The sequence below is a fragment of the Spectribacter hydrogenoxidans genome (assembly GCF_031846275.1).
Taxonomy (GTDB): domain Bacteria; phylum Pseudomonadota; class Gammaproteobacteria; order Nevskiales; family Salinisphaeraceae; genus Spectribacter; species Spectribacter hydrogenoxidans.
In genome coordinates this window covers 110,153-166,324 of the sequence record NZ_JAVRIB010000008.1, presented here as the reverse complement: position 1 = coordinate 166,324, position 56,172 = coordinate 110,153, and the positions used below count along the sequence as shown (strand labels likewise).

56 protein-coding genes and 1 tRNA gene (2 of these 57 only partly in view) are annotated in these 56,172 nt (G+C 65.4%); 36 read left to right on the top strand and 21 right to left on the bottom strand.

What is annotated here, in order from left to right:
- Positions 1–461 carry the 5' portion of a 5'/3'-nucleotidase SurE gene (gene surE, locus RM532_RS09540; protein ID WP_311653095.1) on the bottom strand. 334 nt of this gene lie to the left of the window's left edge, so only the first 461 of its 795 coding nucleotides appear in the window; it begins with the start codon at positions 459–461; its stop codon lies beyond the left edge, outside the window.
- Positions 462–660: 199 nt separating this feature from the next.
- On the opposite strand from surE, the gene RM532_RS09535 reads away from it, so the two are divergent.
- The 8 genes from RM532_RS09535 (at position 661) to RM532_RS09500 (ending at position 10,525) form a co-directional block, all read left to right on the top strand.
- Positions 661–1,407, top strand: a complete 747-nt coding sequence (locus tag RM532_RS09535) for a PEP-utilizing enzyme (protein ID WP_311653094.1) — start codon at positions 661–663, stop codon at positions 1,405–1,407.
- Positions 1,408–1,419: 12 nt separating this feature from the next.
- On the top strand, positions 1,420–2,988 hold the full coding sequence (locus RM532_RS09530) for a hypothetical protein (protein WP_311653093.1): 1,569 nt from the start codon (positions 1,420–1,422) through the stop codon (positions 2,986–2,988).
- A 248-nt stretch (positions 2,989–3,236) separates the two neighbouring features.
- Complete coding sequence (locus RM532_RS09525; protein WP_311653092.1) at positions 3,237–4,721, top strand: class I adenylate-forming enzyme family protein; 1,485 nt, start codon at positions 3,237–3,239, stop codon at positions 4,719–4,721.
- Positions 4,722–4,727: 6 nt separating this feature from the next.
- Positions 4,728–5,330, top strand: a complete 603-nt coding sequence (locus tag RM532_RS09520; RefSeq protein ID WP_311653091.1) for a hypothetical protein — start codon at positions 4,728–4,730, stop codon at positions 5,328–5,330.
- On the top strand, positions 5,327–7,120 hold the full coding sequence (locus tag RM532_RS09515) for a pyruvate, phosphate dikinase (RefSeq protein ID WP_311653090.1): 1,794 nt from the start codon (positions 5,327–5,329) through the stop codon (positions 7,118–7,120). The genes RM532_RS09520 and RM532_RS09515 overlap by 4 nt, the downstream gene beginning before the upstream one ends.
- A 36-nt stretch (positions 7,121–7,156) precedes the next feature.
- Entirely contained in the window at positions 7,157–7,675 is a 519-nt protein-coding gene (locus tag RM532_RS09510) for an acetyl-CoA carboxylase biotin carboxyl carrier protein (protein WP_311653089.1), read from the top strand.
- A 19-nt stretch (positions 7,676–7,694) separates the two neighbouring features.
- On the top strand, positions 7,695–9,065 hold the full coding sequence (locus RM532_RS09505; protein WP_311653088.1) for an acetyl-CoA carboxylase biotin carboxylase subunit: 1,371 nt from the start codon (positions 7,695–7,697) through the stop codon (positions 9,063–9,065).
- Between the two features lie 5 nt (positions 9,066–9,070).
- A complete protein-coding gene (locus RM532_RS09500; protein WP_311653087.1) occupies positions 9,071–10,525 on the top strand; it encodes a hypothetical protein in 1,455 nt (484 codons plus the stop codon).
- A gap of 134 nt (positions 10,526–10,659) precedes the next feature.
- Here RM532_RS09500 and RM532_RS09495 read toward each other — a convergent pair whose 3' ends face one another.
- Positions 10,660–10,944 (bottom strand): type II toxin-antitoxin system RelE family toxin, encoded by a 285-nt coding sequence (locus tag RM532_RS09495; protein ID WP_311653086.1) that lies wholly within the window; start codon positions 10,942–10,944, stop codon positions 10,660–10,662.
- Complete coding sequence (relB, locus tag RM532_RS09490) at positions 10,910–11,125, bottom strand: type II toxin-antitoxin system RelB family antitoxin (protein ID WP_311653085.1); 216 nt, start codon at positions 11,123–11,125, stop codon at positions 10,910–10,912. Before relB ends, RM532_RS09495 begins: the two co-directional genes overlap by 35 nt.
- A gap of 62 nt (positions 11,126–11,187) precedes the next feature.
- Here relB and RM532_RS09485 point away from each other — a divergent pair, with 62 nt between their 5' ends.
- On the top strand, positions 11,188–12,369 hold the full coding sequence (locus RM532_RS09485) for a thiolase family protein (protein WP_311653084.1): 1,182 nt from the start codon (positions 11,188–11,190) through the stop codon (positions 12,367–12,369).
- Position 12,370: 1 nt separating this feature from the next.
- Here the strand turns inward: RM532_RS09485 and RM532_RS09480 are convergent, their stop codons facing one another.
- The 4 genes from RM532_RS09480 to RM532_RS09465 all read right to left on the bottom strand — a co-directional run bounded on the left by RM532_RS09480 (position 12,371) and on the right by RM532_RS09465 (position 15,286).
- Complete coding sequence (locus tag RM532_RS09480) at positions 12,371–13,111, bottom strand: SDR family NAD(P)-dependent oxidoreductase (protein WP_311653083.1); 741 nt, start codon at positions 13,109–13,111, stop codon at positions 12,371–12,373.
- Between the two features lie 12 nt (positions 13,112–13,123).
- Complete coding sequence (locus tag RM532_RS09475; protein ID WP_311653082.1) at positions 13,124–13,759, bottom strand: GntR family transcriptional regulator; 636 nt, start codon at positions 13,757–13,759, stop codon at positions 13,124–13,126.
- Between the two features lie 65 nt (positions 13,760–13,824).
- Positions 13,825–14,607: an SDR family NAD(P)-dependent oxidoreductase gene (locus tag RM532_RS09470; protein WP_311653081.1), complete on the bottom strand. Its 783-nt coding sequence runs from the start codon at positions 14,605–14,607 to the stop codon at positions 13,825–13,827.
- A 118-nt stretch (positions 14,608–14,725) separates the two neighbouring features.
- The gene (locus RM532_RS09465; RefSeq protein ID WP_311653080.1) at positions 14,726–15,286 is read right to left on the bottom strand and encodes a DUF2726 domain-containing protein; all 561 of its coding nucleotides are present in this window, start codon (positions 15,284–15,286) and stop codon (positions 14,726–14,728) included.
- Positions 15,287–15,519: 233 nt separating this feature from the next.
- On the opposite strand from RM532_RS09465, the gene RM532_RS09460 reads away from it, so the two are divergent.
- Complete coding sequence (locus RM532_RS09460) at positions 15,520–16,548, top strand: transporter family protein (RefSeq protein WP_311653079.1); 1,029 nt, start codon at positions 15,520–15,522, stop codon at positions 16,546–16,548.
- Between the two features lie 166 nt (positions 16,549–16,714).
- Positions 16,715–19,033: an ATP-dependent DNA helicase gene (locus RM532_RS09455; protein ID WP_311653078.1), complete on the top strand. Its 2,319-nt coding sequence runs from the start codon at positions 16,715–16,717 to the stop codon at positions 19,031–19,033.
- A 58-nt stretch (positions 19,034–19,091) separates the two neighbouring features.
- On the opposite strand, the gene RM532_RS09450 is transcribed toward RM532_RS09455, so the two are convergent.
- A tRNA-Ala gene (locus tag RM532_RS09450) sits at positions 19,092–19,167 on the bottom strand.
- Between the two features lie 72 nt (positions 19,168–19,239).
- On the opposite strand from RM532_RS09450, the gene RM532_RS09445 reads away from it, so the two are divergent.
- The gene (locus tag RM532_RS09445) at positions 19,240–19,854 is read left to right on the top strand and encodes a TIGR04282 family arsenosugar biosynthesis glycosyltransferase (protein ID WP_311653077.1); all 615 of its coding nucleotides are present in this window, start codon (positions 19,240–19,242) and stop codon (positions 19,852–19,854) included.
- Between the two features lie 78 nt (positions 19,855–19,932).
- Positions 19,933–20,709, top strand: coding sequence for a TerC family protein (locus RM532_RS09440; protein ID WP_311653076.1), 777 nt, complete (start codon positions 19,933–19,935; stop codon positions 20,707–20,709).
- 42 nt (positions 20,710–20,751) lie between these two features.
- Here RM532_RS09440 and RM532_RS09435 read toward each other — a convergent pair whose 3' ends face one another.
- Together RM532_RS09435 and RM532_RS09430 are read right to left on the bottom strand one after the other, a co-directional pair.
- Positions 20,752–21,771, bottom strand: a complete 1,020-nt coding sequence (locus RM532_RS09435) for a M14 family zinc carboxypeptidase (protein WP_311653075.1) — start codon at positions 21,769–21,771, stop codon at positions 20,752–20,754.
- Positions 21,752–22,477: an LOG family protein gene (locus RM532_RS09430; RefSeq protein ID WP_311653074.1), complete on the bottom strand. Its 726-nt coding sequence runs from the start codon at positions 22,475–22,477 to the stop codon at positions 21,752–21,754. Before RM532_RS09430 ends, RM532_RS09435 begins: the two co-directional genes overlap by 20 nt.
- A gap of 130 nt (positions 22,478–22,607) precedes the next feature.
- On the opposite strand from RM532_RS09430, the gene clpB reads away from it, so the two are divergent.
- Together clpB and RM532_RS09420 are read left to right on the top strand one after the other, a co-directional pair.
- Positions 22,608–25,190, top strand: coding sequence for an ATP-dependent chaperone ClpB (clpB, locus tag RM532_RS09425; protein ID WP_349255297.1), 2,583 nt, complete (start codon positions 22,608–22,610; stop codon positions 25,188–25,190).
- Positions 25,191–25,306: 116 nt separating this feature from the next.
- Positions 25,307–28,972, top strand: a complete 3,666-nt coding sequence (locus tag RM532_RS09420; RefSeq protein ID WP_311653072.1) for a beta strand repeat-containing protein — start codon at positions 25,307–25,309, stop codon at positions 28,970–28,972.
- 73 nt (positions 28,973–29,045) lie between these two features.
- On the opposite strand, the gene RM532_RS09415 is transcribed toward RM532_RS09420, so the two are convergent.
- Positions 29,046–30,086: a Glu/Leu/Phe/Val family dehydrogenase gene (locus tag RM532_RS09415; RefSeq protein WP_311653071.1), complete on the bottom strand. Its 1,041-nt coding sequence runs from the start codon at positions 30,084–30,086 to the stop codon at positions 29,046–29,048.
- Between the two features lie 163 nt (positions 30,087–30,249).
- Here RM532_RS09415 and RM532_RS09410 point away from each other — a divergent pair, with 163 nt between their 5' ends.
- The 5 genes from RM532_RS09410 (at position 30,250) to RM532_RS09390 (ending at position 33,146) form a co-directional block, all read left to right on the top strand.
- Positions 30,250–30,849, top strand: coding sequence for a hypothetical protein (locus RM532_RS09410; RefSeq protein ID WP_311653070.1), 600 nt, complete (start codon positions 30,250–30,252; stop codon positions 30,847–30,849).
- Between the two features lie 66 nt (positions 30,850–30,915).
- Positions 30,916–31,635 carry a MotA/TolQ/ExbB proton channel family protein gene (locus tag RM532_RS09405; protein WP_311653069.1) on the top strand — a complete coding sequence of 240 codons (720 nt, stop codon included), beginning with the start codon at positions 30,916–30,918 and terminating at the stop codon, positions 31,633–31,635.
- A complete protein-coding gene (locus RM532_RS09400; RefSeq protein ID WP_349255296.1) occupies positions 31,589–32,023 on the top strand; it encodes an ExbD/TolR family protein in 435 nt (144 codons plus the stop codon). The genes RM532_RS09405 and RM532_RS09400 overlap by 47 nt, the downstream gene beginning before the upstream one ends.
- Positions 32,020–32,427, top strand: a complete 408-nt coding sequence (locus tag RM532_RS09395) for an ExbD/TolR family protein (RefSeq protein ID WP_311653067.1) — start codon at positions 32,020–32,022, stop codon at positions 32,425–32,427. Before RM532_RS09400 ends, RM532_RS09395 begins: the two co-directional genes overlap by 4 nt.
- On the top strand, positions 32,424–33,146 hold the full coding sequence (locus RM532_RS09390; RefSeq protein ID WP_311653066.1) for an energy transducer TonB: 723 nt from the start codon (positions 32,424–32,426) through the stop codon (positions 33,144–33,146). Before RM532_RS09395 ends, RM532_RS09390 begins: the two co-directional genes overlap by 4 nt.
- Positions 33,147–33,166: 20 nt before the next feature.
- Here RM532_RS09390 and RM532_RS09385 read toward each other — a convergent pair whose 3' ends face one another.
- Entirely contained in the window at positions 33,167–34,111 is a 945-nt protein-coding gene (locus tag RM532_RS09385) for an OmpA family protein (protein WP_311653065.1), read from the bottom strand.
- A 110-nt stretch (positions 34,112–34,221) separates the two neighbouring features.
- Positions 34,222–35,169, bottom strand: a complete 948-nt coding sequence (locus tag RM532_RS09380; protein WP_311653063.1) for a hydrogen peroxide-inducible genes activator — start codon at positions 35,167–35,169, stop codon at positions 34,222–34,224.
- Between the two features lie 121 nt (positions 35,170–35,290).
- On the opposite strand from RM532_RS09380, the gene RM532_RS09375 reads away from it, so the two are divergent.
- Together RM532_RS09375 and RM532_RS09370 are read left to right on the top strand one after the other, a co-directional pair.
- On the top strand, positions 35,291–35,947 hold the full coding sequence (locus RM532_RS09375; RefSeq protein WP_311653061.1) for a carbonic anhydrase: 657 nt from the start codon (positions 35,291–35,293) through the stop codon (positions 35,945–35,947).
- A 23-nt stretch (positions 35,948–35,970) separates the two neighbouring features.
- Positions 35,971–37,608: a SulP family inorganic anion transporter gene (locus RM532_RS09370; protein WP_311653059.1), complete on the top strand. Its 1,638-nt coding sequence runs from the start codon at positions 35,971–35,973 to the stop codon at positions 37,606–37,608.
- A gap of 85 nt (positions 37,609–37,693) precedes the next feature.
- Here RM532_RS09370 and fadA read toward each other — a convergent pair whose 3' ends face one another.
- Together fadA and fadB are read right to left on the bottom strand one after the other, a co-directional pair.
- Positions 37,694–38,854 carry an acetyl-CoA C-acyltransferase FadA gene (gene fadA / locus RM532_RS09365; protein WP_311653057.1) on the bottom strand — a complete coding sequence of 387 codons (1,161 nt, stop codon included), beginning with the start codon at positions 38,852–38,854 and terminating at the stop codon, positions 37,694–37,696.
- 100 nt (positions 38,855–38,954) lie between these two features.
- Complete coding sequence (fadB, locus tag RM532_RS09360) at positions 38,955–41,099, bottom strand: fatty acid oxidation complex subunit alpha FadB (protein ID WP_311653055.1); 2,145 nt, start codon at positions 41,097–41,099, stop codon at positions 38,955–38,957.
- Positions 41,100–41,543: 444 nt separating this feature from the next.
- Between fadB and RM532_RS09355 the strand changes: the two genes are divergently transcribed.
- The 13 genes from RM532_RS09355 (at position 41,544) to RM532_RS09295 (ending at position 51,369) form a co-directional block, all read left to right on the top strand.
- Complete coding sequence (locus RM532_RS09355; protein WP_311653053.1) at positions 41,544–42,218, top strand: phasin family protein; 675 nt, start codon at positions 41,544–41,546, stop codon at positions 42,216–42,218.
- 85 nt (positions 42,219–42,303) lie between these two features.
- Positions 42,304–43,239, top strand: a complete 936-nt coding sequence (locus RM532_RS09350; protein WP_311653051.1) for an ArsR/SmtB family transcription factor — start codon at positions 42,304–42,306, stop codon at positions 43,237–43,239.
- Positions 43,236–43,943: a TVP38/TMEM64 family protein gene (locus RM532_RS09345; protein ID WP_311653049.1), complete on the top strand. Its 708-nt coding sequence runs from the start codon at positions 43,236–43,238 to the stop codon at positions 43,941–43,943. Before RM532_RS09350 ends, RM532_RS09345 begins: the two co-directional genes overlap by 4 nt.
- A gap of 81 nt (positions 43,944–44,024) precedes the next feature.
- Positions 44,025–44,519 (top strand): Na+/H+ antiporter subunit E, encoded by a 495-nt coding sequence (locus RM532_RS09340; protein WP_311653047.1) that lies wholly within the window; start codon positions 44,025–44,027, stop codon positions 44,517–44,519.
- Positions 44,519–44,806, top strand: coding sequence for an MrpF/PhaF family protein (locus tag RM532_RS09335; RefSeq protein WP_311653045.1), 288 nt, complete (start codon positions 44,519–44,521; stop codon positions 44,804–44,806). Before RM532_RS09340 ends, RM532_RS09335 begins: the two co-directional genes overlap by 1 nt.
- A complete protein-coding gene (gene mnhG / locus RM532_RS09330; RefSeq protein ID WP_311653043.1) occupies positions 44,806–45,123 on the top strand; it encodes a monovalent cation/H(+) antiporter subunit G in 318 nt (105 codons plus the stop codon). Before RM532_RS09335 ends, mnhG begins: the two co-directional genes overlap by 1 nt.
- Positions 45,124–45,127: 4 nt before the next feature.
- Entirely contained in the window at positions 45,128–45,667 is a 540-nt protein-coding gene (locus tag RM532_RS09325) for a DUF4040 domain-containing protein (RefSeq protein ID WP_311653042.1), read from the top strand.
- Entirely contained in the window at positions 45,664–46,101 is a 438-nt protein-coding gene (locus RM532_RS09320) for a Na(+)/H(+) antiporter subunit B (RefSeq protein WP_311653040.1), read from the top strand. Before RM532_RS09325 ends, RM532_RS09320 begins: the two co-directional genes overlap by 4 nt.
- Positions 46,098–46,487 (top strand): cation:proton antiporter subunit C, encoded by a 390-nt coding sequence (locus RM532_RS09315; RefSeq protein WP_311653038.1) that lies wholly within the window; start codon positions 46,098–46,100, stop codon positions 46,485–46,487. The genes RM532_RS09320 and RM532_RS09315 overlap by 4 nt, the downstream gene beginning before the upstream one ends.
- The gene (locus RM532_RS09310) at positions 46,484–47,974 is read left to right on the top strand and encodes a proton-conducting transporter transmembrane domain-containing protein (protein ID WP_311653037.1); all 1,491 of its coding nucleotides are present in this window, start codon (positions 46,484–46,486) and stop codon (positions 47,972–47,974) included. Before RM532_RS09315 ends, RM532_RS09310 begins: the two co-directional genes overlap by 4 nt.
- The gene (locus RM532_RS09305) at positions 47,971–49,422 is read left to right on the top strand and encodes a proton-conducting transporter transmembrane domain-containing protein (RefSeq protein WP_311653036.1); all 1,452 of its coding nucleotides are present in this window, start codon (positions 47,971–47,973) and stop codon (positions 49,420–49,422) included. The genes RM532_RS09310 and RM532_RS09305 overlap by 4 nt, the downstream gene beginning before the upstream one ends.
- Entirely contained in the window at positions 49,419–49,682 is a 264-nt protein-coding gene (locus RM532_RS09300) for a hypothetical protein (protein ID WP_311653035.1), read from the top strand. The genes RM532_RS09305 and RM532_RS09300 overlap by 4 nt, the downstream gene beginning before the upstream one ends.
- The gene (locus tag RM532_RS09295) at positions 49,675–51,369 is read left to right on the top strand and encodes a Na(+)/H(+) antiporter subunit D (protein ID WP_311653034.1); all 1,695 of its coding nucleotides are present in this window, start codon (positions 49,675–49,677) and stop codon (positions 51,367–51,369) included. The genes RM532_RS09300 and RM532_RS09295 overlap by 8 nt, the downstream gene beginning before the upstream one ends.
- Before the next feature lie 58 nt (positions 51,370–51,427).
- Here the strand turns inward: RM532_RS09295 and RM532_RS09290 are convergent, their stop codons facing one another.
- Both RM532_RS09290 and RM532_RS09285 read right to left on the bottom strand, forming a co-directional pair.
- Positions 51,428–52,303 (bottom strand): phosphoribulokinase, encoded by an 876-nt coding sequence (locus RM532_RS09290; protein ID WP_311653032.1) that lies wholly within the window; start codon positions 52,301–52,303, stop codon positions 51,428–51,430.
- 8 nt (positions 52,304–52,311) lie between these two features.
- Positions 52,312–53,346 (bottom strand): class 1 fructose-bisphosphatase, encoded by a 1,035-nt coding sequence (locus RM532_RS09285; RefSeq protein ID WP_311653030.1) that lies wholly within the window; start codon positions 53,344–53,346, stop codon positions 52,312–52,314.
- 132 nt (positions 53,347–53,478) lie between these two features.
- Here RM532_RS09285 and RM532_RS09280 point away from each other — a divergent pair, with 132 nt between their 5' ends.
- Positions 53,479–54,393 (top strand): LysR family transcriptional regulator, encoded by a 915-nt coding sequence (locus tag RM532_RS09280; RefSeq protein ID WP_311653028.1) that lies wholly within the window; start codon positions 53,479–53,481, stop codon positions 54,391–54,393.
- A gap of 42 nt (positions 54,394–54,435) precedes the next feature.
- Here the strand turns inward: RM532_RS09280 and RM532_RS09275 are convergent, their stop codons facing one another.
- From RM532_RS09275 to RM532_RS09260, 4 genes are all read right to left on the bottom strand, one after another.
- Positions 54,436–54,876, bottom strand: coding sequence for a protein tyrosine phosphatase family protein (locus RM532_RS09275; RefSeq protein ID WP_311653026.1), 441 nt, complete (start codon positions 54,874–54,876; stop codon positions 54,436–54,438).
- Positions 54,877–54,911: 35 nt separating this feature from the next.
- Complete coding sequence (dnaQ, locus tag RM532_RS09270; RefSeq protein ID WP_311653024.1) at positions 54,912–55,631, bottom strand: DNA polymerase III subunit epsilon; 720 nt, start codon at positions 55,629–55,631, stop codon at positions 54,912–54,914.
- A gap of 84 nt (positions 55,632–55,715) precedes the next feature.
- Positions 55,716–56,156 (bottom strand): ribonuclease HI, encoded by a 441-nt coding sequence (gene rnhA, locus RM532_RS09265; RefSeq protein ID WP_311653021.1) that lies wholly within the window; start codon positions 56,154–56,156, stop codon positions 55,716–55,718.
- Positions 56,153–56,172 carry the final stretch of a class I SAM-dependent methyltransferase gene (locus RM532_RS09260; protein ID WP_311653019.1) on the bottom strand. Its footprint extends 730 nt past the window's final position, so the window shows 20 of its 750 coding nt (coding positions 731–750); its start codon lies beyond the right edge, outside the window; it ends in the stop codon at positions 56,153–56,155. The genes rnhA and RM532_RS09260 overlap by 4 nt, the downstream gene beginning before the upstream one ends.

Genomic DNA, 56,172 nt, shown 5'->3' with positions numbered 1-56,172 from the left:
TCCAGCATCGGCACCGTAAAGCGCTCCGCGGTGGCCCAGGGCACGTCCTGACCGAAGGTGAATATCTGGCTCAGGGCGACGGCCGGAATGCCGCAGAGGGTGGCTTCCAGGGCCGCGGACGTGGTGCCGGAATAGGTCACGTCGTCGCCCAGATTGGCGCCGCGATTGATGCCGGACACCACCAGGGTGGGCGGGTCATCCTTCATAAAGTGCCGTCGCGCCAGAATCACGCAGTCGGTCGGCGTACCCTGGATGGCAATGCGCCGGGGCGCCACTTCGCTGGCGCGGATCGGCACCGTCACCGAAATGGCGTGAGCTGAGCCGGAGCGCTCGCTGTCCGGCGCGATCACCCATAGTTCGCCGCACACGGGTTCGAGTAGCCGGGTCAGCAGCTGCATGCCGGGCGCGTTGATGCCGTCATCATTGACCAGCAGCACCCGTTCCTGGGCAAGTCGGGACACGGCGTTTCCTCGTGCCGGGTCGACGGTCAACCACATCGCGGTGGCGCCGCCGAGCGTTGATCGGGTTGCGTAAGGTTACACAATATTGTACTACAATCGATGACGAAACCGATCGGCGGCCAGCGGCGTGACAACGCACCCGGTCGAGACCACCGACAGACAATACAATAATCGGGCAACCGGCCAGATGGAGGAGACCATGGCACGTTTACCCCTAGACGCCGACAAGTTCGGCGATCAGACACCTTCGGCCGTGGCCGATGCGTTTCACGGCGCGATCCATGACCTGATCCGCGAACGGCTTGATGCCAACGGCGGCGACTGGACAACCCTGGTGACGGGCGATGCGGCCTCCACATATGGCGCCGAGGATTTCCGCGCGGTGGAACAGCAGCTGCTGGACACCGGCCACCGGTTCGACTGGTCGGCAGCGATCTCGCCCCAGGAACGCCCGGACGCCTACCAGCCAGCCGCCGGCGTGACCGACGATGATCTCAAAACCTTCTGCTTCCAGCACCCCGATGCCCCGACCGGCGAACCCGAGGCCGATGGCCGCGAACAGCGCGGTTGCGGTGACAACGTGGTCAAGTACGGCGACAACCTCACCGGCACGGCCCGTTACGTACGCTCGAGCGCCCGGGTGCTGCAGTGGCTGACCGACGGCGTGCCGAACAATACCGTGGCGGTAATCGACGATTCGGGGGGCACGCTCACCGCCCCCATCCTGGAACAGTTCGCCGGCGTGATCTGCGCGGGCGGCACGGTGCGCTCCCATCTGGGCATTCTCACCCGCGAGTACGGCATTCCCTGTCTGATGAATGCCAAGGTGGACGGCATCATGGAGGGCGACACCGTGGAGATCGAGGTCTCGGCCAAGGCCAAGACTGCCGACGACTACCAGAGCGGGCGGGAAGTCACCGCCCGCGTCTGGCGGCTGAACCAGTAAGGAGCACGCGCGATGTCCCGAATCGAGCTCGACTACCCGCAGCTGCTGGAGACCAACAACCTCCTGCAGATCAACGGGGACGAAACCTACTGGCTGTGCGTGACCCGCACGGTGCAGGAATCCAAGCTGTTCCCGGTGCCGGCCTATATGCTGCTTTCCTACGCCATGGCCTTCTACCGCTACCCCTCGCTGCTGGCCAAGATCGAGCGCCACATGAAGGCGGAGGAGATCGGCGACCGCATGCGCAATATGGGCATTCGCTGCCAGGCGGTAGCCATGTGGGGGCTACCCTGCTTCTATCTGCTGGGGCGGGAATGGATGATCAACATGGGGGTGATCCGGCCCCAGGATGCTGCCGAGGACGTGTCTTACGTGCTCGATTTCTGGAAGCGGTTCCAGCTGTCCTGGCGACGCAACCACGGGCACCTGACTGCCGCCCAGGCCGGCCACCGGGCGCAGATCCTGCCCGAGCGGCAACTACAGGTCTTCCACGCCGATCTCTACGACTGCGCCGAGGACGACGAACTGCACGAAGCCGCCCACACGTTCGTGGCATCGGCCTCGCAGTACGCATTCCTGATCGCCTGTGAGTCCCGCATCAGCCTGCACAACCACGGCCCATACAACCTCGGCGAAAAGGACGGCAAGAAGCGCGAACTGCTCGTGCGCGATTTCATGGACCTGGCCGAATGCGACCTGCCCTGGCTGGACGGCGTGGCCGCCGACGTGCCCTACAATAACCTGACCGTGACCATGGCCGTGCAGGATTGCCACTTCAATATTCTGGACGACTGGGGCAGCTTCGAATCCGAACCGGAATTCCGGTCGCACCACCTGTGCGGCGTGGGTTTGTATACCTCCGATTCGCTCACCGACGGCTACGTCCCAGTCGGCATGGGCAGCGCCGAGGAACTCACTGCCACCTTCCGCGAACTCAACGACAAAGTGAAGGAAGCCACCGCCAACCTGTGGAAGCGATTTGCCGGCTACTCCCGCGACCAGATGCTGGATGCCGGGGCGATGACCTACTACGGCATCATCAAGGATCTTGCCCATGTCGCCGGCTGTTACGACCCGGATGACTGGATGAAGGTGGATGAGCGTGCCGAGCGTTTCCGGCCGCTGCTCAACGATGAGTACAGCCGGGACATGCTCGGTACCATCTGCGTCGGCGCCGGGCCGAGCCATCAGTTCAACGAGTACACGATGATGCAGCACTCGGACCTGCCGCAGAAAATCTACTCGCCGATCTCCTGCCAGCAGATTCTACGCGACGGGGATTACGTGCCCAGCGTCGGCGATATCTCGGCGGGCGTGACCTATCTGGACCCGAAGCAGGACCGCTATCAAACCAGTGCCGGGGTCATCGGCTACGAGGAATACAACCGCCGCGCCCGCGAGAATACCCCGCCCAGCTGCGCCGAGGAGTTCCGCTTCATGGACGAGACCTGGGTGAAATACAACCACCAGTCGGAAGCGGTGGAACGACTCTACAAGCTGCAGCAGAAAGGCTCGCGCAACCTCCAGGAGAAGGGCGCCGGACTCAGGCGGGATGATGTCGAGAAACTGCGCGACCGTTAAGAAAGGCAGTAACCGCAGATTACGCAGATTACGCAGATTTTCACAGATTCTCTCGAGAAGGGTTTATCCACAGATGCACCCCGATAAAGGCAGATTCATTAAGAAACCTCTCTTCGGATCATCTTCGTTGTTCCGGTTCTGGCCGCGGAAGATTTTCCATCCTTCCTATTCATAAATCTGCGCAATCTGCGAAATCTGCGGTTCCTTCTTCATTTAGCGGTTTCCTTCTTCCTTGAGTGCATCCTGAAATGACGCCAACCGCCAACGCCATGCAGATCGGCAGTCTGATCCGCCGCGCCGCGCAGCAGTTCGGGGAGGCGCCCTGTCTGACCGAGGGCGAACGCACCATCAGCTTCGCCGAGTTCGACGCCGCCACCGACCGCCTGGGCAACGCACTGCTGACGCTCGGCCTGTCGCCGAGCGAACGCGTCGGCGTGCTGATGCCCAACGGCATCGACTGTCTGATCGCCTACTACGCGCTGGCCAAGTCCGGACTGGTCCGGGTGGGCCTGAACACGCGCGAGACGCTCGACGATCATCGCTACAAGCTTGAAGAAAGCGGCAGTCGGGGCATCATCCATGCCGGCATCGACGGACTGGATGCCGAGATCAACATCGAGCCGAACCAGCTGACACAAATGATTGCCGAAGGCGACCGGACCCCGTGTGCCGTGGACCGCCCGCTGGACGCGCCCTACCGCCTGGGCTTCACCGGCGGCACCACCGGCAAGCCCAAGGGCGTGACGCTGACGACAGGCGGCGAACTGTGGGAGATCTCGTCGTTTCTGTCGGACCTGATGCCTGACATGCGTGAAGGCGATACCTTCCTCCACGCGGCCCCCATCGCCCATGCCTCCGGGGCGTTCTTCCTGCCGGCCATCGTGCGCGGGGTGCATTCGCTGATCATGCCGAAATTCGATGCGCAGGCGTTCGTCGAACTGGGCCATGCCAGTGGCGCCACCCTGACGTTCCTGGTGCCGACCATGCTGGCGATGATTCTGGAAGCTCCCGGGGTCGACGGCGCGGATCTCCGGTTTCGCCGCATCGCTTACGGTGCCTCGCCAATCGCCCCGCGGCTGCTGGAACGCGGCGAGACTCGCTTCGGCCGGGTTTTCGCCCAGGTCTACGGGCAGGCCGAATCACCCATGGTCATCAGCTGCCTGAAACCGGAGGATCACGACCGCATCGGCTCCTGCGGTCGGCCGTTCCCCTGCGCCGACGTGGCGGTGTTCGACGACGACGACAATCCCCTGCCCCCCGGCGAGATCGGTGAAATCGTCACCCGCGGCCCGCAGACCATGGCCTATTACTGGAATCGCCCCGAGGCCACCGACAAGGCGTTCCGAAATGGGTGGCTGCACACCGGCGACATTGGCTCCATGGACGAGGACGGCTTCTTCTACATCCTCGATCGCAAGAACGACATGCTCATTTCCGGTGGCTTCAACATCTATCCCCGCGAGGTGGAGGATGTGCTGCTGGCCTTCGAGGGAGTCGTGGAAGCCGCGGTCGTGGGCCTGCCGGACGAAAAATGGGGCGATCTCGTGCACGCCGTGGTCGCCGGCCGACCGGATCTGGACACCGATGCCCTGCTCGCCCATGCGAAGGAACATCTGGCCAACTTCAAGCGCCCCAAGGGCATCGACGTCTGGCCGGAGCTACCCAAGAGCGGCGCCAACAAGATCCTGCGTCGCGAAGTCCGCGAACGCCTGATCGCCGAAAGAGAGGAATAAAACCCCATGCAAGCCAAGCATCTGGTGCTGCACGGCATCGCCATCAAGAAGCACGCCACCGTGGACGAGGTGGCCGGCATCACCGGCCTGGACCGGGACGCCGTGCAGCAGATTGTCGACGACGCCGTCGCCGCCGGCCGCGTCCAGCAGGCCGGCGACAAGGTGATGCTGGCGCCGGCCGCCCAGATGGCGCTGAACGGCGAATACCGCAAAGCCTTTAGTGGCCTGCGTGAGGATGACGGCTTCCTGGCCGCCTACCAGGATTTCGAGAAGATCAATGTCGATCTGAAACAGGTCATCACCGAATGGCAGACCATGACGGTGGGCGGCGAGCAGGTCCCCAATGATCATTCCGATTCCGCGTATGACGACGCGGTCATCGACAGGCTCGGGGACGTGCACGAGCGGGTGGAAGGCGTGCTCGACCGGCTGGCAGCCAAGCTCCCGCGCCTGTCCCTCTACAAGGATAAGCTGCTGGCCGCGCTCGAGAAGGCCGAGGACGGCGACACCGCCTGGGTCAGCGACGCGCGCACCGAGAGCTACCACACCGTGTGGTTCGAGCTGCACGAGGATCTCCTGCGCATCACCGGCAACCAGCGTTCGGAATGAGCGAGCCCCGCTGGACAGTCATCCTAGACGGCAGCGCCCCGCCGCCGCGCGAACGCATCGGCGGCAAGGCCTGGTCTATCGCGCGCATGCGCTCGCTGGATCTGCCGGTGCCGCCGGCATTCGTGGTGACCACCGAGGCCTGCGCCGCCTATCAGGCCCAAGGCGACCTGCCACCCGGCCTGACGGACGAGCTGGCCGCGGGCGTGGCCTGGCTTGAAGAATGCACCGACCGAACCTTCGGATCCGGGCCCTCGCCGCTGCTGATCTCGGTACGTTCCGGTGCGGCGATTTCCATGCCCGGGATGATGGACACCATCCTCAACCTCGGGATCAACGAAACCACCATGGCCGCGCTGGCCGCCGAAGCCGGCGACGAGCGTTTCGCCCGCGACACCTACCGGCGGTTTCACGAACTCTACGCGGGCATCGTGCTCAAGCTGCCCGACCCGGATCTCGATCCCGACAGCGAACCGGCCGCGTGGCGCGCCTCGATCGAGCAATCCACGCCGCAGGGCGTGCCGCAGGACGTGCACGAGCAGCTTGCCGCAGCCGTGCGCGCGGTGTTCGATTCCTGGCAATCACGCCGGGCCAAACGCTATCGCAAGCACCATGGCATTCCGGACGATCTGGGAACGGCGGTGACGGTTCAGGCCATGGTGTTCGGCAATCTCGACGACACCAGCGGCACCGGCGTGCTGTTCACCCGCGACCCGTTAACCGGGGAGCGCAAGCCCTACGGCGAGTATCTCGCCCGGGCCCAGGGCGAGGATGTGGTCTCCGGCCGGTTCACCCCGCAGCGCATCGAGGAACTGGCGACGGCGTTGCCCGCGATCCATGACCAGCTGATGCAGGCCGGCGACACGCTGGAGGCCGAGAACGGGGACATCCAGGACATCGAATTCACGGTGCAGCACGGCACGCTTTACCTACTGCAATCGCGGACCGCCAAGCGGGCGCCGGCGGCGGCCGTGCGTGCCGCGGTGGAAATGGCGGTCGAGGGTCGCATCAACCGCCAGCAGGTCCTCGAGCGGGTTACGGCGTCCCAGGCCCGCAGTCTGCTCAAACCGCATCTGGCCGAGGGCGTGGCCGATCGCGCGGAGACGCTTGCCACCGGCCAGGGCGCCTCGCCAGGCGTTGGCGTGGGCATCGTGGTGACCGATTCCGACGAGGCCGAACGGCGACATGCAGCCGGCGAGGCGGTGGTACTGGCCCGCGCCACCACCAGTCCCGACGATGTTCACGGCATGCTCTCGGCCACCGCGGTTGTCACGGAACAGGGCGGCTCCACCTCGCACGCGGCAGTGGTCGGGCGTTCACTGGGCCTGCCCTGCGTCGTCGGCTGCGGGGACGTCAGCGTCACCGCCCTGGCCGGCCGAACGGTAACCGTGGACGGAACGGCGGGGGCAATCTACGCCGGCGCGCTGGACGTGGTGATCCCCGACGAACGGGCCGACAAACGTCTGGCCCAATTGCTGACCTGGGCGGCCGAGGCCAGCCCGCTGGCCGTCTACCGCCCCGAGGATGCGCCGGCGGAAAGCCATATCCTGGACCTTGACCGGATCGAAGGCGGCGAGGATCCCGAACGCCTGGCTGGCCTGCTGACCGGTCATACCGCGGCGCGCGGCGGCGCCATTGCCAGCGACGAAGGCGTGGCCGCGGCGGTGGCCGCCGGCCTGACATTCATCGTCGCCGAACCCACCCTGCCCCCGTTGCTGGCGGCAATCGCTGCCGGCAACGGGCCGAATGAAAGCCGGCCGACACCGGAAAGCCAGTCCCAGGGCCGGCGGTAGCCGGCCGTCCGAGACACAGCCCATGAGCAACATCCAATGACCGAGCGAGACAAACCGGCGGGCCTGACCGCCGAGGACATCAACCACCTGCTGGAGCAGTTCGAGGCCTCCGACTGGCGCGAGCTTGACCTGCGGGTGGGCGATACCCACCTGTTCGTCAGCAAGGACGGCCAGGCGCGCGGCATCGATCGGGGGCCGTCCGCGGCACCGGCCCCGCCATCCGCGGCCACGGCGTCCGCACCCGGGCAGGCGGCTGCTGCACCATCCGCACCGGCGCCACAAGCTGCCGCCGGTGATGACGGCGTTCCCGATCACTGGGTAGCCATCAAGGCGCCGAATCTGGGCACCTTCTACCGATCGCCCAAACCCGGCGCGCCGCCCTATGTGGAAGAAGGTCAGGCAATAGAGGCGGATACCGAGGTCTGTCTGATCGAAGTGATGAAGCTGTTCACTCCGGTAACCGGCGGTGTGGCCGGTACCGTGCGCCGCATCTGTGTGACTGACGGTGAGATGGTCGAGCACGACCAGCCGCTGCTCTACGTCGAGCCCGCGTAGGCGGACTCAGCACCGAGTCATGCCTATTCGTCGACTGTTCGTTGCCAACCGCGGAGAGATCGCCCTGCGCGTGATCCGCGCGGCGCAGACCCTTAACATCGAGACCGTGCTGGGCGTGTCCGCCGCCGACCGCGACGGCCTGGGCGCCGAGACAGCCGAACGGGTGGTGGTACTCGGCCCGGCGCCGGCCGGAAAGTCCTACCTTGATAGCCGGTTGGTGGTGCACGCCGCGCTGGCCACTGGTTGCGACGCCGTGCACCCCGGCTATGGCTTTCTGTCGGAACGAGCCGAGTTCGCGAGGCTGTGCGAGGACGAGGGGCTGATCTTCGTCGGCCCCCGGCCCGAAACCATCGATCAGGTGGGCGACAAGCTTCGTGCCCGCGAACTGGCACAGCGCAACGGCGTACCACTGGTGCCGGGCAGCCCGCTGCTCACCGATGCGAATGACGCCGCCGATGCCGCGGACGAGCTGGGTTACCCCGTGGTCATGAAGGCCTCGGCCGGCGGCGGCGGCAAGGGCATGTTCGTGGCCCGCAGCCGCGACGAGATCGCGGCCTCGTTCGAGCGCGCGTCTAACGAGGCCCAGGCGGCGTTCGGCGACGGCTCCCTCTACCTGGAACGCTACATCGAGACTGCCCGTCACGTGGAGGTGCAGATTCTGGGCGACGGCGAAGGCGGCGTCTGGCATTTCGGCGAACGCGACTGTTCGGTGCAGCGGCGCTACCAAAAGGTGGTGGAGGAGGCCCCCTGCGCCGCCATGCCCGACGACGTGCGCACGCAGCTGCACGCCGCCGCGGTGGATCTGGCGGCCGGCGTGCACTACCGCAACGCCGGCACGGTGGAGTTCCTGTACGACGTCGAGCGCCAGGATTTCCACTTCATCGAGGTCAACGCCCGCATCCAGGTGGAGCATCCGGTCACAGAGATGGCCACCGGCCGCGACCTGGTGGCCTGCCAGCTACGGCTGGCCGGTGGCGAGGACCTCGGCTTGTCGCAGGATGATATCCGCATCGACGGTCACGCCATCGAAGTACGCCTCAACGCCGAGGACCCGAACCAGGATTTCCGGCCCTCCCCCGGCCGGATCACCGCCTGGCGGCCGCCGACCGGCGAGCATCTCCGCCTGGACTCGCACTGCACCGCGGACAGCCTGATTCCGCCGTTCTACGACAGCATGATCGGCAAGCTGATCGTGCACGGCGACGACCGCGCGCAGGCGGTGCAACGACTGCAGTCGGCTCTGGATGACTTCGAGATCGAGGGCATCGCCACCAACCTGCCGATGCAGCGTTTCATCGCCGCACACCCGGATTTTGCCGCTAACCGCATCGACACCCGCTGGCTGGAGCAGACCGGCCTGCCGGCGTTCGCCCAAGACAAGGATTGCTGAAAGCCATGGCCCATATCGACTTTCTCGACTGCACCTTCCGCGACGGCCAGCAGAGCCTGTGGGGCATGCGCATGCAGGCCGGCATGGCGCTGCCGATCAGCCCCATCCAGGACCAGGCCGGCTTCCGCGTGATCGACCTGACCGGCTCGTCGATGTTCGAGGTGCTGATCAAATACTGCCGGGAAAATCCCTGGGAGGGCCTGGATCTGCTGGTGGAATCCATGCCGAACACGCCCATCCGCGGCGGCATGCGCGCCAACGCCTCGGTGACCTTCGGGGTCACGCCTGACGCGTTGATGGATGCCTGGATGCGCCAGCTCAACGTGCACGGCTGCCGCTCGTTCTGGATCTACGACGTGCTGTTCAACGTCGACAAGATGCACCGGCTGGCCGGAGTGGCCAAGGAGTTCGGCTCCGAGGTAGCCGGCTCGATCATGTTCACCATGAGCCCGGTGCACACCGACGAATACTACGCCGACAAGGCCGACAAGCTTTCGGCCTGCGACGACATCGACACCATCCTGCTCTACGACACCGCCGGCGTGCTTGAACGTGACCGCATGGAAACCCTGATCCCGGCGATCAAGGCCAATGCCCGCGGCAAGCCCGTCGAATTCCACTCCAACAACATTCTGGGCATGTCGGCACGAGCCTATATCGACGCCATCGAACTGGGCGTGAACATTATCCACACCGCCTCCAGGCCGCTAGCCAACGGTGCCTCGGTTCCCTCCACCGAGGTCATGGTCAAAAACGTCGAACGCATGGGGCACACCCACAACATCGACAAGTCGAAGCTGGCCCCGGTCGCCGAGCACATGGAAGCCGTGGGCAAGGCAGCCGGTTTTCCGGTGAACCAGTACTACGAGTACGATCTGCTGGCCGCCCGGCATCAGATTCCCGGCGGCATGCTTGGCACGCTCAAGGCCCAGCTGGTGCAGCACGGTCTGTCCGACCGCTTCGAGGATGTGCTGGAGGAAACCGCGATCGTGCGCCGGGAGCTGGGCTATCCCGGCATGGCCACGCCGTTCTCGCAGCTGGTGGGCACCCAGGCGGTGCTCAATCTCGTCACCGGCAAGCGCTACGGTACCGTGCCGGATGAGGTGATCCAGTATGCCGCCGGCTTCTACGGCGACCCGGTCGCACCGATCGACGAGGACGTGAAGGACCGCATTCTGAACGCCCCCCGGGCGAGGGCCGTGCTGGCCAACCCGCCCGAACAGCCCTCCATCGACGAACTGCGTCAGCGCTACGGCACCAGCAACGACGACGAACTGATCCTACGCGCCCTGGTGCCCCAGGCGGACCTCGAACGCATGTGGGCCGCCGGCCCGGTCAGGCGCGACTTCCCGCTGCTGTCCTCACCGGAACTGGCCCAGGCACAACACCTGATGAAGACGGCCCGCTCGCCGCTGGTGCAGATCCAGTCCGCGGCCATGGATCTGACGCTGCGGCGGTGAATCCGGTGTCGCCGCGCATGGTGCCCAACCTGCAATCCTCTCCCCTGACCCCTCTCCCGCACGCGGGAGAGGGGAACGCGGAATCGGCATTGTCACTCCCCTCGCCCGCGTGCGGGAGAGAGGAATCGGGCCTTTCAGCGATAGACGGTCTTTCGGTGGCCGACCGCCAGCACCAGTACCGTGATGCGTGAATCCTCGATCCGACAGATCAGTCGATACGAGCCGAGCCGATACCGCCATAGCCCCTGCATCCCGTGGCGCAGCGGCTTGCCGAAACGGCGCGGATCCTCGGCAGTGACAATACGTTCGCGTAAAAACGCCAACAAATCACGCTGGACCGGCGGATCGAGTTTCCGGAGCTCACGCCTGGCCCGGTCATCGAACTCAACGCTCCAGGTCAACCCCGCGCTCCAGGTCATCCAGACTCCAGAGCGGCGCATCGGACGCCTTCAGGCGCTCCTCGGCCAGATAGGTATCCTCGAGGTCTTCGATATGTTCGAGAATCGCTTCACGCACATAGTAGGTCTTGGTACGTCCAGTCTTCTCGGCCAGACGGATCAGGCGCTCTTCGATGTCCCTGGGCAGACGAATGGCAAGCACGGGAGGCCTCCGGCGGCGATTTGCAATACACGTATAGTCTACGCCAATCCGCAGTCCACGCCATGACCCGCCGCGCCGTCATCATCGACCTGGTCCGCACTCCCTTCGGTCGCGCTCGCCCGGACGGCGCGCTGGCGCCGATGCACCCGGTGGACCTGTACGCCCATGTGCTGGACGCGCTGGTTCAACGCAACGACTTCGACCCGGCGCTGATCGAGGACGTGATCACCGGCTGCGTGCTGCAAGTGGGCGAACAGGCGGCCAACATCGGGCGTCAGGCGGTGCTGGCCGCCGGCCTGCCGGAATCGGTGCCGGCGGTGTCGCTGGATCGCAAGTGTGGCTCCGCCCAGCAGGCGGTGGACTTCGCCGCCCAGGGCGTGATCGCCGGGGCGCATGATCTGGTGATCGCCGGCGGCGTGGAGATGATGAGCCGGGTGCCGATGAAGGCCAATCGTCTGGACCGGGACAATCTGGGCCCGCGTTTCGCGGCACGTTATCCCGACGGCCTGGTCGGCCAGGGCATCTCCGCCGAGCTGATCGCCGCACACTGGAACCTGTCGCGGGACGACATGGATGCGTACGCGCTGCGTTCGCACCAGCGGGCGGCGGCGGCCGAAGACAGCGGCTCGACGGCGCGCGACATCGCGTCGATCGATGTGGAGGGCAACACTGTCGATCGGGACGAGGGGCTGCGCCGCAACAGCACGCTGGAAAAGCTCGGCGGCCTGCCGCCGGCGTTCGAGTCCGAACGCATGCAGGCCCGCTTTCCCGGCATCAACTGGTCAGTGACCGCCGGCAACAGCAGCCAGGTGACCGACGGGGCCGGCGCGGTACTGATTGCCGAGGAGAGCACGGCCTCGCGGCTGGGCCTGACCCCGCGCGCGGCGGTCACGCATTTCGCCGTGGTCGGCGACAACCCCCTGATGATGCTGACCGGCCCGATACCGGCCACCCGCAAACTGCTGGCACGAGCCGGGCTGGCACTGGGCGCGGTCGATGCCTTCGAGGTCAACGAGGCCTTCGCCTCCGTGGTACTGGCCTGGCAGAAGGAACTGGGCGCCGACCCTGAACGCGTCAACGTGCATGGCGGCGCCATTGCCCTGGGCCATCCGGTTGGCGCATCGGGCACTCGCCTGCTGGGAAACCTGCTTCGGATCCTGGAGGAAACGAACGGCCGCTACGGCCTGCAGACCATGTGCGAATCCGGTGGCATGGCCAACGCCACCCTGATCGAACGCCTCTGAATCACGCCATCAGATTGGCGCCGCCGTTGACGTAGACCACCTGGCCCTGGATATAGGCCGCCGCATCGGAGGCCAGCCAGTGGATGAGGCTGGTGTAATCCTCATCGGTTACACCGCGCCCGCTGGGGTTGCTCGCAGCCGCATGGTCCACCAGTTGCCGCGCCTGCTCGCCGAACAGGGTGGTCACCGCCCGGGTTTCAACAATGCCGGGCGCTACCGCATTGATCCGGATGCCGCGCGGGGCGAGTTCCACCGCCAGATACCGCATCAGGCTTTCGGCCAGGGCCTTGGCCACGCCGATAGCGGCATAATTCGGAATCACCACCCGGCCACCGCGGCTGGTCAGATAGATCACGCTCGAGCCACGGCGCATGTACGGCAGTGCCGCCTGCACGAGATACATGAGACTCATGCCGTTGACCTGCACGGCGGTATTGAAGGCATCGGGGTCGACCTCCAGCACCGGGCCCGGCAGCGGGCGTACCGCGCAGTGCACCAGCTGATCCAGCGGCTCGCCGCTGCTTGCCACAGCGGCAAGCAGCGCCGCACAACCAGCCGGCGTGCCGACATCGGCGGCAATCGCTTCAGCGACCGCGCCCTGCGATTCCAGCATGGCCATCGCCGACTCGGCGGCGGCCCGATCTTCCCGGTAGTTGACGAATACCCGTCGACCCGGCGCCGCAAACGAGCGCGCCACTGCCAGCCCGATACCGCGAGTCCCGCCGGTAACGAGGACACTCATCCCGGCGTCCTGTCAGCGTTCGGCGGCCGCATAGGCTTCATCCGGCAGGGCGATCAGGCTGACCCGTCGGCGTCTGAGATGCAGGCGGGTGGCCCGCTCGGCCCGCTTGGCGTCCCCCGCCAGCACCGCATCGGCGATAGCGCAGAGTTCCTCGTACTGGTTCTCGTGCTGCTTGCGGGTGATGTAACCCTGAAACTGCAGGCGCAACAGGCTTATCTGCATCTGCGGCATGATGCGGCTGAGTTCGCGGTTGTCGCCGATCACGATCAGCAGGTCGTAGAAGGCGCGCCGTTCGGCCAGAAACGACATCGTCTCGCCGGTATTCTCGTACTGGCGGATCCGTTCGCGGGCCTGTTCCACCTGCTCGCGACACCCCGGTTCATTGATGCGGCGGGCCGCCAGCTTGGCCGCCAGCCCGGTGAGCGATTCCAGAACGATCAGGGTATCCCGCACTTCCGTGCGGGTCTGCGCGCGGATGAACGCGCCCCGGTGCCGGGTGATGGTCAATACGCCCTCGCCGGCAAGACGCTTGAACGCTTCCCGCACCGGGCCGCGACTCACGCCGAGTTCGCGGGTCAGATCGGCCTCGACCAGTCGCTGGCCGGGCACATACCGGCCGTTCTCGATCCCGCGAGTAATCGCGGTCATCACGCGGGCCGGCGAGCTCGGTTTATCCGCCGGGGCCAACCCGGCCGCGGTAGCCACGTGGAACCCTAGATCCGTGCCAGCGTCCCGCCGTCAATCACCAGCGTGGTGCCGTTGACGTAGCTGGCTTCATCCGAGGCCAGGAACAGGCACCCCTGGGCGATTTCCTCCGGCTGGCCGGGGCGGTGCATCGGGCATAGCCGGTCGGCCACCGCCTCGTCGTCAAACAGACTGACATGGCTGGCGATCATCGGCGTATCGATGAAGCCGGGCGCCACGCAGTTGGTACGGATACCGTCGGCGGTGTAGGTCGCGCACATCGAGCGGGTGAGGTTGATGATGGCGCCCTTGGCCGCCGTATAGGCATGGGCATCCGGATTGCCGACAAACCCGAGTACCGACGCGATATTCACCACCGCGCCGCTGCCCTGCTTCTGCATCGCCTGGATGGCCAGTCTCGACACCAGATAGACCGAATCCAGATCGATGGCCATCACTTCGCGCCACTTGTCCGGCGGTGTGTCCGTCACCGAGCCCATCGAGCCTTCCGACTCGTTGGCCCAGGAATAACCCACACCCGCGGCATTCACGAGTACATCGATGCGGCCGTACTCAGCCAGCGTCGCGTCGATGAGTTTCTGCGCCCCGGCCTCGGATGACAGATCCGCTGGCACCACCATGCCCTTGCCGCCCTCGCCGGTCACCAGGGCGAGGGTGTCGTCGAGATTCCTCTGGGTACGCGAGCAGCCCACCACGGTGGCCCCCTGCCCGGCAAACAGCTGCATGCAGGCACGGCCGATACCCGTACCGGCGCCCGTGATCACTGCAATCTTGTTCTGAAGTCTGCTCATGCCTCCTCCTGCACCATGTTGGATTCCCGTCACCCTGTGAATCCGAGTCTAACGCGAACAATCAGACAATGTTGTCCTATAATTTTGTTGCTACAGCAACCCCGGCCCTTGCAGCTGACTAGCGGGTTATCGGTCCCAGCGGATCGCTATCGGCGAACGCCGTGTCGTCGACCGGCACATGCAGGGCCCGGCGCGGAGAAATGTTTTCGATACTGTCGTAACGGTCGTAGAGAAACGGCTCAAGCTTCTTGCCAATGGCAGCAACCGACAGGCCCTCGTCCGGATCCAGCCGCACCACGGGGACGCCGGCAGCCTGGCAGGCATCCTTCAGGAACGGGTCACCGCGCCGAGCCTCGTTGCCGGTGTCGATTACCACCTGCGGTTCGCCGTTGCCGGCATGGCAGATCACGAACTCGAACCGCCGCATCGCCAGCCGCCCAAAGGCCTGCTGCCACTGGCGACGCGGCATGCCCTTGCGGGGCAGCACCACCGATGCGGCCTGAACCCGGGCGAATACCTGACCACGCGAACCCACCGCCTCGGCCAGCTGGCGATAGAAGGCCCGGTCGTTTTCGCCCAGCAGTGCGCCGGCGCGTTCATAGCCCGGCGCGGAATCGGGCTGACCGGACCGGCGGCGACGCCAAAGCCGTACCAGCAGCCAGAGCGCAAACAAAAACACGAGTAAAGCGGCCAGCAACCGAAGCGAGGGCGATGCCGACCAGAAGTCCAATAGAGTTGCGTCCATGCTTGCCGTATAGCGAGAGAAACTGCCCGTCCGGGTCGGGACGCTTACTTTAGCGCCATGCCCGGCCGGGAACCAACGGCAGGTGCGACATTCTGCCGCATGGTCAGTTCCACCCGGGCCACTTAGGCTTCGCGGCCATTGTTGTCATCCTCTCGGATATACCTGCCATGACCCGGCTTACCGCTCTCATCCTGATGCTGTTCACAGCCCCCGCTTTTGCCCATGACGGCTTCGCGTTCGCCGGGCCCGACGGCCACGCCCCGATCGGTGTGCATGGCGACCATGCCCACGAGACCGGGGAATGGATGTTCTCGTATCGCTACATGCGCATGCACATGGACGGCAACCGGCTCGGCCGCGACGATATCAGCCCGGCCGAGATCACCAACCCGGCCGGGCAAGGGTTCACTGTCGCGCCGCTGGAGATGACCACCGAGATGCACATGCTGGGCGCCATGTTCGCCGTCAGCGACCACCTCACCCTGATGGCGATGCTGCCCTACGTCGAGAAGGAAATGGACCATCGGGTGCGCAACGGCACCCGTTTCACCACCGAGTCGAGAGGCATCGGCGATGCCTCCATCGGCGGCATCCTGCGGCTGCATGACACGCCCCGCCACAGCCTGCTGCTCGATCTGGGTCTCAGTTTGCCCACCGGCTCCATCGACGAACGCGACGACACCCCCCGCTGCCGGATGATGGGCAACTGCCCCGCGCAACTGCCCTACCCCATGCAACTGGGCAGCGGCACCTTCGACCCGCGGATCGGATTGACCTGGCGCGGCGACACCGGCATCTGGAGCTGGGGCACCCAGGCTCTGGCCACGTTCCGGCTCGGACGCAACGACAACGATTACTCGCAGGGCGAAATGTTCGAGGCCAGCGGCTGGCTGGCCCGGCCGGTCAGCGAGGGCATTAGTCTGTCTGCCCGCCTGGCGGCACGCGACTGGAACAATTACGATGGGCAGGATCGCGAGTTGGCAGTGGCCAACATCGGTTTCATCCCCACCGCCGAGAGCGATCTGCGCGGCGGCGCCCGTGCGGATGTCGGTTTGGGAATGAACTGGCAGGCCGGCAGCGGGCTGGTGGGCCACCGCCTTGCGGTCGAACTGCTGTACCCCGTGTATCAGCGGCTGGACGGGCCGCAACTGGAAAGCGACGGCATGCTGGTGGTGGGCTGGCAATACGCCCCCTGACTACCGCAGCCGGCTTCGCGGCCGGCAGGCGGCATGGCAAGATCGGCCGCCATGTGCAGATGCCGTGACCCCCTCATGTACCCCGCCCGGCATTTGCCGGTCATGGCGTCCGACCGTCCGGACCACCGGGCAGTTCATCCCGGCAGACCGTCCCGGGCCGGAAGTCTTGAGCATCAGTAGCATCGCCAACAAGGCGACTTATGCGCCGGCGTTTTCCGCATCGGTGCGCGCGTTCTGCGCCTTCGTGGCCCGCCGCGGGGATCTCGACCACCGCTTTACGCCCTCCCCCACCGCCGCCCAGGGGATGGCCGGTCATGCCGCCGTGGCCAGACGCCGGCCCGGCGATTACCACACCGAGGTGCCGATCACCGGGATAATCAACGGCCTTCGCCTGAGCGGGCGGATTGACGGCGTCGCGGCCAGCCCGCTGGCGATCGAGGAGATCAAGACCTTTCGCGGCCGTTACGACCGGATACCGGAGAACCATCGGGCTCTGCACCGGGCCCAGCTGGAGACCTATGGCGCCCTGTACTGCCGGGAACACCGGCTGACCCGGATCGAACTGCGACTCGTGTATTACGACGTGGATCACCGGCAGGAACATGTCGAGCCCTGGTTGGCTGACGCTGACGCGCTCGAGGCCGCACTGATCGAACAGGCGGACTGCTACCTGAAATGGGCCGATGCCCAGGCCGATCACGTCCGGCGTCGCAATGCCGCCCTGCGGGACCTGACCTTTCCCCATGCCCAGCCGACGGTCGGGCAGGCGCAGCTGATGACCGCCGTGGATACCGCCATCCGCGAGCAAACCGATCTGCTGGCCCAGGCACCGACCGGCGTGGGCAAGACGCTGGGCACGCTCTATCCCGCTCTGGCCGCACTCGGCAACGGGCAGCTGGACCGGCTGTTATATCTGACCGCCAAGACCTCGGCGCAGCAGGAGGCGGTCAAGGCGCTGGACAGCCTGGCGGTTGATGAGCGGCCGTTGCCGCTGCGGCGGCTGGTGCTCGCCGCCCGCGATCGCGCCTGCGAGCATCCGGACAAGGCCTGTCACGGCCAGTCCTGTCCGCTGGCCCGGGGTTTCTTCGACCGCCTGCCCGCCGCCCGGCAGGCCGCTGCGGAACATCATGAGCTGACCCCGCTGCGCCTGAAGACCATCGCCGCGGCGCACCGGGTCTGCCCCTACTATCTGGGCCAGGAAATGGCGCACTGGTCGGATGTGGTGATCGGCGATTATCACTACTACTTCGATCAGAGCGCACTGCTGCACGCGCTGACCCGCGAGTACCGCTGGCGGGTAGCCGTACTGGTCGACGAAGCCCATAACCTGATCGACCGCGCCCGGACCATGTACTCGGCCGCTCTGGACCAGGCCGAACTGCGCGCGGCGGCCGCCGGCCTGCCCGGCGCCGTACGGCCCGCGTTGCAGGCGCTGGACCGGGCCCTGTCCACGCTGGAGCCCAGCGTGGAAGACAACATTAACGCCGACACCCGGGCCCTGCCGACACAGGTCTCCCAGACCCTGACCAGCACCGCCGCCGCGATCACCGCCTATCTCGCCCACGACCCGGACGGGGCGGACCAGGCGCTGCTGGAAATCTGCTTCGCCGTGTTGGCGCTGCTGCGCCTGACCGAGGCTTTCGGCCCGCATTCGTTCTGCGATATCACCCGCACCGAACGGCAACAGGGCCTGTTCCGGGAAAACCTCACCCGGGTGGCCATCGACAATGTGGTGCCGGGCCCGCATCTGGCGCCGCGGCTGAACAGCGCCGTCAGCGTGATCGCCTTTTCCGCCACGCTGTCACCGGTATCGTTCTACCAGCGGATGCTCGGTTTCGAACCCGATGTTCCGGTATGCGACGCGCCCAGCGCATTCCGGCGCGAGCAGTTGCAGGTGCGGCATGTGACCGACATCCCCACCGCGCCGGCGATGCGCCGTGCGTCGGCCGCCCCCATCGCGGCCCTGATCGGCCGTGTCGCGCGCCGCCGGCCGGGCAACTATCTGGTGTGCTTCAGCAGCTTCGCGTATCTGCGCACAGTGGCGGATACCTTCGAACGGGACTGTCCCGAGGTTTCCTGCTGCCGACAGACGCCGGCGATGTCGGATCGGGACCGCAGGCGCCTGCTGGCGGCATTCGAACCATCCGCGCAACAAGTGGTGTTCGCCGTGCTCGGTGGCGTGTTCAGCGAGGGCATCGACCTGCCCGGCGACCGGCTGGTGGGGGCGTTCATTGTCACGCTGGGACTGCCGGCATTCGACGATCGCAACCAGCGCACGGCCCGACGCATCGAGACTCTGATGGGCGCCGGCGAGGGATACCGATTCACCTATCTGTATCCGGGCCTGCGCAAGGTAGTGCAGGCAGCTGGCCGGGTGATCCGCTCGACCCGGGACGAAGGCAGCGTCTGGCTTATTGATCCGCGGTGGCGAAACCCCGATATCCAGTGCCTGATGCCGCCGCATCTGCGGGCCAGCGGCCCGTGAACGGCATGCTCAAACGACAAGGGCCCGCACATGCGGGCCCTTGTTCGAATACGAAACATGGTGGAGCCGGCCGGAATCGAACCGGCGACCTCAGCAGTGCGATTGCTGCGCTCTCCCAACTGAGCTACGGCCCCGACGGCGGCGTATTCTAGCACCGATGCAATTTACGGGTTCAACAATTCCTGTCCCGGCACCGGGAAACGGCCGTGGCTGAGATCCTCATCTTTGCCCGGGCACCGATACCCGGTGCCTGCAAGTCGCGGCTGGCCCGCGGCATCGGCACGGTGCGTGCCGCCCGTGTCTATCGCGCCATGCTCACGCGAACGGTCGCAATAGCCTCTTGCACCGGTGCGTCAAGCGTTCATCTTGCGTGTGCCCCCGACACCCGTCACCCCGTCTTTCATCAGCTACGGCGCCGCTTCGGCTGCCGGCTGCATCGCCAGCCACCGGGCGATCTGGGCCAGCGCATGCATCGAGCCCTTGCCGGGCAGCTTCGCGAGGGCATCGGCCCCGTCCTGCTGCTCGGCAGCGACTGCCCGAGCCTGACCGTGGCCGATCTCGACGATGCCCTGACCGCGCTGAAAGCCGGACACGATGCCGTCATCGGCCCGACAGAAGATGGCGGCTATGCGCTGGTGGGCTTGCATGCGCCGGCCGCGCAGCTGTTCCAGGGCGTAAGCTGGAGCACATCACGTGTGATCGGCCAGAGCCGGCATCGCCTGCGTCGGCTGGGATGGCGCTGGCGGGAGACACGGCCGCTGACCGATGTCGACCACCCGCGGGATTGGCAGCGGGCCCGCCGCGCCGGCTCGTTCGACTGACCTGACGAGGGCACTCACGCGCCCGCCCGGATACGCTAAAGTCGCTCGCAATCACCCGAGTCTCACCAGGGAATCGCTATGGAGCTTCTCGCCGACCCGAATGTCTGGATCGCCTTTCTGACGCTGGCCGCGCTGGAGATCGTGCTGGGCATCGACAATATCGTGTTCATCTCGATCCTGGCCGGCCGGCTGCCGGTAGAGCAGCGTCAGAAGGCCCGCATGATCGGCCTGTCACTGGCTCTTGGCATGCGGGTGGTACTGCTTCTGTCGATCGCCTGGATCATGGGGCTGACCGAGCCGCTATTCGCCCTGGGCGGGTTCGAGGTGTCCTGGCGCGACATCATCCTGATCGTGGGTGGCCTGTTCCTGCTCGGCAAGAGCACGCTGGAAATCCACCACAGCCTGGAAGAAGGCGGCGAATCGGACAGCGGTTCCGCCAAGGCCACCGCCACCATGGGGGCGGTGATCGCCCAGATCGCGGTGCTGGACATGGTGTTCTCGCTGGATTCGGTCATCACCGCCGTCGGCCTGGCCGAGCATGTGCCGGTGATGATCGCCGCGATCGTGGTATCCATCGTGGTGATGATGGTGGCTGCGGGGCCGGTCGGCCGCTTCGTCGACGATCACCCCACCGTGAAGATGCTGGCCCTGTCTTTCCTGATCCTGATCGGGGTGACGCTGATCGCCGAGGGCCTGTCGTTCCACATTCCCAAGGGCTATATCTACTTTGCGATGGGCTTTTCCCTGGGGGTGGAAATGCTCAACCTCCGATTACGTGCCAGCCGCAAACGCGCGCCGGTGAAACTGCACAACCGCTATCGCGAGGATGATGCCGACCAGGCGTCGGCACCGTAAAAGCCGGAAAAGCTATCGCGTGGCGTCTGCGCGACGCCCGGGTCAGCCGCCAGCGGCCGGTTCATCGGCGCGGCGCTCGGCCTGACGCACACGCGGCGCGATACGGCGATCCAGCCAGCGGGTCAGGTCCTGCCACATGGCCCGGGCCTGACCGGCCGCTGGCATGCGGGTGGCGTGGCCAAGTTCCACTGTCACCACGGGAATATCCAGGTATCGCGCGCCATAGTTGCCCAGCGATCCGGGGAATACCCCGAGACGATTCAGCTTCAGCGGCCCCAGCCGCGCGGGCGGCGCCGGTTCGCCGTCGTAGTCCAGAACCCCGTAGGGCGCATGCAGGGTGACGATGACATCCGGCCGGTAATGGGTGATCTCGTCGACCAGCCACCGGGTTTCCGGTTCGCTGGCCGCGGCATCACCGGGGAACCGCCGCTCGCTGCGGCCGGTGTCACGCCAGTAGTCCTGGCTGGCGGTTTCCCATCCCGGCGTGGGCAGATTCCGGTTCAGATCGACCCCGTTGGCGTTGACCCGCTGCGCAGGCCGGGCGAACAGCCCATCCGGATTCATCGCCGGAATGATGCGCCAGTGATAGGCGCTGCCGGTTGCCTCCAGCCAGGACAACCACCAGAACACCAGACTCACGGAGGTGAGTTCGTCGCCATGGGTGCCGCCGATGAGCAGCACCCGACCCTTGGGCGTCTGACGACTGGCTCGCACCGGCCGCACGATGATCGGCCGCCCGTGCACGGATTCATGGCCGGTCAATTCGAAACCGCTGGCGCAGTCGGCTTTCGCCACGCTGTGCAGGCGATCGGCCAGTGCCGAGCACCAATCGTCGAGCACCGCAGCCGCATCGACTGTCGCACGTGCAGGTTCCGAGTGGGCCTCGGCGAACAACATTCTGCTGCGTTCATGCGGCAACGTGGCGGGCGTCTCGACGGCAGCGGGCAAGTCCGGCGTCTTGCGCTCGAATGCCGCATCACGACTGCACGCCGCCAGCGCCAGCAGGATGACGCCGACCAGTGCCGCGGACCAGTGGCCGGCGTTACGCCTCTGACTCGACATCCGGAAGCGCGGCACGCAGCACCTCGAAAGCCTCGTTGACATGGTCGACCATGTGAATGAGCTCACGGTCATCCTGGCTGATAAGCCCCATCTCCACGAACACGTCGAAATTGATCAGGCGGCGCCAGAATTCGCTGCCGTAGAGAATCACCGGCATGCGGCGTTGCTTTCCAGTCTGGATCAGCGTCAGCACCTCGAACAACTCGTCCATGGTGCCGAAGCCGCCGGGGAAAATGATCAAAGCATGCGCCACGTTCATGAACCAGAACTTGCGCATGAAGAAATAATGGAATTCGAAATTCAGCGGCTCGCTCAGATAGGGATTGGCAGACTGTTCATGCGGCAACGAGATATTCAGCCCCATCGACAGGGATCGGTCGACATCGGCCGCGCCGCGGTTGGCAGCCTCCATGATCCCCGGCCCGCCACCGGTACAGATGAAGTAGCGTTGTCCCGGGGTATGCGTATCGATGGTCCATCGCGCCAGCCGGGCGGCGAGTAGCCGGGCCTGATCGTAGTAGTCCACGCTCTCGTTCACCGGATCGTGCCGGCCGGGTTTTAGCCGCGCCGAGCCGAAGAAGATCAGCGCGCGATTCACCTGCTGGGCCTGCAGCCGTTCCTGCGGCTCCAGGTATTCTGCCAGGATCCGCAGCGGCCGGGCCTCCGGCCCCATCATGAATTCCGGGTTCTTGTACGACTTGGTCATCGATTACCTCTGTCGCGATCGTTTTTCGTGTCCGGCCCCGCTTGAAAGCCCGGGCCGCGCCCGCAAGTTATCCACAACTGTAAACGGCGCCCGGCGCCGGTACCCAATTGCGAGGACGCACCACATGCGAATGGACAAACTCACGAGCAAATTCCAGCAGGCGCTGATGGAAGCGCAAAGCCTGGCGGTCGGCCGCGATCATACCCAGATCGAGCCCGCCCATCTGATGCTCGCGCTGCTCGATCAGCAGGGCGGCAGCGTACATCAATTGCTGGACAACGCCGGGGTGGACGTCCGCGGACTGCGCGCCGGTCTGCAGCAGGCGCTGGAGAGTCTGCCCACACTGCAGCAGGCCACCGGCGACGTCGGCGTGAGCAGTGAGCTCAACCGCCTGCTGAACCTGACCGACAAGGCCGCCCAGCAGCGCGGCGATGCCTACATTTCCAGCGAACTGTTCGCGCTGGCGGCGGTCGACGACAAGGGCACGCTGGGCAAGCTCCTGCGCGATGCCGGTGCCAGCAAGGACAACCTGAGCACCACCATCGACAAGGTCCGCGGCGGCGAGGCCGTCAACGATCCGAACGCCGAGGAACAGCGCGGCGCCCTGGACAAGTACACCATCGACCTGACCGAACGGGCCGAACAGGGCAAGCTGGACCCGGTGATCGGTCGTGACGAGGAAATCCGTCGCGTCATTCAGGTTCTGTCCCGCCGCACCAAGAACAACCCCGCCCTGGTGGGCGACCCCGGCGTGGGCAAGACCGCCATCGTGGAAGGCCTGGCCCAGCGCATCATCAACCGCGAGGTCCCCGAGGGACTGAAGGACAAGCGCGTGCTGTCGCTGGACCTGGGCGCGATGCTGGCGGGCGCCAAGTACCGTGGCGACTTCGAGGAGCGACTGAAGGGCGTACTCACCGACCTGTCGAAACAGGAAGGCCGGATCATCCTGTTCATCGACGAAATCCACACACTGGTCGGCGCCGGCAAGGCCGAGGGCGCCATGGATGCGGGCAACATGCTCAAGCCGGCCCTGGCCCGCGGCGAGCTGCATTGCATCGGCGCCACCACGCTTAACGAATATCGCCAGAACATCGAAAAGGACGCGGCGCTCGAGCGGCGCTTCCAGAAGGTGCTGGTCGATGAGCCGGACATGGAGGACACGGTCGCCATCCTGCGCGGCCTCAAGGAACGCTACGAAGTTCACCACGGCGTTGATATCACCGACGGTGCGATCATCGCCGCCGCGCGGCTGTCGCAGCGCTACATCACCGACCGCAAGCTGCCGGACAAGGCGATCGACCTGATCGACGAAGCCGCCAGCCGCATCCGCATCGAAATCGACTCCAAGCCGGAAGAACTCGATGTACTGGACCGGCGGCTGATCCAGCTCAAGATGGAGCGGGAAGCGCTCAAGAAGGAATCCGACGAGGCCTCGAAGAAGCGGCTGGAGAAACTCGAATCCGACATCGAGCAGGCCGAGCGGGAATACGCTGATCTGGAGGAAATCTGGACTGCCGAGAAGGCGACGCTCACCGGCGCAGCCAGCCTCAAGGAAGAGCTCGACCGCGCCCGCCACGAAAAGGATGCCGCCCGCCGGGCCGGCGATCTGAACCGCGCGGCGGAGTTCGAGTACGGCCGCATCCCGGAACTGGAGAAGAAACTCGCCGAAGCCCAGGCCGCGGAGGCCGATTCATCCGGCAACCGCCTGCTGCGCAACAGCGTCACCGAGGAGGAAATTGCCGAGATCGTGTCCAAGTGGACCGGCGTGCCGGTCGCGCGGATGCTCGAAGCCGAACGCGACAAGCTGCTGCGCATGGAGCAGGCACTGCACGAACGGGTGATCGGCCAGGACGAGGCGGTTTCGGCCGTTTCCGATGCCATCCGCCGGGCCCGCTCCGGCCTTTCCGATCCCAACCGCCCGATCGGCTCGTTCCTGTTCCTGGGCCCCACCGGCGTGGGCAAAACCGAGCTTTGCAAGGCCCTGGCCACCTTCCTGTTCGATACCGAAGAGGCCATGGTCCGCATCGATATGTCCGAGTTCATGGAACGCCATTCCGTGGCCCGGCTGATCGGCGCCCCGCCCGGCTATGTCGGCTACGAGGAAGGCGGGTATCTGACCGAAGCCGTGCGCCGCAAGCCCTATGCCGTGATCCTGCTGGACGAGGTGGAAAAAGCCCATTCGGAAGTCTTCAACATCCTGCTGCAGGTGCTCGACGACGGTCGCCTGACCGACGGCCACGGCCGCACGGTGGACTTTCGCAACGCGGTGATCGTGATGACCTCCAACCTCGGCAGCCAGCTGATCCAGGAACTGGCCGGCGAGGACGACTACGACACCATGAAGGAATCCGTCATGGAAGTGGTCGGATCCCACTTCCGCCCGGAATTCATCAACCGCATCGACGAAACCGTGGTCTTCCATCCGCTGGGCCGCGAGCAGATCCGCTCGATTGCCCGCATCCAGATGCAGCACCTGGAAGCCCGGCTGGCCGAGCGCGATATCCGCATCGAGATCACCGATCAAGCCCTGGACAAGCTGGCAGAAGCCGGTTTCGACCCCGTCTACGGCGCCCGGCCGCTCAAGCGGGCGATCCAGACCCAGGTCGAGAATCCGCTGGCCAAGCGCATCCTGGCCGGCGAATTCGGCCCGGGTCACTGCATCCGCGTGAACGTCGAGGATGGTGGCGGGCTGGCCTTTCGCGAGGCCGCCTAACACACGGATACCTTCTCCAGGCGGGCGGGCAGCCCACGGTTTGACAGGCTGCCCGCCCTCTGGCTTGCTTAGGCGTTAAACTCGCCTTTACAGCAATCACGTCAGGGGTATCCGTCATGCACTGGGGAACAACCGGCATCTTTCCGCGTCGACTTTTCTCGAGCGGCATTCTCGTTTCGCTGCTCGCAGGAGGGGCGCTTGCCACGTCAGCCCATGCGGCGACATTCACCGTGACCACCACGGCGGACAACGAGTTTGACGACGGTGAATGCACCCTGCGAGAGGCCGTTGCCCTTGCGAATGGCGCCGGCAGCGAGGACGCATGCAACGACAGCGGCTCAATGGGAGATGATGATGGCGACACCATCAATTTTGATGATGTCGACCTGGCAAGTGAAGGACAGATTATCGTTCTCACGGAAGGCAGCCTGCGCATCCAGGATGACGTGTTAATCGATGGCTTCGTACAAGCGCCCGAGTCCGGTGACCTGCTGGGCGCGCTGGTCGACGGGCTAGGGTCTTTGCTTGGTGGTAACGATGGCGACTCCGTTGACCAAAACCGCATGGCTATCAGCGGTGGCGACAATGCTCGCGTGTTTTTCGTCGATACCGACCCAACCGCAGTCGGAAACAGCGGCAACGTCACGTTTCAGAACCTGATCGTGGCCAACGGCTTCGCCGCCGCGGGCGATCCCGAGAACGGGAATGGTGCCGGCATTCACAACTCCACCGGCGCCGGCACATCATCCAACCGCCTGACGCTGATCAATACGCTCGTTACCGGCAATGAATCCACCGCGGATGCTGCAGGCGAAGGCGGGGGCGGAATCTTCAACAGCGGCAACCTGTTCCTCGAGGACAGCGACATTCTCGGCAACAGCGTTACCGGTACCGCCGGCAACGGGGGCGGCATTCTCAACGCCGGCAACCTGAACGTGACCCGCGGCAACATCAGCGGCAATACGGCGTTGCGCGCCGGCGGCGGCGTCGAGCAACTGGACGGCAGCGCCATGTTCAGTGAAACCGCTTTCGCGCAGAACAACGCGGGCGGCAACGCGCCCAATCCAGGCAATGGCGGCGCCGTGCACATCACCGCGGGCGATACAGACTTCACAAACGTAACGGCCACGGGCAACATCGCTGCCCGCGAGGGCGGAGCGCTGTGGAACAACGCCGGCCAGACCATGACCGTGTCCAACGGAAGCTACGCGGAAAACGTCGCCTCGGGGCCCGCGGCAGACGATGGTGGCGGCGCTCTGTTCAACAACGGCGGCGTCGTCAATGTGAATCAGGCCGACTTCAGCAACAACCTGGCCAACGGCGCGTCGGGCAGCGGCGGCGCCATCTTCAACGGCCAAACCGATTCCAGCGCCGGACGTCTGACCATCAACGGCGGAAACTACAGCGGCAATGCGGCAGTTCGCGCGGGTGGCGGGATCGAGGATGCCTCCGGCAATCCCGACGACCTGCGGATCTCCGGCATCACCGCCGACGGCAACCGCACCGGCGCCATCGGCGATACGCCGGCCAATCCCGGCAATGGCGGCTTCCTGCACGTCAGTGATGGCGAGGGCGTGACCCGGATCGAAATCTTCGGCGGCACCTATCGCAACAACACCGCGGCCAGGGAAGGCGGTGCCCTCTGGAATGGCGCCGGAACGATGATCGTCGAAGATGCCGTCATCCAGACCAATACCGCCAGCGGTGACGCGGCCGATGATGGCGGCGGCGGCATCTTCAACAACGGTGGCACCCTCATCGTTCGGGACAACACCACGATCAGCGGCAACCGGGCGGACGGCACCCTCGGCAGCGGCGGCGGCATCTTCAACGCCGTCAACGGCACGGCGGAGATCACCAGCAGCAGCATCACCGGGAATAACGCCAATCGCGCCGGCGGTGGCATCGAGGATGCCTCCCTGGTCACGGAAAATGCCGTGACGCTGACCGACGTGACGCTGAGCGGCAACAACGGCGGCGATAACCCGGGCAACGGTGGCGGCCTGCACGTCACCGGTGACGGCAACATCGTCGTCATGAACAGCACCATCCGCAACAACACGGCAGCGGAAGGCGGCGGACTCTGGAACAACGCCGGCGAGATGTCAGTCACCGACTCCATCATCGAGAACAACACCGCCAACGGCGACGCCGCCGACCAGGGCGGTGGCGGCGTGTTCAATCAGGCCGGCACGCTCATCATCACCAGCAGCACCCTGAACGGGAATGATGCCACCGGCACTTCCGGCAGCGGCGGTGCCGCATTCAACGACGGCGATGCCAATGACGAGGCGACGGCCACGCTGACGATTGACCGCAGTTCGATCTTCGCCAACACCTCCCAGCGCGCCGGCGGCGGCATCGAGAACAACGCCGGCACCGTGGAAATCACCCGGACCGTCATCGGCGGCCTGGATGAAGCCCGCGGTAACATCACCGGCAACAACCCCGGCAACGGCGGCGCCCTGCACACCACGGGGGCGGGGGACGTCACCATCGATGACAGCGCAATCGTGTTCAATACCGCCTCCGAGGGCGGCGGCCTATGGAACTCCGCCGGTGGTACGCTGACGGTGGCCAATTCCACCATTTCGAGCAATGTGGCCACGGCCAGCAGCACGGTATCGGCCGGCCTGCGGGGCGGTGGTGGCGTTTTCAATGACGGCGGCACCACAACACTCATAAACGTCACCGTCACCCAGAACGACTCGATGACCAATGGTGGTGGCATTGCCAGCGTGGACGGAGCCTCCATCACAGCCGACAACACGATTGTAGACAACAACAACATCGACGACCCGGGCACCAACGACGGCCCGGATGCATTCGGCAACGTCACCGTCGATACCAGTTTCATCGGCAATACGTCCGGCGCCAGTGTCACCGGGGATGTTCTGACCGGCGACGCGCAGCTCGATGAGCTGACCGTGTCCGGCAACACCCTGATTCACGTGGCCCCGTTCGGCAGCCCGGCCGTCGACGCCGGCAATGACACCATCTGTGATGCGGCACCAATCGACAACCGGGATCAGCGCGGCGTGGTCCGTGACTTCGACGGCGACGGTAACGGCATTGAAGGTTGTGACATTGGCGCGGTGGAGTTCACGCAGAACCCGGTTCTGACCCTGACCGGCAACGGTCCAGCCGAAGTACCGGCGACTCCGGGCGACGAGAACGTGACGGCCTTGGCCTTTACCCTGACCAACAACACGGCCGAAGAAGTGGACGTCGATGGGTTCAATGGTTCCGTGACCGGTGATGTCAGCGCCAACATCGCGGATGCCGACGTCTATCTGGACAACAACGGCAACGGTAATCTGGATTCCGGTGAGGCCAGCGCCATGCCCATCGGGAATGTTCAGATCAACGCGTCGGGGCAATTCTTCGTCACGCTGAATCCCGAACGCACCTTGATGGCGGACGGTGGCGACGAAAGCTATATCATCGTCATCGACATCGCCGCGGACACCAGCACGGCCATTACGCCGACCAGCTCGATGCTGTTCGCCGGTGGCGGCCTGTTCATGGTCCTCGCGACCCTCGGCGGTCTGCGGCGGCGCGTTGCCTGGCCGCTCGCGGCATTGACCCTGGCGGTCGGCCTGAGTGCCTGTGGCGGCAGCGGTGGTGGTGGCGGCGGCGGAGATGACGGCGGCGGCATGATGCCCCCGACCGGCAATCTCCAGTTCACGCTGACCCAGGTGACCGCGACGGGACAGACCGGCAACGCAGTAGCCGACAATCTGCCGCTGGAAGGTCCTGCCATCACCATTTCCAGCGAATAGCTGACGATGATCAAGGCCGGCCGCCTCCTCAAGAGGCGGCCGGCCTTTTCTTCTAATATTTCAGATTCCGTATTCAACCATTCCCGAGAAGGCGCTGGGCGCGAATAACCGCGATGCCGGCCGTGCTCTGCCGTGACTGGCGCGATTCCGCAAGAATCTGCGCCAGCGTCTGCTCAATGGCCAAGACCCTGTCCCGAACCCGCTCCGGGGAATAACCGCCGGGCGCCAGTTCATCCCCCACGTTGATCACGCCGCCGGCGTTGATAACAAAATCCGGGGCATAGACGATGCCGCGCGCTGCCAGGCGATCGGCGTCGGCCTCGGTGGCCAGCTGATTGTTGGCACCGCCGGCGACGGCCCGGCAGCGCAACGTGGGAATGGTGGCTTCGTTGAGCACCCCGCCAACCGCGCAAGGCGCCAGCACATCGGCCTCGACGGCTAGGATCTGATCAGTCGCCACGATGTCCGCGCCCAGGTCGCGGGCCGCAGCGACACCGGCTGCGTCCGTATCCGCTGCGATCACGCGGGCGCCGGCATCAATCAGGCGCGCGATCAGGCCCAGCCCCACCTTGCCGCAGCCCTGCACCGCAACCGACAGACCACGCATGTCGTCGCCAAGCCCGGCGGTGCGGGCGGTGGCGCGCATGCCGACGAACACGCCCAGCGCGGTATGCGGTGACGGATCGCCCGATCCACCGGCGTCGCGCGAGCGGCCCACGGCAAACGCGGTCACTTCATTGAGCACCGCGATGTCGGCCTCGGTCATGCCCATGTCCTCGGTGGCCACGTAACGGCCGGCCAGTCCCTCGACGATACGGCCCATTGCCAGGAATGCGGCACGGCGATCGGCCGGTAGCGGCGCCAGAATCACTGCCTTGGCGCCCCCGAAATCCAGGCCGGCACAGGCATTCTTGTAGCTCATCGCCTGGGACAGCCGCAGCACATCGTCGACCGCGTCGGCTTCACTGTCGTACTCGCGGATGCGGATGCCGCCAAGCCCGGGCCCGCGGGTAGTGTTGTGCACGGCGATGATCGCGCGCAGCCCGGTGTCTCGGTCGTGAGTGAACAGCAGTTGTTCATGATCGGATGCCTGGATGCGCTCGAGTATCGCCACCGTTTGCCCTCATCGGATAAGAAATGCGGTGATTGTGGCCATGGCTGGCGAGTGGTGTCGACTGGAACCGTCGGCCGTAGCACTTGTCTTGACGTAGACTAGGGCCTGGAATACCGAGGTACGGGCTCGCGGGATCATGTCGGCCTGCTCAAGGAGTACCACCATGCCCATTCATCGTTCGCTGACCGTCATCGCATTGCTGCTCTGGGCCGTATCCGGCATGGCGGAAGAAGCCTCATCCGATACACCCGCGGCCGAGGAACAGGCGCCGGTGATTCCGGCCGAGGCGGAAGACGCGGAAACCGCCGAGAACAGTGAAAACGTCCCGCCCGACGGAACCGACGGCCGATCGCCCAGTGAGTCGGCCGAGGCCAGTGACGAGCCGATGGGCCACACGGACGCCGACGGTGAATCCGGTCAGGTCCGGCTCGAGCTCAACAAGCTTTCCGTCCTGGATGATGCCTGCCGCGCCTATGTCGTGGCCCGCAATCAGACCGAGGCCGATTTCGACCAGCTGCGGGCCGATATAGTGATGTTCGATGCCGACGGCATCGTCAACAAGCGCCTCGCAGTAGATCTGGCACCCCTGCCCGCCGGCAAGACTAGCCTGAAGGTATTCGACATCGGCGGCCTGGCCTGTGACGACATCGGCCAGATGCTGCTCAACCAGATTCTGGACTGCCGCGACGCCGGCGGCGAGCGCGAGAACTGCCTCGCCGATATTTCAGTCCGGGCCCGGGGCCCGGTACCATTCATCAAGTAGCGTGGCTGACACGGCGCAAGCCGGCAGAGTACGCCCGCGGCAACACTTTTCCGCCTGGAGGGGGGCATGAACGAATTTCTGAGCCGGGCCGGGGCCTGGGCTGATGGCGTACTCGAGATGATTGCGCTGGGCGGTCCGGTGGTGGCCCTGCTGATCGCCATGTCGATTCTTGCCCTGACCATCGTGCTGCTCAAGCTCTGGCAGTTCTCGGCCATGCGCGTCGGTGACCGTCGCACCGCGATGAGTGCCCTCAAGGTATACCGCGCCGGCAGCGCCGGCGATGCGGCTTCCATTGCCGGCAAGTCGCGCAACCCGGTGGCTCAGGTCCTGGCCCGGGCCATCCGCGGCAAGCACCGCGTGGACATGGCCGATGAGCTGGTCCGCGAGGAAGTGCTGCGCTATGGCGCGGACCAGCTGGAAACCCTGCGCAGCCATTTCCGCCCGCTGGAGGTAATCGCGTCGCTGGCGCCGCTGCTGGGGCTGTTCGGCACCGTGCTGGGCATGATCGAGGCCTTCCGCGATCTGGAAGCGGCCGGCAGCCAGGTCAACCCGGCCATCCTGTCCGGCGGCATCTGGCAGGCCCTGTTAACCACTGCCGCCGGTCTGGCGGTAGCCATGCCAGTGATCGTGGCGCTGAACTGGCTGGAGCGGGTCGTGGACCGGCTGGCCCACGACATGGATAACATCGTCACCCAGGTTTTCACTATGGATCTGTCACGCGCCCCGGCCGTGCACGGCCATGAGCTCGACCCCGAACGCGTTGAAGTCCGCCCGCTTGGCGAATAGCCCGGCGCGCCGGCGGCCGCTGGTGGGGCTGACGCCACTGATCGACGTGGTGTTCATCCTGCTGCTGTTCTTCATGCTGGCATCGAGCTTTCTCGACCTGCACTCGATCGCACTGGATGCACCCAGCCGCGGCGGGGGTCAGCCCACCATTGAAGGCGCGCTGCTGGTGGAAGTCCGCCGCGACGGCATCCGGCTGGGCGGGCAGTATGTGACGCCGCAGGGCCTGGCACGGCGGGTTGCCGCGCGACTGGAAGACAATCCGGACCGGCGCGTACTCGTGCGGCCGGCCGAGGGCGTGTCGCTGCAGGACACGGTGTCCGTGCTGGATCGCCTGACTGCATCCGGGGCACGCAATCTGTCGATGCTCGGGGACGACGGACCGCGATGAAATTCCCCCGCTCCCGCCGGCCGCGTAACGAGGACGAGCGCGTGCTGCCGCTGACCAACATCGTATTCCTGCTACTGATCTTCTTCATGCTCGCCGGACGCTTGGCCACCCCCGACCCGCTGCCGATCGAACCGCCGGAATCGGAAAGCGAGGATCCGGCCCGCGCGGAAGGCGTGCTGGTCCAGATGATGACCGATGACCGGGTGGCCATCGATGGGGAAGTCGTGCCGCTGGCGGAACTCGCGGAGCGGGTCAGCCGGCAACGTGCTGGCGATGATGCCCCCCGGATCCGGCTCAAGGCGGATGGTGCAGTGGCGGCCACGCGGGTGGTGGCGGTGATGCAGCAATTGCACGACGCGGGTGTCGATGAGTTGCGCCTGCTGACGACCAGCGCCCCGCCATGACGGCATTGCCACTGCGCCGGCACTGGCTGGGCGCCGCCCTGCTGGCCGCCCTGCTCCATGCCGGTATTGCCGCGCTGATCATGGCCCTGGTGCCAACTTCACCCAGCGCCCTGGTACCGAGCGAACAGGGCGTGGCAATCAACCTGGAATCGCTGGGGGATGCAATGAGCACCGCCCCTGCCCCGGCGCCGGAATCAGTCGAAGCGGTCGAGCCCGATATGCCGGCGCCCGACGTGGCGGAGGTTCCGACCCGCGACAACTCGGTGCCCGAGGCCGAAGAGCAGGACGTACTCGCCGCGACGGCGGCCGACCGCGCCACCGCGGAGACGGCGGACCCCACGGCTCCCACGGAAACCGTCGAGGCACTCACCATAACCCCCGACGCGCCGCCAACGCCGGAATCCAGCGAGACGGCCCGCGGCGGCGGCGACCCCACCGAAGCCTACATCGACACGGTCCGGGGCTGGCTGTCGGACAACAAGCAGTATCCGGAACAGGCCCGGCAACGTGGCGATGAGGGCGTGGTGCGGATCTACTTCGTGGTCGATCGCGAAGGCAACATCCTCGAGTACCGCATCCTGGAGAGTTCCGGGATCGCCCTGCTCGATCGCGAGGTCGAGGCCCTGCTCGACCGGGCCCAGCCGTTGCCAGCCATGCCGGATGATCTGCGCCGGAACCGGATCGAGTTGGTCGTGCCGATCGAGTTCAGCCTCAACTGACCTGCCAGCCGGTCTCCCTGCTACCAGACCACCAGCTCAACCCGGCGGTTGCGTGACCGGCCATCGGCATCGCTGTTACTGGCTGCCGGCGAGGTAAAACCCACGCCCCAGGGCTTGAGGCGGCTGCGGGCCACACCCTGATCGCTGGTCAGCGCCTGGACCACGGCCTCGGCCCGCTGCCGTGACAGATCGATGTTGTAGTCGAATTCCCCGCGGGTATCGGTATGGCCGACCACCAGCAGCCGCAGGTCGGGGCGTTGGCGCATCAGCTTGCCGATTTCAGTCAGCGTGGGATTGGAAGCATCGCGCAAGCGGGCACTGTTAGTATCGAAATAGATGCCGTACAACGCCACCCGGCCTTGCTCGTCCAGCCGGCGGCCCATTTCCTCGGCATCCACGGTGATGGCCGAAAGTTCGCGGGGGCTGGCGTCAATCACGTCCACCAGCGTGAACACGCCCTCACCGGCCGCCGAGACGCTGCTCTGGACCGCGACGAATCGATCGCCGCCGGGCCGGGCATGGCGTGCCGCCAGATAGCCGACCGCACCGGCATCCAGAATGAAGCGCTCCGCGTCATGCCGCCCTCCCGGGCTGGCCTGCAGGAAGGCAGGACCGCCACAGGCCTCGTCGGCACAGCGGAACAGAATTTCGAAGCCGGACTCGCGCAGATCATCCGCGATGGCGTCGAGCACTGCCTCCGGTGACCCGTCTCCCGGCGATCGATAGACACGGCGGGCAAGCGGACCATCCACGGTTCGGGTCGCCGCCAGGTTGGCGTCGATGCCCCCGGGATCTTCCGCCGGCGCGGTAATCAAATCATAGGTGGATTGCGGCCGGGTATCGTCGCTGACTGTCTCGGCCGACTCGGGCGCCGCTACCTCCCCGGACTGGGCCCATGCAGTGCCGAACATCCCGAGTACGAGCCAGAGTCCGGTAAGTAGCGGCAGCGTCGGAAATAAGCGCATCGCGTGTCTCATCACCTGATCAGAGATTGCCGACTGCACTATTGCAACGGCCACAGGCACAGCGTAGCGGGGAAAGCCGGGACTCGCATCCTGTCGCGCGTCGCCGACCATCAGGCGACGTCCCGCGGCCCGTCCGCCACCGCGACATGACCGACCAGATCCCGGGCGCAGATCTGCCGAATGATGGTGGCAAGCTGCTGGTACCAGTGACGCTGGGCCGAACGCGGCCGCCAGGCCAGCACGATGTCACGGCGCGGCGTCTCGAAACCGGCCTCGAGCCGGATCACGTCGTGGCGCGGACCAATCTCCGAGCGGATATAAAGCGACGGCAGAAACGACACCCCCAGGCCGGTACCGATCATCTGACGCAGGGTATCCAGACTGGTGCCCTCGAAATCCCGCATCAGACGGAAGCCGTAATCGCGGGCCACCCCCTGAACCCGCAGAAAGGAACGATGACGCTCCTCGATCACCAGGAAATTCTGACCGACGCAATCCGCCGGCCGCACGCGATCGAGATCCGCCAGCGGATGATCCGGCGCCGACACCAGGTATAGCGGCTCGCTGAACAGCGGAGCGGAGGCCATGTCGCGATTCTCCAGCGGCGATGACGCGAGGATCAGATCGTACTGCCCGTCCACCAGTCCGGCCTCGAGCTCACGCGGCCCATCCTCCTTGACGAAGATGCGCAGGGCCGGGAAACGCGCATGCAGTTCCGGAATCACGTCCGGCAGCAGGTACGGCCCCAGAGTGGGCAACACGCCCAGCCGGTGTGTGGCCGAGGGTGATTCCGCTGCCTCCCGAGCGAAGTTGATGATCTCCCGGCTTTCGCGCAGCAATCGCTCCACATGCGGCAACAGGGATCGCCCCAGTGCCGTTACCAGAACGCCGGCGCGCGAGCGCTCCACCAGTGACAGCCCCAGCGCCGTCTCCAGCGCGGAGAGCTGTGCCGTCAGCGTGGGCTGGCTTACCCCCAGCCGCAGGGCGGCGCGACGCACGCTACCCTGCTCGGCGACTGCCGCGAAGCAGCGCAGTTGCTTGATGGTGGGTTCGGCCAAGCGGCAACTCCGAGGTGATCGTGTTTTACTATCATAATTTATCAGAACTTATGTCTTACGCGATTGCCTGATGTTGCCTAGTCTTGCGGGCTAATCGTTTTCCCGACCAGGGGTTTTCGTCATGGACAAGCTTCTCGACGGCATCGAACGCTTCCAGGGGGAGCGCTTCGCCGAATACCGCGAACTGTTCGCGGAGCTGGCTGGCGGCCAAGCACCGGAAACGCTTTTCATTACCTGCGCGGACTCGCGTATCGATCCGAGCCTGATCACGGGCGCCGATCCCGGCGACCTGTTCATCTGCCGCAATGCCGGCAACATCGTGCCGCCGTATGGCGGCGGCGGCGCCGAGGGCACGGCGGCGTCGGTGGAATACGCGGTGGGCGCGCTGAACGTGCGCGACGTCATCGTCTGCGGCCATTCCGGCTGCGGCGCCATGACCGGCGTGCTGGCCCCGGAAATACTTACCGAGTTCCCCCAAATGCGTCAGTGGCTGACCCACTGCCACGCCGCCGTCAACACGGTACGGCAGAACCATCCGGACCTGGACGATGTCGCGCGTCTTGCTCGCGTGGTCGAGCAGAACACGCTGGTCCAGCTGCAGCACCTGCGCACCCATCCCGCGGTGGCGGCGAGACTGGCCGCCAAACGCATACGCCTGCATGCCTGGGTCTACGATATCGGCAGCGGCGGCATCACTGCCTACAACCCGGACCACGATGCGTTCGAGCCGCTGGACCGGGCCTACGCCAGTCTGCGCGGTAACACGGGCACCGACTGATTCCGCGATACGGAGACGATTCGATGGCCTTTCTGGACACGAGCAATCTCAAGGGCGACCTGTTCGGCGGCGTGACCGCCGGCATCGTAGCCCTGCCGCTGGCACTGGCGTTCGGCGAGGCGTCGGGGGCCGGGCCGATCGCCGGTCTCTGGGGCGCCATCCTGGTGGGGTTCTTCGCCTCGCTGTTCGGCGGCACCGGGCCCCAGGTCTCGGGCCCCACAGGCCCCATGGTGGTAGTGTTCGCCGGCCTCTACGCCAGCCTCGCCGACAACCCGACGCTGGTGTTCACCAGCGTGGTGCTGGCCGGCGGCATGCTGGTTGTCATGGGCGTGCTGGGGCTGGGCCGCTACATCCGGCTGGTGCCGTATCCGGTGGTTTCCGGTTTCATGAGCGGCATCGGCTGCATCATCATCGCCCTGCAATTGTCCCGGCTACTGGGTCACGAACCGGCCGACACCGGTACCATTCCCGCCATGGCGGCGGTGCCGGGGGCTCTCATGTCGCCCAATCTGTCGGCGTTTGCCCTGGGGGCGGCAACGCTGGCAATCGTGTTCACTTGGCCCGCGAAGCTGGGCAAGTTCCTGCCGGGTCCACTGGCGGCCCTGATCATCTGCACCCTGGCCGGACTGGTGCTGCCGGCAGCACCGGTACTGGGCGATATCCCCACCGGACTGCCCGATTTCATCATCCCGTCGCTGACCCAGGATTCGCTTTTTGTCGTGCTGGAGGCCGCCATCATCCTGGCCGTCCTGTGCGGTATCGACAGCCTGCTGACCTCCTTGGTGGCCGACAATATGACCCGGGAACGGCACGACTCGAACCGGGAGCTCATCGGCCAGGGCATTGGCAATACGGTAGCCGGCTTTTTCGGCGCCATTCCGGGTGCCGGCGCCACCATGCGCACGGTGGTCAATATCCGGACCGGCGGCAGCACCAAGATTTCGGGCATGACCCATGCCGTGCTGCTGCTGGCGATCGTGCTGGTACTGAGCCCACTGGCCTCCCAGATTCCGCACGCCGTGCTGGCGGGCATTCTGATCAAGGTGGGTTACGACATCATTGACTGGCGCTATCTGATGCACGCGCACCGTGGACCTCGCTGGGACCTGGTGCTGATGGCACTCGTGCTGGGTCTGACCGTGTTCGTGGACCTGATTACGGCCGTTGCCGTGGGCGTGGTGCTGGCGGCTCTGGCCTTCGTCAAGGAAATCGCGGACCTGCAGCTGGCGTCTCTGGAGTCGGACACGGATGATGTGAATGATGCAGAGACGGCGGATCTGCTGAAATCCGCCGGCGGCCGGGTGATGCTATTCGACTTCTCCGGCCCGCTGAGCTTCGGCGCCGCCGCCGACCTTGGCCACCATGTACGGGAACGTTCCTCGAACGAGACCAGCGTGGTGATCATGGACTTTTCCCATGTGCCGCATCTGGATGTTTCCGCAGCCAAGGCCGTGGAGACGATCGCCGAAGACGCCAACGATTACGGCCGATCGCTGTTCATCACCGGTGCCAACCAGGAAGTCCAGAACGTGCTGGCAGCACTCGACGTCACCCAGTTGGTGCCGACCGACCACTGGTTCACGGACCGGGTGGCGGCGCTGCGTACCGCGATCGCCGAACTCGACGATCCGCCGGCCGGCGCCGTGCCGCAGCCGGGATAAGTACCGGCCAGGCGGAAACGAAAAAGCCCGCATGGCATCTGCTGCCATGCGGGCTTTTTCATGCCGCCGATAACCCGCTCGGCGATCAGTTCATGCGTTCGATCACGGTGGCAATGCCCTGCCCCATGCCGATGCACATCGTGGCCAGGCCGAGATCCGCATCCTTGTCCTGGAGAATGTGCGCCAGCGCGCCGGTGATACGGGCACCGGACGTGCCCAGCGGATGCCCCAGCGCAATGGCGCCGCCGCGGATGTTGATCGCATCCTGGCGATCCTCGAGCTGCATCTCGCGCAGGACCGCCAGGCTCTGGGCAGCAAAAGCTTCGTTGAGTTCGAAGTAGTCGATGTCGGCCAACGACACACCGGCCCGTTCCAGCGCCTTCTTGCTGGCCGGGACCGGACCGCGGCCCATGATCGAGGGGTCGCAACCGGCCACTGCCATGCCGCGGATGCGGGCCATCGGGGTCAGGCCCAGGGCCCTGGCCTTGTCGGCGGACATCACCAGGACCGCTGCGGCGCCGTCGGAAATGGCCGAGGCGTTGCCCGCGGTCACCGACCCTTTCGGATTGAAAGCGGGCCGCAGGGCGGCCAGGGATTCCACGTTGGCATCGGCCCGCACCACTTCGTCGGCATCGCATTGCTGCGCAAAGCCATTGGCATCATGCCCGGCTATCGGCACGATCTCGTCGGCAAAGCTGCCGTCCTGGTTGGCCTGATGCGCCCGCTGATGCGACTGCACCGCGAACGCATCCTGCGCTTCGCGCGTGACATTGTGCATGGTGCCAAGCATCTCGGCGGTCAGGCCCATCATGCCGGCGGCCTTGGCGGTGTAGCGGGCCAGCTGCGGGTTAAAGTCGATGCCGTGGGTCATCGGCACATGGCCCATGTGCTCGACCCCGCCACAGATATACACGCCATCATGACCGCTCTGGATAGCCCCGGCGGCGGTATGGATGGCCTGCATCGACGAACCGCACAGCCGGTTGACCGTCTGCCCGGGCACCTCGTGCGGCAGGCCCGCCAGCAGCGCGGCGTTGCGGGCGATGTTGAAACCCTGTTCCAGGGTCTGCTGCACACAACCCCAGATCACGTCCTCGACGGCATCCGGCTCGACCGCCTCGTTGCGGGCCAGCAATGCCTTGATCAGATCGGCCGACAGCGTTTCGGCCCGCACGTTGCGGAACATGCCGCCCTTGGAACGGCCCATGGCGCTGCGGACCGCGTCGACGATGACTACATCTTGCATGGCTTTACTCCGTAAAGCAGTTGCGAGTTTCGTGTTTCCGGTTTCGGGAATGCGGCTCCGAAACCGATTCCGACGTCACTCGAAACGTGAAACTTGAAACTTAGTAGTAGGTCTCACCCTTGTCCGCCATCTTGCGCATTCGCGCGGTCGGCTCGTAGAGCTTGCCGAGTTCGGCATAGGCGTCCGCGCGCTCGACCACGTGCGCCAGACCCAGGCGATCGGCGTACTTCAGCGCCCCGCCCCGGAACGGCGGGAAGCCGACGCCCAGCACCAGTCCCATGTCCAGTTCATTGGGGGTGGCGACGATACCTTCTTCGAGACAGCGGGCCGCCTCGATGATCATCGGAATCATCATGCGTTCGATGATCTCGTCATCACCGGCCTCGCGGCTGCCATCCGGTTGGACCTTCGCCACCAGTTCGTAGGCGGCCTCGTCCACGGTTTTCTTCGGCTTGCCCTTCTTGTCCTGCTCGTACTTGTAGTAACCGGAGCCGGTCTTTTGGCCATACCGGCCCGCCTCGACCATCACGTCCAGGGAGGATTGCGACTGCGCCTTCATTCGGTCCGGGTAGCCCGCGGCCAGAACTTCCTCGACATGCTGCGATGTATCCATGCCCACCACGTCGGACAGGTAGGCGGGACCCATGGGCCAGCCGAACTTTTCCATCACCTTGTCGATGCGGGCGAAATCCACACCGCCGGACACCAGCGCCTGAAACCCGAAGAAGTACGGGAACAGGATGCGGTTGACCAGGAAGCCGGGGCAGTTGTTGACCACGATCGGGGTCTTGCCCAGCTTGGCGGCATACGCCACCACCGTGGCGACGGCTTCATCGGAACTCTTTTCCCCCTTGACCACTTCCACCAGCGGCATCGCATGCACCGGGTTGAAGAAGTGCATGCCGAGGAAGTTGGCGGGCCGCTTGAGTCCGGCCGCCAGCTCGTCGATCGAGATCGACGACGTGTTGGAGGCAATCACGGCGTTCTCGCCGACCGCCTCCTCGGTTTCTGCAAGCACTGATGTCTTGATCTTGGGATTCTCGGTGACCGCCTCGATCACCACGTCCACGTTGCCGAATTCGGCGTAGGACAGCGTCGGCCGGATACGACCCATGCCGGCGGCCATCTTGGCGGTGTCCATCTTGCCGCGGGAAACGCGCTTGTCGAAGTGCTTGGCCGCCTCGTCGAGACCCTGCTGCAGCGCATTCTCGGCGATATCCTTCATGGTGATCGGCACGCCCTTGAGCGCCGACTGATAGGCGATGCCGCCGCCCATGATACCGGCGCCGAGAACGGCCGCCTGATTGACATCCCGCGCAATCTTGCCGTGCCCCTTGTTCTTGCGCTTGATCAGCTGGTCGTTGAGGAACAGCCCGATCAGGGCGTCCGCTTCCGGCGTGCGGGCCACCGCGAGGAAACCCTTGCCCTCTTCGGCGAGCGCGTCGTCGCGAGTCATGCCGGCCGCCGCCTGGATGCGCTTGACCGCTTCCACCGGGGCCGGGTACTGGCCCTTGGACTGCTGCGCGACATAACCCTTGGCGGTCTCAAACGACATCATCGCCTCGACCTGGTTCAGACCCAGCGCCGCCCTCTTCTGGGCGTTGCGGGCCTGCCAGTCGAAGCCCCCGGCGATCGCCTTGGCCAGCAGATCGCGGGCAGCGGTCTCGACCTGATCATCCGCCACCACCGCATCCACGGCGCCCAGCTTCAGGGCCGCATCGGCACCGTTCTGGCTGCCGGTACAGATCCATTCCACCGCGTTGTCGGCACCCACCAGGCGCGGGAAGCGCACGGTGCCGCCGAACCCCGGAATGATGCCGAGCTTCACCTCAGGAAAACCGATCTGCGCGGACTGCCCCATCACGCGATAATCGGTGGCCAGACACATCTCAAAACCGCCGCCCAGCGCCAGCCCGTTGATGGCGGTCACCGTGGGCACGCCGAGGTCCTCGATCGCATTGAAGACGTCGTTCGATGCCTTCATGCCTGCCAGGAATTCGTCGTCCGACTGCTTGAACATCTCGCCGAATTCGGTGATGTCGGCGCCGACGATGAATACCGGCTTGCCGCTGGTCACCACCACACCCTGCAGACCGTCGGCCCGCTTGAGCGCCGCGGCGGCTTCGCCGAGCTCGCGCACGGTGGCGGCATCGAACTTGTTGACGGATTCGTCGGCGGCGTCGAACCGCAAATCGGCGATACCGTCGGCCAGCGTGACCGACAGTTTCGATCCCTCATAGACCATGATTGCGTCTCCCGCGAGTCTGTATGGATAACCGGGCGATCAGGCGCCGGGCGGACCCGACTTATACGGGTCTTATGGTGATACTTTTTTACAGACCATACTGTAGCGTATTGCAGCAGCGCACACAATCAGGGCCCCAACCGAATACGGCCGGCGAGATCAGCATTCGCGTCCGACCAGGCGCATCTAATTGAACAATTGTTCGATCGCGTCCGCCAGCGATACCGGCCTGCAAGCGCACCCACGCCGAATGATGGCCGACCGACGCACCCGCATCCTGCATACGCGGCACCCAATTCAGCTTTTCCAGCGAATACCAGCCCCTCTGGCGCGGCCGGAACTGGTACCGCGGAGCACTGCAAGGCCTGATTTCACCGGCTTTTGACAGCGTCCGGGGGCCAGCCTACACTCAATCCGCACTTACCACGCCGGGAGACAGGGCTGATGGCAAAGAAAGAGAGTCGCGCGACGCAGCTTCGCAAGGAAGTCGACAAGCTACGCAAGAGCTATACAAAGGCGATGACATCGACCAACAAGGCGGTTTTCGACGGCATCGAACGCTTGGCCGAGCACGAGCTCAATGCCATCAAGAAGCACTATGAAGAAGCGCTCAAGAACATCAAGTCGCTGCGCAAGGGCGGCGACCCGCGTGACATCGCGACCTCCCAGTTACGGCTGATGCAGGACACCATCGATCGTATCCTGGCCAACGCCCGGGAAAGCCTGCAGATCCTCGACAAGACGCGCCAGCAGATCAACGAGGAAATCCGCAAGAGCCTGAACGACACCGGCCAGGCGGCCACCGGGGCGAAGAAGGTGGCCACCGGCAAAACCACGGCCAAGTCCACTGCGGCAAAGTCGACCGGCACCCGCCGCAGCACCGCGAAGACGACGAAGCCGACCGCCCGCAAATCCGGCACCACCGCCAAGCGCAGCACCGCGACAAGCAAGGCTGGCAGCACCGCCCGCAAGAGTCCGTCGACGGCCAAACGGTCCACCACGGCCAGGAAGCCGGCGGCGCGCAAGACCACCACCGCACGCAAGTCGACGACCGCCCGCAAGACCAGCGCGGCGAGCAAGAGCGGAAGCGGCAGTTCGGGTACCAAATCGACCAGCTGATACCACCAAATCGGCTTGTTCTCACTGACGGGCCGCCTCGCGAGGCGGCCCGTTTTGTTCCTGACTGACTACCACCCTGACACCATTGCTCGATCTCGAACACGGTTCCCAGCTGCTCCGTCTCATCGGTGAGCCCACTCGCCTGCGGCTGTTGCTGATCCTGGAAGCGGAACCGCTGACGGTGGCCGAGCTCACCGCCGTCACCGGCCTGTCACAGAGCCGCGTTTCCACCCATCTCGGTCGCCTGCGCCGCGGCGGGCTGGTCAAGGAATACGGCCAGCGCACGCGGGCACTGCTGACAGTGGACCCTGCCTCCTTCGACGACCGGGCGCGGCAGCTATGGCAGGTCCTGGCGGAGAATATCGACGACAGCAGGCTGCATCAGGACCGGGAACAGGCCCGGGAGATCGCGCGCCGTCGCCAGGTCCGCCCGTCCTGGGCCGAATCGGCGGCCGGCAGCATGGAGCGTCAGTACTCTCCCGGACGCACCTGGGAGGCCACCACACGGGCCCTGATCGGGCTGCTCACGCTGGGTGACGTACTGGACGTGGCCTCGGGCGACGGGGTACTGGCGGAACTGCTCGGCAATCAGGCCCACTCGGTGACCTGCCTGGATTACAGCCGCACCGTGCTCGCCGCGGCCCGGCGCCGGCTGGCACAACGCACGAACGTCCACTTCAAACTGGGCGACATGCACGACCTGTCGATGGGCGATGCCTCGTACGATCAGGTGTTCCTGATGCACGCGCTGACCTTCACCGATCAACCCGAGCGGGTGATCGCCGAGGCCGCTCGGGTACTGCGACCGGGCGGTGATCTGGTGCTGGCTACCCTGGCTGAACACGAACACGGGGCTACGGTGGCCGCCTATGATCATGTCAATCTGGGATTCTCGCGCGTTGCGCTGCTGGACTGGGCCGCCGAGGCCGGCCTGACCGTGCGTTATTGTGATCTCAGTTCCCGCGAGGCGCGTCCGCCATACTTCGAAGTGTTGACCCTGATCGCCGCCAAGCCCGCATGATCGGCATCCCCACCCGGACGAAATGGATCGTCGGACTGGTCTGGCTGCTGGCACTGACTGCCGGCCTGGCTTGGGGCTGGTCCCGGGGTTTGTCCACCCCCCAGATCCTGGTAGCCGTCCACCAGGTGGTGTCCACGCACCCGCTGGCACCACTGGTGTTCATCGTGATCTACACCCTGCGGGCATTCACCTTCTTTCCCGCCATGTTCCTGACCATCGCCGCGGGCAGTCTGTTCGGCTTCTGGATCGGGCTGGTGGCAACGCTGTTCGGCGAGAACCTCTCGGCCCATACCGCTTACGGCATCGCGCGGTTCTTCGGCACCAGCAACCCCGATTCGGACGAAGCACAACAGCGACTCGCCCCCCTACGGCGAGCGCTACGGATGCATGCCTTTCCGACCGTACTGACGCTGCGGGCCAGCTACCTGCCCTTCGATCTGGTCAACTTCGGCTGCGGGCTGCTGCGTGTACCCTGGCCGGGCTTCGCGTTGGGTACGCTGATCGGGCTGCTGCCACCGATGCTGACGTTCGTGAGCTTCGGCGCCTCGGTGGAATTCGAGGCCTTCACCGCCAATTTCGATGACTTCCGGCCGGCCAACCTGTTCAACGAAACCCAGCTACTGGTGTCGGCCGCACTGATGGCGGCCAGTGCCCTCATCGTGTGGTTTGCCCAAGCACATCGCCGGCATCTGACGCGACGCTGACACCGCGTTGACGCGCTCCGGCCTGCTGGCTACAGTCGCGGGCTTGCGATGCATCCGGGGGAGCGGCGTCACGCCGGCATCATGCAGCGATACAGTGTCAGTCTCGGCGCGGTTCTGGTGGTCCTCTGGCTGCTGTTGTCCGGCCATTATTCCGCTCTGCTGCTGGGCTTCGGCGCGGCCAGCTGTCTGCTGGTGCTCTGGCTGGCTCGTCGGATGGGCACAGTGGACGCAGAAACCCAGCCGCTCTATCTGATGCGCCATCTGCCCGGATACTGGCTATGGCTGATGGCGCAGATCGCGCGCTCGAATATCGATGTCATCCGGCGGGTAATCGGCGGCCGCGACGCCCTCTCACCCACCATGGCGACCGTGCAGGTGTCCGGCCGAACGGAACTGGCGCAGGCGATCCTGGCCAATTCCATCACCCTCACGCCGGGCACCGTGTCAGTGGACGCCCGGCGCGACACGATTACCGTGCACGCCATCTCCGCCGAGGGCGCAGCCGAACTCAACGGCGGCGAGATGGATCAGCGGGTGCGTGCCCTGGAGGCCCGAGAGCCGGGGTACCACCGCTGATGTTCGCTGCCGCCATGGCCGGGGTCGCGGTCACCATGCTGTTGCTGCTGATCCGGGCGTTGCTGGGTCCCACGGTATACGACCGCATCCTGGCGGTGAACGTGTTCGGCACCAAAACCGTGCTGCTGATCGCGGTGCTTGGTTTCCTGGACGGTCGCCCCGAGTTTCTCGACGTCGCGCTGGTGTACGCGCTGATCAACTTCATCGGTACCGTGGCGGTGCTCAAGTTCATGCAGTACGGCGATCTGGGCTGGGGCGAGTCCGATCACCCGGATGGCGACGTGTAATGGCGCTGCTCCTGGATATCGCCAGCTGGCTGCTCCTGCTGAGCGGCGCGGTGGTAGCCGTGATCGGCGGCGTCGGCATGCTGCGACTGCCGGATGTCTATACCCGAATGCACGCTGCCTCGGTCACCGACACCGGCGGCATGATCCTGATCATCGGCGGGCTGCTGCTGCAGGCGCCGCACTGGCTGATCGCGGTAAAACTGCTGCTGGTGGGGCTGTTCCTGCTGCTGACCAGCCCCACTGCCGCCAACGCCCTGGCCAATGCGGCGATCCAGGACGGCATCAAGCCGATTCTGGGAGGGGGGCGACGTGGATAACCTGATGATCGAAGCCCTCACCCTGGCCCTGCTCACCCTGCTGGCGGTCACCGGCCTGGCGATCGCCCGCCTGCGAAACCTGTTCGCCGCGGCCATGCTCACCGGGCTGTTCAGCCTGCTGTCGGCCAGTGTCTTCATGGCGCTGGATGCCGTGGACGTGGCATTTACCGAGGCGTCCGTGGGTGCCGGCATTACCACCGTGCTGATGCTGGGGGCCCTTGCCCTGACCCGTGGTCGCGAGAAAACCGTCACCAAGATGCGCACGGCCCAGGCGCTGCTGGTGACCGGCGTTACCGGCGCGGCGCTGGTCTACGCCACCCTGGATATGCCGCATTTTGGCCAGCCCGACACGCCGGTCCAGCAGCACCCGCTGCGCGCGCATTACCTGGAAGCCAGCGAAAAGGAAATCCACATCCCGAACGCCGTGACGTCGGTGCTCGCCAGCTATCGCGGCTATGACACCCTCGGCGAGGTCACGGTGATCTTCACCGCCGGAATCGGCGTGTTCGTGTTGCTGGGCACCGCCCGGAGGCGCCGGCGATGACCGAGCACACCATCCTGCGGGTGGTCGCCAAGCTGACCATTCCCTTCATCCTGCTGTTCGCACTTTACGTGCAGTTCCACGGGGAATACGGCCCCGGCGGCGGTTTTCAGGCCGGCGTGATCTTCGCGGCCGGCATCATTCTCTACACGCTGATTTTCGGGCTCGACGAGGCCCGCCGCGTGATCCCGCCCTGGGCGGTACGCGCGCTGATCTCGGGCGGGGTGCTGATCTACGCCGGCACCGGCGTGGCCTGCATGCTGCTGGGCGGGGACTTTCTCGACTATAACGTGCTCGCCCACAAACCGGCGCACGGCCAGCATCTCGGCATCATCCTGGTGGAGCTGGGCGTGGGTGTCACCGTAACCGGCGGCATGATCGGCATCTTCTTCGTGTTCGCCGGACGTGGCCGGCGCCGGGAGGGCACGGTCGAATGAGTACTTTTCTCGGGCTCTACAATTACTGGATCGTGGTCCTGCTGATGATGATCGGGTTCTATATCGTCATCGGTCACGACAACCTGATGAAGAAGCTCATCGGTCTGAACCTGTTCCAGACCTCGGTATTCATCATGTACATCAGCGCCGGCGCCATTGACGGCGCCACCGCGCCTATTTTGGGGAATGTCGACGCGCCCTATGCGCATCCGCTGCCGCATGTGCTCATCCTCACCGCCATCGTGGTGGGAGTAGCCACCACCGCGCTGGGACTGGCGCTGGTGGTGCGCATTCACGAAGCCTACGACAGTCTCGACGAGAGCGAGATTATTGCCGCCTGCGATACCGGTGACGGGCCGGCGGACGAACACCGCGACCACGCATGATCGCGCACTTCTTTGCCCAGCTGCCGGCGCTGCCGGTGATTCTGCCGCTGCTGGCGGCCCCGCTGTGCGTGCTGCTGCGGCACGCCACCCTGGCCTGGCTGACCTACTGCGCCGTGAGTCTGGCGGTATTCGGCATCAGCCTGCTGCTGCTGGTCCAGGTGCATGTGGGAATCCCGATCTCCTACGCCATGGGCGGCTGGGCGCCGCCGGTGGGGATCGAGCTGCGTATCGACACGCTCAACGCCTTCGTTCTGGTGCTGGTATCGGGCATTGCCGCCGTGCTCGGGCCATACACCCGGGCCAGCGTGACTGCGGAACTGCCGGCGGAGCGGGCCTATCTGTTCTATGCGCTGATGCTGCTGACCCTGTGTGGTCTTCTCGGCATCACCATCACCGGGGATGCGTTCAACCTGTTCGTGTTCCTGGAAATCTCGTCGCTGTCGTCCTATGCGCTGATCGCGCTGGGCACCAAACGCCGCGCCCTTCTGGCCGCCTTCCAGTATCTGGTGATGGGCACCATCGGGGGAACCTTCCTGCTGATCGGCATCGGTCTGCTCTACATCATGACCGGCACGCTCAACATGGCTGATCTGGCCGAGCGGCTGCCGGCCGTGGCCGACACCCGCACGGTGGAGGCGGGGCTGGCCTTCATCGTGGTAGGGGCCAGTATCAAGCTGGCGCTGTTTCCGCTGCATGCCTGGCTGCCGGACGGCTACGCCTACGCGCCGTCGGCGGTCAGCGCGTTCCTGGCGGCCACCGCGACCAAGGTGGCGGCCTACGTGCTGATCCGCTTCATCTATACCGTATTCGGCGCTACCTACGCCTTCGGACAGCTCCCGCTGGGCGAGATTCTCGCGCTGCTGGCGGTGGCGGCGATGCTGTACGGATCACTGGCCGCCATCTTCGCCAGCGACGTCAAGCGGCTGCTGGCCTGGTCGAGCGTGGCCCAGATCGGCTACATCGTACTGGGAATCGCGCTGGCCACGCCCGAGGGGCTGACCGCCGCGGTCCTGCACATGCTCAACCACAGCGTAATCAAGGGGGCGCTGTTCTGCGCAGCGGGCGCCCTGTTCTGGCGGCTGCGCCGCAGCGACCTGGCATCGCTGGCCGGTGCCGCCCGCGCCATGCCGTGGACCTCGGCCGCGTTTGTTGCCGCGGGCCTCGGGCTGATCGGGGTACCGGCCACCGCCGGTTTCATCAGCAAGTGGTATCTGCTGGCCGCGCTGTTCGACGCCCAGCAGGGCTGGCTGGCCGCCGCGGTACTGATCAGTTCGCTGATGGCGGTGATCTACATCGGCCGGGTGGCTGAGCTGCTTTACTTGCGCCCGGCGCCGGACAACGTGCCGGCGCCAAGAGAGGCACCCGCGGCCATGCTGGCCGCCACCTGGACCCTGGTACTGGTCAACATCGGCCTGGGGTTGTACAGCACCCCGATCGTTGATGTGGCCCGTTCGGCGGCCACCGGACTGACCGGAGGCGGCACATGACCATCGCTCTGCCATGGCTAATGGCGTTGCCCGCCGCCGGCGCGCTCGGAGTGATCGCCCTGGGCCGCTGGCCCAACCTGCGCGACGGCCTGAGCGTGGCCACCGCCCTGCTGCTGTTTGCGGCCGTAAGCAGCTGGCTGGGGCCGGTCCTCGAGGGGGCGCGTCCAGCGGTCACGCTGATCCAGATCCTGCCGGGTCTGTCGCTGAGCCTGGTGCTGGAACCGCTGGGACTGCTGTTCGCGCTGGTCGCTTCCGGGCTGTGGATCGTCACCGCGATCTACGCCATCGGCTACATGCGGGGTAATGACGAGCACAACCAGACCCGGTTCTTCGCCTGCTTCGCCCTGGCATTGGCAGCGGCCATGGGCATTGCCCTGGCCGGCAATCTGCTGACGCTGTTCCTGTTCTACGAAATGCTCACCCTGTCCACCTATCCGCTGGTGGCGCACAAGGGCAATGATGACGCCCGGGCCGGGGGACGCACTTATCTCGGCGTCCTGCTGACCACGTCCATCGGCCTGCTGCTGCCGGCCATCATCATTACCTGGGTGGTGGCGGGCACGCTGGATTTCACCCCCGGCGGAATTCTTCAGGGCCATATCACACCGATGGCCGCCACGGGCCTGTTCGCGCTGTACCTGTTCGGCACCGGCAAGGCGGCGCTGATGCCGTTCCACCGCTGGCTGCCGGCCGCAATGGTGGCCCCGACGCCGGTATCCGCGCTGCTGCATGCGGTGGCGGTGGTCAAGGCCGGAGTATTCGCGGTGCTCAAGGTCACCGTCTACGTGTTCGGCATCGACTTTGCTGCGGCGGGCGATATCACCGTCCCGATGATGTGGATCGCCGCCTTTACCATTCTGGCCGCCTCGGTGGTCGCCCTGACCCGCGACAATCTCAAGGCACGGCTGGCCTACTCCACCATCGGCCAGCTGGCCTACATCGTGCTCGGCGCCACCCTGGCCAACGGCATGGCGATTGCCGGCGGCGCCACCCACATCGTGATGCACGCCTTCGGCAAGATCACGCTGTTCTTCTGCGCCGGCGCCATCTACACCGCGGTGCATCGCACCCGGGTCAGCGAACTGGACGGTCTGGGCCGGGTAATGCCCTTCACCTTCGGCGCCTTTCTGGTGGCATCGCTGTCCATCATCGGCCTGCCGCCCCTGGGCGGGGCCTGGAGCAAATGGGCGCTGATGGCCGGCGCAGCCGACGCCGGCCAGTTGCTGATGATTGCGGTGCTGGCGATCAGCTCGCTGCTGAATATCGTGTATCTGCTGGATATCCCGGCCCGGGCGTTCTTCCGCCCCGGCCATGACCTGCCGACCGGCCGCCGGGAAGCGCCGCTTGCCTGCGTGGTACCGCTTTGCATCACCGCCGCGGGCAGCGTGGCGCTATTCTTCGTGGGCGGGCATATCCTGCAACTGCTGGCACCAGTGACCGGATCATGAGCAAGCAATCATCAACCGGCTGGCTGGAACGGGCCAGCACCGTCAACGGCATCGTCTATGCGCTGTGGGGGCTGTGCGCGCTGCTGATCGCCGCCGAGTTCGTCTATCACAAGCATCCCTACTTCGGCTTCGACGGCTGGTTCGGGTTCTATGCGCTGGCCGGCTTCGGCGCCTACTGCGTGATCGTTTTCTCGGCCAAGGGCCTGCGACGGCTGCTGGCCCGCGACGAGGATTATTACGGCGAGGATGGCGATGCCTGAGTGGCTGGCCAATCCCGCCCTGGTGATCATGGCCGGCGGCCTGCTGGCCGCCGTGTGCCCGCGCGCATGGCTGGGCGCACTGGCCGTGGCCCTGCCAGCGCTCGGGCTGACGCTGCTCTGGCAGCTGCCGCTGGGCACCTATGCGCCGGTAACGCTGTTCCAGCTGGAGCTGGCTACCATCCGCATCGACGGTCTGAGCCGGATATGGGCCACCATCTTCCATATCGCCGGTGGGCTGGCCGGTCTGTACGCGTGGCATGTCCGGGACCGGGTGCAGCACGCCGCGGCACTGATCTATGCCGGGGCCGCCATCGGCGCAGTACTCGCGGCCGATCTGGTGACGCTGTTCATCTACTGGGAACTTACCGCGATCGCCTCGGTGTTCCTGATCTGGGCCCGGGGCACCGCCCGCGCATACCGCGTGGGCATGCGCTACCTGGTGATCCAGGTGGTCTCGGGGCTGCTGCTGATGGCCGGCGCCATCATCCACTATCGCGCCACCGGGTCGCTGGCATTCAACCAGCTGGGGCTGGAGGTGCCCGGCGGCTGGCTGATCTTCCTGGCCTTCGGCATCAAGTGCGCCTTTCCACTGCTGCACAACTGGCTGCAGGATGCCTATCCCGAGGCCACCGTCACCGGCACCGTGGTGCTGTCGGTGTTCACGACCAAACTGGCCGTCTACGCCCTGGCCCGCGGCTTCGCCGGCGAGGAGATACTGATCACCATTGGCGCGGCGATGACCGCTTTCCCGATCTTCTTCGCGGTGATCGAGAACGACCTGCGCCGGGTGCTGGCATACAGCCTCAACAACCAGCTGGGGTTCATGGTGGTGGGCATCGGCATCGGCACCGAGATGGCGCTGAACGGGGCGGCCGCCCACGCCTTCGCACATATCCTGTACAAGGCGCTGCTGTTCATGTCGATGGGGGCGGTGCTCTACCGTGTGGGCACGATCAAGGCCAGCGAGCTGGGCGGGTTGTACAAGTCGATGCCGCTGACTGCCGTGTTCTGCATCATCGGCGCCATGTCGATTTCCGCCTTTCCGCTGTTTTCCGGCTTCGTCACCAAGTCGATGATCCTCACTGCGGCCGCGGTGGAACACCACTGGGTTGCCTGGCTGGTGCTGCTGTTCGCCTCGGCCGGCGTACTTGACCACTCCGGCATCAAGGTACCCTTCTTCTCGTTCTTCCACCACGACGTGGGCCACCGGGTGCCGGAAGCCCCTTGGAACATGCTGGCGGCCATGGGGATCACGGCACTCCTATGCATCGCCATCGGCGTGTACCCGGCGCCGCTGTACGCGATTCTGCCGTTTGCGGTGGACTACGCGCCCTACACCACCGCCCACGTGATTACCCAGCTGCAGCTACTGCTGTTCGCGGCGCTGGCCTTCACAACGCTGTTCCGCCGCGGCTGGTATCCACCCGAAATCCCGGCGCTGAATCTGGATTCGGACTGGGTCTATCGGCGGCTTGCTCCCCTGCTCCTGACCCGAGTCCGTGGCATCGCCGACCGCTGGGGCGACGCCCTCAGCGAACTGGCATCAGGGGCCGGCCGCCGCGGGCTCGCGCTTACCCGCCGCGTCTATCAGCCGGACGGCGTGCTTGCGAAGCCCTGGGGCACCGGTGTCATGACGCTGTGGGTTGCCGTGCTACTGGCCGCTTATCTGTTGTTCTATTTCGGGTAGAAAATAAAAATCCGGGCTGCTGGAATCTGCATCCATGCGCCGGATGGACCGTGCTCATTCAGAGCATGCGGCGGCGGGTTTCCACCAGACGCATGATCATGGGCGTGAGAATCAGCTGCATGGCCAGATCCATCTTGCCGCCCGGAATCACGATGGAGTTGGGCCGCGACATCCAGCTGCCGTGCAGCATGCTTTGCAGGTAGTTGAAGTCGATGCCGCGCGGATTGCGGAAACGGATCACCACCATCGATTCATCGGGCGTGGGAATCCAGCGGGCGATGAAAGGATTGGACGTATCCACCGTGGGCACGCGCTGGAAGTTGATATCGGTTTCCGAGAACTGCGGGCAGATGTAGCGTACGTAATCGGGCATGCGCCGCAGAATGGTGTCGGTGATCGTCTCGGTGGTATGGCCGCGGGCCTCGCGGTCTCGGTGCAGCTTCTGTGTCCACTCGAGGTTGATTACCGGCACCACGCCGATCTTGAGGTCTGCATGGCGGGCCACGTCGACGCCCTCGGTGACCACCGCGCCATGCAGCCCCTCGTAGAACAGTAGGTCGGCGTTGTCGGGGAAGTCCTCCCATTCGGTGAAGGTGCCCCGCGGCGCGGCGTACATCTCTTCTTCCTCGGCATTGTGGATGTAATGCCGCGTGTAGCCGGTGCCGTTCTCGGCGAATTGCCGGAACACCGTCTCCAGGTCCTCCAGCAGGTTGGCTTCGGGACTGAAATGGCTGAAATGGTCGTTGCCAGCAGCCTCAGCATCGGCGGTGGCCTGCTTCATGTCGGCGCGGTTGTGGCGATGGAAGGCATCACCTTCGATGAACGCGGCATTGACCTTCTCGCGCCGGAAGATGTTCTCGAAGGTCTGCTTGACCGAGCTGGTGCCCGAGCCGGATGAACCGGTGATGGAGATGATCGGATGCAGGGCAGACATGGAACCTCCTAGACCCGCAGAAGCCCGCGGTGCGAGAACAACGGCGACCGGGTAAAATCGTGGCTGGGGTCGGTGTGATAACGCGCCACCCGCTCGACCTTGTCGGCGGAACCGAACACCAGCGGCGTGCGCTGATGCAGGTTGCGCGGCTTGATATCCAGAATCCGGTTGACGGTGTCGGTGGCCGCGCCGGCGGCTTCCTCGAACACCAGCGCCATCGGATTGGCTTCATACAGCAGCCGCAGCCGCCCCTGCTGATAGCCACGACGCTGATCGCCCGGATACAGGAAGATGCCGCCGCGCACGAGAATCCGGTAGGCATCGGCCACCATCGAGGCAATCCAGCGCATGTTGAAATTGGCGCCCAGCGGGCCGTCCTCGCCGGCCAGGCAGTCGTCGATGTAGGTTCGCACGCACTCGTCCCAGTGGCGATAGTTGGAGGCGTTGATGGCGTACTCGGTACGCGCGGGGTGAATCCGCACATCCTGCTGCGCCAGCCGGAACTCGCCCCGAGCCGGGTCCAGCGTAAAGATATGAGTGCCCTTTCGCACCGTCATGACCAGCGATACCTGGGGCCCGTAGATGATGAAGCCGGCACCCAGCTGTTCGCGGCCCGGCACCAGAAACGAGGCTTCGCCGTCGGTGCCCGGGCGAGCCGGCAGGATCGAAAAGATGGTGCCGATGGACACGTTGGTGTCGATATTGGACGAACCGTCGAGCGGGTCCAGGGCCACGGCCAGCGGCGCATCGGCATCCAGCGTAACCGTGCTGTCGGATTCCTCGGAGGCCACCAGCGCCACCGGTGCCCGGCGCAGGGCCTCGGTGAAGGTGTCGTGGGCGATTACATCCAGCGCCTTCTGCTCGTCGCCGTCGGCATTTTGATTGCCCCGGGCGTCGCCCATCCGCCCGGCGAGCGTGCCCAGCTGAATGGTGGCGGCAATCTCGCGCGATGCGCCGGCCATGACCGCTACCACCTGGTCGACGGCGGGGTCATCGGCCCCGCTGGTCTCCAGAAACGCCTGCAGAGTCATCGGTTCCGGCATGCCGAACCTCCTCTATCGGGGCCGTTCATGGTGCGGCCCTCGTGGTCGAACCCGCAAACCCTAGCGAGGGGTTTTGGTTAAATCCAGTTTAATCTATTTGACAGTTCGCCAAATTTTATTTGTGATAGCGCCATGCGCGGCCTGACCCTCAAGCAATTCAGCGGCATCGAGGCCATCGCCCGCCACGGCCGCATCACCGGCGCCGCCGCGGAACTCCATGTGACCCCGGCGGCGCTGACCGCCCGGCTGCGCCAGCTCGAGGATACCCTGGGGCTGGTGCTGTTCGATCGGACCCGCCAGGGCCTGAAACTCACCGAGGCCGGTCAGACCACGCTGCTGGCCGCCGAACAGGTGCGCGCTACTCTCACCGAATGCACCGATCGCCTGGCCAGCCTGCGGGGCGTGGCCAGCGGCCGGGTACGCATCGCGGTGGTTTCCACCGCCAAGTATTTTGCGCCCTATGCCATTGCCGCTTTCGGACGCCGGCATCCCGGACTCGACATGCAGCTGCACGTGGGCAACCGCGAAGAAACCATTGCCCGGCTGGCCGATTACTCGGCCGACATCGCGGTGATGGGCCGGCCAGCCCGGGATTTCCCCGTCGAACACCTGGTCATCGGCGACCATCCGCTGGTGCTGGTGGCCGCCCCCGGTCATTCGCTGGCAGATCACCGGAATCTGCCGGTGGGACAGCTAGGTGACGAGACCTTCCTGGTACGCGAACCCGGCTCCGGGACGCGCACCGTATTCGAAACCCTGGCCCGCCGTATGCCGCGTCAGCCTGCCATCGGCATGGAGATCGCCAGCAACGAAACCATCAAGCAGGCGGTGATGGCCGGGCTGGGCATCGCCCTGCTGTCGGCCCACGCGGTGGGCGCCGAGATCGCCGACGGTCGGCTGGTAATCCTGCCGGTCGAGGACCTGCCGATCCGCCGTCAGTGGTACGCGGTACGCCGAGCGGACCGCCATGCCACTCCGGCGATGGCGGCGTTCTGGGCGTTTATCGACGAGCAGCGGGACGCGTTGCTGCCACAGATGGTGGTTTAAGACCTCGCAGGCAACCCCCGCCGCGCCCAGCCCTGATGCGAGTCAGACCCCCAGCAGCTTTGCCACCGCGGGCTCCATCTTGGTCAACCCGTGGGACCGGCCCAGGGCAAGCGCCGCGTCCGGTGCCTGGCCCTTGAGCCAGCCTGCGCGCAGGGCAAATAGCGCCCCCACCCGGTTGCCGCTGGCGCAATGGACCAGCGCGGATTCGTCACCCACCTCACCCATGACCTCGTCGAACCGGCGCACATTGGCGTCGTTGAGATCGTCCGGGCCGGCAATCGGCAGGTGGTGATAGATCAGCCCGATGGCCGCCACCGCCTCGGCTTCGTTGAAATCCGGGGTTTCCGCATCAGGCCGCAGATTTACCACGTGGCGCACTCCGGCGTCGCGGGCCGCGACCAGAGCCGCTTCGTCCACCATACCGCCGCAGTAGCAGTTGTCGGCAGGCTGTGCCAGATTGGGTATGCGATCGTTCAGAGACATGGCTATTAGTCACTCCATCGTGCGGAATTCAGGGTTCAGGCGCGATCCAGCGAGTGCCAGAGACAGCGATCACCGCTGGCCTCGGACAGGCGCTGGAGATATTCGTCATGCGCCGTTCGTTCCTCGTCGGAGGCCGCCACCACCCGCGGCCGGTTCGGCGCCGCGGCAAGGATGGCCGCTACGTCCGCATGGTGCTGGTGGCTCTGCTCGGCGTTTTCAACCGCGAAACTGATCGCGGTCTGGCCGCCACTCATGAACAGATACACGTCCGCAAGCAGTTCCGCGTCCAGCAGTGCGCCGTGGCGCTCGCGGGCCGAGTCGTCCACCCCGTAGCGCTTGCACAGAGCATCCAGGCTGTTGCGCTGCCCCGGATGCAGACGCCGGGCCTCCACCAGGGTATCCAATACGCTTACCTGTGACTGCAGGCCCGGAAACTCCGGCTGCAGGCGGCGGAACTCGGCATCCAGGAAGCCGAGATCGAACGGGGCGTTGTGGATCACCAGTTCGGCGTCGCCCAGATAGGCCTGAAGCTCGTCGGCAATCGCCGCGAACCGGGGCTTGTCGGCGAGAAACTCATTGGTGATGCCATGGACCTCGATGGCCCCCTGCTCCACCGTCCGTTCCGGATTGACGTAGAGATGCAGGTTATTGCCGGTGGCGCGGCGATGAACGAGTTCGACACAACCGATCTCGATGATTCGGTGATCGCTCGGCTCCAGGCCGGTGGTTTCGGTATCCAGGACGATCTGACGCATGCGGCTCAGCAACAACAAGCTTCCGTTGAAAGCATGCGCAGGGAGATGCGTATTGGCAAGCGGGCAACCATCCCGGCCGCCGTCTCAGCCATTCGGCAATTCGTCGATGCCGCGATTGGCCAGCGCATCCGCTGCCTCGTTGCCGGGGTCCCCGGCATGGCCCTTGACCCAGTGCCAGGCTACCTCATGCGTCTGATTGAGTGCGTCCAGCTGCTGCCACAGATCGGCATTCTTCACCTGCTTACGATCCGCAGTGCGCCAGCCGTTCTTCTGCCAGCGCGGCAGCCAGTCGGTAATCCCTTGGCGCACGTAATTGGAGTCGGTATAAAGCTGCACCCGGCAGGGCTGACGCAGCGACTCCAGCGCCCGGATCGCGGCCAGCAATTCCATCCGGTTGTTGGTGGTATGCGCGTCGCCACCGAAAAGTTCCCGCCGGTGATCACCGTACACCAGCAATGCCCCCCAGCCACCCGGCCCGGGATTGCCGCGGCAGGCACCATCGGTATGGATAACCACGTCCTTCATGCCGCATCCCGATGCG

Excerpts from the sequence above, each read along its gene's own strand:
- RM532_RS09535 (WP_311653094.1), top strand. The coding sequence starts at position 661 with ATGGCACGTTTACCCCTAGACGCCGACAAGTTCGGCGATCAGACACCT.
- RM532_RS09530 (WP_311653093.1), top strand. The coding sequence starts at position 1,420 with ATGTCCCGAATCGAGCTCGACTACCCGCAGCTGCTGGAGACCAACAAC.
- RM532_RS09525 (WP_311653092.1), top strand. The coding sequence starts at position 3,237 with ATGACGCCAACCGCCAACGCCATGCAGATCGGCAGTCTGATCCGCCGC.
- RM532_RS09520 (WP_311653091.1), top strand. The coding sequence starts at position 4,728 with ATGCAAGCCAAGCATCTGGTGCTGCACGGCATCGCCATCAAGAAGCAC.
- RM532_RS09515 (WP_311653090.1), top strand. The coding sequence starts at position 5,327 with ATGAGCGAGCCCCGCTGGACAGTCATCCTAGACGGCAGCGCCCCGCCG.
- RM532_RS09510 (WP_311653089.1), top strand. The coding sequence starts at position 7,157 with ATGACCGAGCGAGACAAACCGGCGGGCCTGACCGCCGAGGACATCAAC.
- RM532_RS09505 (WP_311653088.1), top strand. The coding sequence starts at position 7,695 with ATGCCTATTCGTCGACTGTTCGTTGCCAACCGCGGAGAGATCGCCCTG.
- RM532_RS09500 (WP_311653087.1), top strand. The coding sequence starts at position 9,071 with ATGGCCCATATCGACTTTCTCGACTGCACCTTCCGCGACGGCCAGCAG.
- RM532_RS09495 (WP_311653086.1), bottom strand. The coding sequence starts at position 10,944 with ATGACCTGGAGCGCGGGGTTGACCTGGAGCGTTGAGTTCGATGACCGG.
- RM532_RS09485 (WP_311653084.1), top strand. The coding sequence starts at position 11,188 with ATGACCCGCCGCGCCGTCATCATCGACCTGGTCCGCACTCCCTTCGGT.
- RM532_RS09480 (WP_311653083.1), bottom strand. The coding sequence starts at position 13,111 with ATGAGTGTCCTCGTTACCGGCGGGACTCGCGGTATCGGGCTGGCAGTG.
- RM532_RS09475 (WP_311653082.1), bottom strand. The coding sequence starts at position 13,759 with ATGACCGCGATTACTCGCGGGATCGAGAACGGCCGGTATGTGCCCGGC.
- RM532_RS09470 (WP_311653081.1), bottom strand. The coding sequence starts at position 14,607 with ATGAGCAGACTTCAGAACAAGATTGCAGTGATCACGGGCGCCGGTACG.
- RM532_RS09460 (WP_311653079.1), top strand. The coding sequence starts at position 15,520 with ATGACCCGGCTTACCGCTCTCATCCTGATGCTGTTCACAGCCCCCGCT.
- RM532_RS09440 (WP_311653076.1), top strand. The coding sequence starts at position 19,933 with ATGGAGCTTCTCGCCGACCCGAATGTCTGGATCGCCTTTCTGACGCTG.
- RM532_RS09435 (WP_311653075.1), bottom strand. The coding sequence starts at position 21,771 with ATGTCGAGTCAGAGGCGTAACGCCGGCCACTGGTCCGCGGCACTGGTC.
- RM532_RS09430 (WP_311653074.1), bottom strand. The coding sequence starts at position 22,477 with ATGACCAAGTCGTACAAGAACCCGGAATTCATGATGGGGCCGGAGGCC.
- clpB (WP_349255297.1), top strand. The coding sequence starts at position 22,608 with ATGGACAAACTCACGAGCAAATTCCAGCAGGCGCTGATGGAAGCGCAA.
- RM532_RS09420 (WP_311653072.1), top strand. The coding sequence starts at position 25,307 with ATGCACTGGGGAACAACCGGCATCTTTCCGCGTCGACTTTTCTCGAGC.
- RM532_RS09410 (WP_311653070.1), top strand. The coding sequence starts at position 30,250 with ATGCCCATTCATCGTTCGCTGACCGTCATCGCATTGCTGCTCTGGGCC.
- RM532_RS09405 (WP_311653069.1), top strand. The coding sequence starts at position 30,916 with ATGAACGAATTTCTGAGCCGGGCCGGGGCCTGGGCTGATGGCGTACTC.
- RM532_RS09400 (WP_349255296.1), top strand. The coding sequence starts at position 31,589 with ATGAGCTCGACCCCGAACGCGTTGAAGTCCGCCCGCTTGGCGAATAGC.
- RM532_RS09395 (WP_311653067.1), top strand. The coding sequence starts at position 32,020 with ATGAAATTCCCCCGCTCCCGCCGGCCGCGTAACGAGGACGAGCGCGTG.
- RM532_RS09390 (WP_311653066.1), top strand. The coding sequence starts at position 32,424 with ATGACGGCATTGCCACTGCGCCGGCACTGGCTGGGCGCCGCCCTGCTG.
- RM532_RS09385 (WP_311653065.1), bottom strand. The coding sequence starts at position 34,111 with ATGCGCTTATTTCCGACGCTGCCGCTACTTACCGGACTCTGGCTCGTA.
- RM532_RS09375 (WP_311653061.1), top strand. The coding sequence starts at position 35,291 with ATGGACAAGCTTCTCGACGGCATCGAACGCTTCCAGGGGGAGCGCTTC.
- RM532_RS09370 (WP_311653059.1), top strand. The coding sequence starts at position 35,971 with ATGGCCTTTCTGGACACGAGCAATCTCAAGGGCGACCTGTTCGGCGGC.
- fadA (WP_311653057.1), bottom strand. The coding sequence starts at position 38,854 with ATGCAAGATGTAGTCATCGTCGACGCGGTCCGCAGCGCCATGGGCCGT.
- fadB (WP_311653055.1), bottom strand. The coding sequence starts at position 41,099 with ATGGTCTATGAGGGATCGAAACTGTCGGTCACGCTGGCCGACGGTATC.
- RM532_RS09355 (WP_311653053.1), top strand. The coding sequence starts at position 41,544 with ATGGCAAAGAAAGAGAGTCGCGCGACGCAGCTTCGCAAGGAAGTCGAC.
- RM532_RS09345 (WP_311653049.1), top strand. The coding sequence starts at position 43,236 with ATGATCGGCATCCCCACCCGGACGAAATGGATCGTCGGACTGGTCTGG.
- RM532_RS09340 (WP_311653047.1), top strand. The coding sequence starts at position 44,025 with ATGCAGCGATACAGTGTCAGTCTCGGCGCGGTTCTGGTGGTCCTCTGG.
- RM532_RS09335 (WP_311653045.1), top strand. The coding sequence starts at position 44,519 with ATGTTCGCTGCCGCCATGGCCGGGGTCGCGGTCACCATGCTGTTGCTG.
- mnhG (WP_311653043.1), top strand. The coding sequence starts at position 44,806 with ATGGCGCTGCTCCTGGATATCGCCAGCTGGCTGCTCCTGCTGAGCGGC.
- RM532_RS09325 (WP_311653042.1), top strand. The coding sequence starts at position 45,128 with ATGATCGAAGCCCTCACCCTGGCCCTGCTCACCCTGCTGGCGGTCACC.
- RM532_RS09320 (WP_311653040.1), top strand. The coding sequence starts at position 45,664 with ATGACCGAGCACACCATCCTGCGGGTGGTCGCCAAGCTGACCATTCCC.
- RM532_RS09315 (WP_311653038.1), top strand. The coding sequence starts at position 46,098 with ATGAGTACTTTTCTCGGGCTCTACAATTACTGGATCGTGGTCCTGCTG.
- RM532_RS09310 (WP_311653037.1), top strand. The coding sequence starts at position 46,484 with ATGATCGCGCACTTCTTTGCCCAGCTGCCGGCGCTGCCGGTGATTCTG.
- RM532_RS09305 (WP_311653036.1), top strand. The coding sequence starts at position 47,971 with ATGACCATCGCTCTGCCATGGCTAATGGCGTTGCCCGCCGCCGGCGCG.
- RM532_RS09300 (WP_311653035.1), top strand. The coding sequence starts at position 49,419 with ATGAGCAAGCAATCATCAACCGGCTGGCTGGAACGGGCCAGCACCGTC.
- RM532_RS09295 (WP_311653034.1), top strand. The coding sequence starts at position 49,675 with ATGCCTGAGTGGCTGGCCAATCCCGCCCTGGTGATCATGGCCGGCGGC.
- RM532_RS09290 (WP_311653032.1), bottom strand. The coding sequence starts at position 52,303 with ATGTCTGCCCTGCATCCGATCATCTCCATCACCGGTTCATCCGGCTCG.
- RM532_RS09285 (WP_311653030.1), bottom strand. The coding sequence starts at position 53,346 with ATGCCGGAACCGATGACTCTGCAGGCGTTTCTGGAGACCAGCGGGGCC.
- RM532_RS09280 (WP_311653028.1), top strand. The coding sequence starts at position 53,479 with ATGCGCGGCCTGACCCTCAAGCAATTCAGCGGCATCGAGGCCATCGCC.
- RM532_RS09275 (WP_311653026.1), bottom strand. The coding sequence starts at position 54,876 with ATGTCTCTGAACGATCGCATACCCAATCTGGCACAGCCTGCCGACAAC.
- dnaQ (WP_311653024.1), bottom strand. The coding sequence starts at position 55,631 with ATGCGTCAGATCGTCCTGGATACCGAAACCACCGGCCTGGAGCCGAGC.
- rnhA (WP_311653021.1), bottom strand. The coding sequence starts at position 56,156 with ATGAAGGACGTGGTTATCCATACCGATGGTGCCTGCCGCGGCAATCCC.